General features: G+C 68.9%; 37 protein-coding genes and 1 pseudogene. 22 read left to right on the forward strand and 16 right to left on the reverse strand.

Annotated elements, in window-relative coordinates; all coding sequences use genetic code 11:
- Positions 1-369: 369 nt before the first annotated feature.
- From E3O22_RS14525 to E3O22_RS14575, 11 genes and pseudogenes are all read left to right on the forward strand, one after another.
- The gene (locus tag E3O22_RS14525; RefSeq protein WP_134395911.1) at positions 370-738 is read left to right on the forward strand and encodes a DUF4440 domain-containing protein; all 369 of its coding nucleotides are present in this window, start codon (positions 370-372) and stop codon (positions 736-738) included.
- Positions 739-850: 112 nt separating this feature from the next.
- The gene (locus E3O22_RS14530; RefSeq protein WP_134395912.1) at positions 851-2,086 is read left to right on the forward strand and encodes a hypothetical protein; all 1,236 of its coding nucleotides are present in this window, start codon (positions 851-853) and stop codon (positions 2,084-2,086) included.
- Positions 2,087-2,228: 142 nt separating this feature from the next.
- Positions 2,229-2,939, forward strand: coding sequence for an ATP-binding cassette domain-containing protein (locus E3O22_RS14535; RefSeq protein WP_134395913.1), 711 nt, complete (start codon positions 2,229-2,231; stop codon positions 2,937-2,939).
- The gene (locus E3O22_RS14540; RefSeq protein ID WP_134395914.1) at positions 2,940-5,030 is read left to right on the forward strand and encodes a YhgE/Pip family protein; all 2,091 of its coding nucleotides are present in this window, start codon (positions 2,940-2,942) and stop codon (positions 5,028-5,030) included.
- 60 nt (positions 5,031-5,090) lie between these two features.
- Positions 5,091-5,684: a TetR/AcrR family transcriptional regulator gene (locus tag E3O22_RS14545; RefSeq protein WP_134395915.1), complete on the forward strand. Its 594-nt coding sequence runs from the start codon at positions 5,091-5,093 to the stop codon at positions 5,682-5,684.
- Positions 5,685-5,692: 8 nt separating this feature from the next.
- Complete coding sequence (locus E3O22_RS14550) at positions 5,693-6,187, forward strand: DUF3151 domain-containing protein (protein ID WP_241973455.1); 495 nt, start codon at positions 5,693-5,695, stop codon at positions 6,185-6,187.
- A complete protein-coding gene (locus tag E3O22_RS14555) occupies positions 6,188-7,474 on the forward strand; it encodes an adenylosuccinate synthase (RefSeq protein ID WP_134395917.1) in 1,287 nt (428 codons plus the stop codon).
- A 212-nt stretch (positions 7,475-7,686) separates the two neighbouring features.
- A complete protein-coding gene (locus tag E3O22_RS14560; RefSeq protein WP_134395918.1) occupies positions 7,687-8,346 on the forward strand; it encodes a GNAT family N-acetyltransferase in 660 nt (219 codons plus the stop codon).
- 177 nt (positions 8,347-8,523) lie between these two features.
- Positions 8,524-9,498: a DMT family transporter gene (locus tag E3O22_RS14565; RefSeq protein WP_134395945.1), complete on the forward strand. Its 975-nt coding sequence runs from the start codon at positions 8,524-8,526 to the stop codon at positions 9,496-9,498.
- Between the two features lie 148 nt (positions 9,499-9,646).
- A pseudogene (locus tag E3O22_RS14570) lies at positions 9,647-9,973 on the forward strand (chorismate mutase); the annotation flags it as partial.
- Positions 9,974-10,074: 101 nt separating this feature from the next.
- Positions 10,075-11,028 carry an SDR family NAD(P)-dependent oxidoreductase gene (locus E3O22_RS14575; RefSeq protein WP_134395920.1) on the forward strand — a complete coding sequence of 318 codons (954 nt, stop codon included), beginning with the start codon at positions 10,075-10,077 and terminating at the stop codon, positions 11,026-11,028.
- Between the two features lie 115 nt (positions 11,029-11,143).
- Here E3O22_RS14575 and E3O22_RS14580 read toward each other — a convergent pair whose 3' ends face one another.
- The 3 genes from E3O22_RS14580 to E3O22_RS14590 all read right to left on the reverse strand — a co-directional run bounded on the left by E3O22_RS14580 (position 11,144) and on the right by E3O22_RS14590 (position 15,181).
- A complete protein-coding gene (locus E3O22_RS14580) occupies positions 11,144-12,097 on the reverse strand; it encodes a hypothetical protein (RefSeq protein WP_134395921.1) in 954 nt (317 codons plus the stop codon).
- Positions 12,098-12,293: 196 nt separating this feature from the next.
- Positions 12,294-14,603, reverse strand: coding sequence for a phosphoribosylformylglycinamidine synthase subunit PurL (gene purL, locus E3O22_RS14585; RefSeq protein WP_134395922.1), 2,310 nt, complete (start codon positions 14,601-14,603; stop codon positions 12,294-12,296).
- Positions 14,604-14,719: 116 nt separating this feature from the next.
- On the reverse strand, positions 14,720-15,181 hold the full coding sequence (locus E3O22_RS14590; RefSeq protein WP_134395923.1) for a DUF3817 domain-containing protein: 462 nt from the start codon (positions 15,179-15,181) through the stop codon (positions 14,720-14,722).
- 153 nt (positions 15,182-15,334) lie between these two features.
- On the opposite strand from E3O22_RS14590, the gene mgrA reads away from it, so the two are divergent.
- Complete coding sequence (gene mgrA, locus E3O22_RS14595; protein ID WP_134395924.1) at positions 15,335-16,360, forward strand: L-glyceraldehyde 3-phosphate reductase; 1,026 nt, start codon at positions 15,335-15,337, stop codon at positions 16,358-16,360.
- A gap of 148 nt (positions 16,361-16,508) precedes the next feature.
- Entirely contained in the window at positions 16,509-17,027 is a 519-nt protein-coding gene (locus E3O22_RS14600) for a hypothetical protein (RefSeq protein WP_241976676.1), read from the forward strand.
- 71 nt (positions 17,028-17,098) lie between these two features.
- On the opposite strand, the gene E3O22_RS14605 is transcribed toward E3O22_RS14600, so the two are convergent.
- Entirely contained in the window at positions 17,099-17,650 is a 552-nt protein-coding gene (locus E3O22_RS14605) for a cob(I)yrinic acid a,c-diamide adenosyltransferase (protein WP_134395926.1), read from the reverse strand.
- A gap of 290 nt (positions 17,651-17,940) precedes the next feature.
- Between E3O22_RS14605 and E3O22_RS14610 the strand changes: the two genes are divergently transcribed.
- The 5 genes from E3O22_RS14610 (at position 17,941) to E3O22_RS14630 (ending at position 25,038) form a co-directional block, all read left to right on the forward strand.
- Positions 17,941-18,582 carry a hypothetical protein gene (locus E3O22_RS14610; RefSeq protein ID WP_134395927.1) on the forward strand — a complete coding sequence of 214 codons (642 nt, stop codon included), beginning with the start codon at positions 17,941-17,943 and terminating at the stop codon, positions 18,580-18,582.
- Entirely contained in the window at positions 18,579-19,619 is a 1,041-nt protein-coding gene (locus E3O22_RS14615) for an energy-coupling factor transporter transmembrane protein EcfT (RefSeq protein ID WP_134395928.1), read from the forward strand. Before E3O22_RS14610 ends, E3O22_RS14615 begins: the two co-directional genes overlap by 4 nt.
- Complete coding sequence (locus E3O22_RS14620; protein WP_134395929.1) at positions 19,616-21,310, forward strand: ABC transporter ATP-binding protein; 1,695 nt, start codon at positions 19,616-19,618, stop codon at positions 21,308-21,310. The genes E3O22_RS14615 and E3O22_RS14620 overlap by 4 nt, the downstream gene beginning before the upstream one ends.
- Positions 21,307-22,146 carry an ECF transporter S component gene (locus E3O22_RS14625; protein ID WP_241976675.1) on the forward strand — a complete coding sequence of 280 codons (840 nt, stop codon included), beginning with the start codon at positions 21,307-21,309 and terminating at the stop codon, positions 22,144-22,146. Before E3O22_RS14620 ends, E3O22_RS14625 begins: the two co-directional genes overlap by 4 nt.
- 69 nt (positions 22,147-22,215) lie before the next feature.
- Entirely contained in the window at positions 22,216-25,038 is a 2,823-nt protein-coding gene (locus tag E3O22_RS14630) for a vitamin B12-dependent ribonucleotide reductase (protein WP_134395930.1), read from the forward strand.
- Positions 25,039-25,142: 104 nt separating this feature from the next.
- Here the strand turns inward: E3O22_RS14630 and E3O22_RS14635 are convergent, their stop codons facing one another.
- Positions 25,143-25,793 carry a TetR/AcrR family transcriptional regulator gene (locus tag E3O22_RS14635; RefSeq protein WP_134395931.1) on the reverse strand — a complete coding sequence of 217 codons (651 nt, stop codon included), beginning with the start codon at positions 25,791-25,793 and terminating at the stop codon, positions 25,143-25,145.
- Between the two features lie 138 nt (positions 25,794-25,931).
- On the opposite strand from E3O22_RS14635, the gene pdhA reads away from it, so the two are divergent.
- The 3 genes from pdhA to E3O22_RS14650 are packed head-to-tail and all read left to right on the forward strand — an operon-like array spanning position 25,932 to position 29,388.
- Positions 25,932-27,062 (forward strand): pyruvate dehydrogenase (acetyl-transferring) E1 component subunit alpha, encoded by a 1,131-nt coding sequence (gene pdhA, locus E3O22_RS14640; protein WP_134395932.1) that lies wholly within the window; start codon positions 25,932-25,934, stop codon positions 27,060-27,062.
- Positions 27,059-28,075, forward strand: coding sequence for an alpha-ketoacid dehydrogenase subunit beta (locus E3O22_RS14645; protein WP_134395933.1), 1,017 nt, complete (start codon positions 27,059-27,061; stop codon positions 28,073-28,075). The genes pdhA and E3O22_RS14645 overlap by 4 nt, the downstream gene beginning before the upstream one ends.
- Positions 28,072-29,388, forward strand: a complete 1,317-nt coding sequence (locus tag E3O22_RS14650) for a dihydrolipoamide acetyltransferase family protein (RefSeq protein ID WP_174722069.1) — start codon at positions 28,072-28,074, stop codon at positions 29,386-29,388. The genes E3O22_RS14645 and E3O22_RS14650 overlap by 4 nt, the downstream gene beginning before the upstream one ends.
- A 71-nt stretch (positions 29,389-29,459) precedes the next feature.
- Here the strand turns inward: E3O22_RS14650 and E3O22_RS14655 are convergent, their stop codons facing one another.
- The 7 genes from E3O22_RS14655 to kynA all read right to left on the reverse strand — a co-directional run bounded on the left by E3O22_RS14655 (position 29,460) and on the right by kynA (position 35,547).
- Positions 29,460-29,792, reverse strand: a complete 333-nt coding sequence (locus E3O22_RS14655; RefSeq protein ID WP_134395934.1) for a cupin domain-containing protein — start codon at positions 29,790-29,792, stop codon at positions 29,460-29,462.
- A 10-nt stretch (positions 29,793-29,802) separates the two neighbouring features.
- Positions 29,803-30,924, reverse strand: a complete 1,122-nt coding sequence (locus E3O22_RS14660) for a tellurite resistance/C4-dicarboxylate transporter family protein (protein WP_134395935.1) — start codon at positions 30,922-30,924, stop codon at positions 29,803-29,805.
- A 78-nt stretch (positions 30,925-31,002) separates the two neighbouring features.
- Complete coding sequence (gene purQ / locus E3O22_RS14665; protein WP_134395936.1) at positions 31,003-31,701, reverse strand: phosphoribosylformylglycinamidine synthase subunit PurQ; 699 nt, start codon at positions 31,699-31,701, stop codon at positions 31,003-31,005.
- Positions 31,701-31,970, reverse strand: coding sequence for a phosphoribosylformylglycinamidine synthase subunit PurS (gene purS, locus E3O22_RS14670; RefSeq protein ID WP_134395937.1), 270 nt, complete (start codon positions 31,968-31,970; stop codon positions 31,701-31,703). The genes purQ and purS overlap by 1 nt, the downstream gene beginning before the upstream one ends.
- A gap of 39 nt (positions 31,971-32,009) precedes the next feature.
- The gene (locus E3O22_RS14675; protein ID WP_134395938.1) at positions 32,010-33,419 is read right to left on the reverse strand and encodes a kynureninase; all 1,410 of its coding nucleotides are present in this window, start codon (positions 33,417-33,419) and stop codon (positions 32,010-32,012) included.
- Between the two features lie 171 nt (positions 33,420-33,590).
- Entirely contained in the window at positions 33,591-34,685 is a 1,095-nt protein-coding gene (locus E3O22_RS14680; RefSeq protein ID WP_134395939.1) for an amidohydrolase, read from the reverse strand.
- A gap of 7 nt (positions 34,686-34,692) precedes the next feature.
- Positions 34,693-35,547 (reverse strand): tryptophan 2,3-dioxygenase, encoded by an 855-nt coding sequence (kynA, locus tag E3O22_RS14685; protein WP_134395940.1) that lies wholly within the window; start codon positions 35,545-35,547, stop codon positions 34,693-34,695.
- A 134-nt stretch (positions 35,548-35,681) separates the two neighbouring features.
- On the opposite strand from kynA, the gene E3O22_RS14690 reads away from it, so the two are divergent.
- A complete protein-coding gene (locus E3O22_RS14690) occupies positions 35,682-36,416 on the forward strand; it encodes a TetR/AcrR family transcriptional regulator (RefSeq protein WP_134395941.1) in 735 nt (244 codons plus the stop codon).
- A 71-nt stretch (positions 36,417-36,487) separates the two neighbouring features.
- Here the strand turns inward: E3O22_RS14690 and E3O22_RS14695 are convergent, their stop codons facing one another.
- The 4 genes from E3O22_RS14695 to purD form a co-directional block, all read right to left on the reverse strand.
- Positions 36,488-37,315, reverse strand: a complete 828-nt coding sequence (locus E3O22_RS14695; protein ID WP_134395948.1) for a VOC family protein — start codon at positions 37,313-37,315, stop codon at positions 36,488-36,490.
- A 346-nt stretch (positions 37,316-37,661) separates the two neighbouring features.
- The gene (locus tag E3O22_RS14700; protein WP_134395942.1) at positions 37,662-38,045 is read right to left on the reverse strand and encodes a VOC family protein; all 384 of its coding nucleotides are present in this window, start codon (positions 38,043-38,045) and stop codon (positions 37,662-37,664) included.
- Positions 38,046-38,216: 171 nt separating this feature from the next.
- A complete protein-coding gene (locus E3O22_RS14705; RefSeq protein WP_134395949.1) occupies positions 38,217-39,137 on the reverse strand; it encodes a phosphoribosylaminoimidazolesuccinocarboxamide synthase in 921 nt (306 codons plus the stop codon).
- Between the two features lie 337 nt (positions 39,138-39,474).
- Entirely contained in the window at positions 39,475-40,788 is a 1,314-nt protein-coding gene (gene purD / locus E3O22_RS14715; protein ID WP_134395944.1) for a phosphoribosylamine--glycine ligase, read from the reverse strand.
- Positions 40,789-40,920: the final 132 nt, after the last annotated feature.

The raw sequence follows: 40,920 nt of genomic DNA on the forward strand, positions 1-40,920 counted from the left end.
CGGCGCATTGCGATCTGGACCATTCCCTGGATTGGCAGTTCGACGGGCTGACCGCGCACGACAACCTCGCGCACCTGTGCCCGGCGTGTCATGCGTTGAAGAGCGAGACCGGGTGGCAGGTGTTGCACCATCGGTGATGGCACGCTTGAGTGGACGTCGCCGACCGGGCGCACGTTCGTGAGTGAGCCGGCCACGGTCATCCGCACGGCGTCGCCTGTGCCGAGACCCGCACCGGAACCGCGCACGCCCGATCCCGATCCCGAGCCCGACCCGGCGCCGTACTGACGGTCGGCTCGCCCGGCCGCAGATCCAGAACTCAGTCCCGACCCCAGCGGCTCAGTCGGTGCTTTGAGGGGCTAGCGTTGGGTCATGACTGCGATCACTGACGATCTGCCCGCCCGCCTCCTTCACGAAGAGCACGATGGGTGGCAGGCGATTCTCGCCGGCCGCGGCGGAGACTATTACCGGCGAACGATGACCGCGGACGGACTGCTGATCCTGCCGGGCAGGATCGTCACCCGCGACGAAGCGATCGCCTTCTTCAAGGAGATGCCCGCCATCACGAGCTACCAGCTGCGCGAGCCGGCCGTGGTGCGTCAGAACGAACACGCCGGGGTGCTCGTCTACCGGCTCCTGGCCCACCGCGGAGACGAGGTGATCGAGGCGAACGCGGCCACGACCTACGTATTCGCTGACGGCGGCTGGTGCGTCGCGACGCACCAGCAGACCGCCCTGTAACGGCAGAGCGGGGCAGTTTTTCCGCTCCGTTGCGGGCCGTCCCGGCAGGGTTGTGAACGCCGGAGCCCGGGGATACCGTGGCTGTCAAACTGCCACAGAAGGGACTCCGGCCATGGCTGATTTCAGTAATGAGGGACTAGCGGACCTGTACCGTCGATCCGGTTCGGTGTCGAGTGCCTACGTTGACGTGACCCAGGATGCGCAGAACCCCCGGCGCACCTCCTCCCTGCGCCAACGCACACTGCGGGAGGCGCTGACCGACGTCGGTGCCCCGGAGATCGACATCAGCACCATCATCGAGCTGATTGAGGAGCCGCCGGGCGTGGGCGGTCCGATAAGCCGGCTGATGTTCGTGCGGCAGGGCGTGGTCGAATTCAACGAGGTGCTCTCGGGGGAGCCGCTCGGCGAGTTGCTGGTCTCCTACGGGCCGGTGCCCGCTCTGATCCCCCTGCTGATCCACCGCCCGCGGGACCTCAGCTACGTGGTGGCCGAGGCCGGGCGCGACGGCGGCGAGGTCACCCTCTACCGGCTCAGCCGCTCGCACCCGGTCTCCAAGGTGAAGGTGGAGGGCGACACGGAGTTTCTCACGAAGGTGGGTTCCGAAGACGACTTCCTCGCGAACGGGCGCTATCAGCACCACACCGAGGAGGTGTGGAAGCGCAACGAGGGCCAGATCTCCGCCGCGATCGACGAGGTCGTGCGGGACAGTAAGGCCGAGCTGCTCGTGCTCACCGGCGACGTGCGTGCCCGCCAGTTGCTCGTCGACCAGCTCTCTCCCGCAAGCCGCGCGGTGCTGCACGTCGTTCCCACGAACACCCGCCCGGGTGGTGCCACGCAGGAGGAACTCGAAGGTGACCTCAATCGCCACCTCGCGGCGATTCTCGCGCAGGAGGAGCACGACGCCCTCGAGCGGCTGGGGACGGGACAGGGCAGCGGCCTCTCCGAGCTCGACTTCGCGGCCGTAGTGCGGGCCATGCAGCAGGGCCAGGTCGATGTGCTTATGCTGGCCCCGGACCGGATGATGGGGACGACTCTGATCGCCCTCGACCGCGAGCCGTGGCTGGCAGCCACCTCGGCCGATGCCCTCGGCGCAAGTGAGCTCGGATCGGTGCCGGCCGCCGACGCGCTGATCCGTGCGGCGATGCTGACGGATGCGCGGGTGATGGTGGTGTCTCCCGGAGAGCTTCCGGCGGAGACGAGCGCCGCCGCTCTGCTGCGCTGGTCGACCCTCCCGGCCTCGGCCGAAGCTCCCACCCCCGCGGAGGCCGAGCTCGCGAAGCTTCCCAGCCGCGGCGACGCGGTGACATTCCCGCGTCGTCGCGCAGCATCCGGTACTCCGGAGTCTTAGCCGCGGCCAGAACGGCGTTCACTGTGGCGAAGGCCACGGTGCCGTCCGGGCGGCACCCGGGGCGCGCAGGCCTGAGCCGTGGCACGCGGCACGTCGATCTCTCGTTCTATACTGACTAGTCAGTACAAACGAGAGGATCGACGTGCAGTCGACAGTAAGGGCGCACGACCTGGCCCTGCGATTCAAGCGGGGCTCGGTCTACGGGCCCCTGAGCTTTGGGGCCGGCACCGGCCTCACCGTGCTCTGCGGCCCCACCGGCAGCGGCCGGACCAGCCTGATGCTGACCCTGGCCGGTCGCATGAAGCCGAGCGAGGGAACCCTCGAGGTGCTCGGCCACGAGCTGCCCCGCCGGGCCCGCCGGGTGCAGAAGCGCACCGGCATCTCGGGCTTCCACGACGTCGACACCCTCGAGGAATCGGTCACCGTCGGCGCCGCAATCCGTGAGCGCACGGCCTGGATCTCCCCCTGGTGGGCGTTCATCCGCTCGGTCGACGACACCGAGGTGCGCCGCGTCTGCGCCCCCGTGTTCGGCGGAGTGCCGATTCCGGCTGCCGACACCGTGATCTGGGACCTCAATGAGGTGCAGACCGTGCTGCTGCGGGCCGCGCTCGCGGTCATGAACGAGCCGAGCATCCTCTTCTTCGACCAGGTCGAGCAGGTGCACGCACCGGAGTCCCGGCGCATCCTCTGGCAGCGCCTCGCCTGTGTCGCCGCCGCCGGAACCAGCGTGATCGCGTCCGCGACCGCGCCCGAAACCGAGATGTGGGCCGAGCTCGGCATCGACCCGACCGTTGTCATGATGAACAAGGCTGGGATGACCCCGTCCGTTCCACTGAATCAGGAGACCCGCTGAATGTTCGCCTTCCTCTCCTCCGGCACCGAGCTGCACCGCTTCGGCAAGGGCAAGATGCCCAAGATCGCCCTCGTCGTGCTCATGTTCATCCCGCTCATCTATGGGGCGCTCTACCTCTGGGCCTTCTGGGCGCCCGACCACGAACTCGACCACCTGCCCGTAGCGCTGGTCAACGGAGACACCGGCGCCAGCCGGGACGGTGAACCGGTCACCGCCGGCCAGGATCTGGTTGACGAGCTGGTCGACGGCCACGAGCTCGGCTGGATCGTGACGAACGGGACGGATGCCGCCGCGGGCGTCAGGGACGGCGACTACTACTTCTCGGTCACCATCCCGAGCGACTTCTCGGCCAGCGCCGTCTCCGCCGGCACCGACACCCCGCTTTCGGCCACCGTGCAGGTCGACTACAACGACAGCAACAGTTTCCTCGCCACCACCATGGGCAAGCAGGCCATGGTTCAACTGCGGGACGCGGTCGCCACCGAGATCGGCGACCAGACCGTCAATGCGCTCCTGGTGGGGGTTAACGAGGCCGGTGACGGCATCCGTTCGGCAGCGGATGGCGCCGGCCGGCTGTTCGACGGGCTCACCACAGCGTCGGCCGGGACCGGCTCCCTCCTGGTCGGCCTCGATGCCCTTGCCGAGGGAGCGCTCACCCTCGACGACGGCGTCGCGCGCCTCACCGACGGCGCCGGCACCCTGGCGACCGGACTGGACACGCTGTCCGACGGCGCCCGGGCGCTCGCCAGCTCCTCGGTGACCCTCTCCGACGGCACCGTGCAGGTGTCCGAGGGGATGCAGGCCGCCGCCACGGGGGCCGCGACCCTCTCCGAGAAATCGGTGCAGCTCGCCGACGGCGCCGACCAGATCGCCGCGGGAACCGGCACGCTCGCCGGCGGCACCGCCTCGGTGTCGACCGGACTGCACGACCTGCTCCTGCAGATGCAGGCGGCAGCGGAAGGCACCCCCGCGTCGGCGTTCCTGCCGGCCGTGGAGCACCTCGGCGCCGGCGCCGGAGCCGTGAACGCGGGTGCCCAAGGCGCGCTCACCCAGACCCAGACCTACGCCGGGCTCAGCGACCAGTTCTCCACCGGAGCCGGTGAACTCTCCGGCAAGCTGATCGCCGGGGCTTCCGGCGCCGCCCAGGTGGCCACCGGTGCCGGGCGACTCTCGGCCGGTGCGGCCTCCCTGGCAGAGGGGGCCGCCACCGCGGCTTCCGGGGCAGACTCCGTACTCGCCGGCAGCGAGCTGCTGGGCGAGGGCACGGGGTCACTGTCCGACGGCACCCGGCAGCTCGCCGACGGCGGCGCGAGCCTGAACACCGGCGCCGTTGAACTCGCCGCCGGCAGCGGCACCCTCGCCGGCTCCCTCACCACAGGCGGGCAAAGTGCCCCCGACCTCACCGCGGAACAGATTGCAGAGAAGACGGCCGTAATCGCCAGCCCGGTCACGCTCGTGCAGAAGTGGGAGAACGCCTCCGACAGTTTCGGCGAGGGGTTCGCACCCTTCTTCCTGGCCCTGGCCACCTTCGTCGGCGGCCTGATCACCTGGCTGATCCTGCGGGCTCTGCCCACCCGGGCCCTCGCCAGCGCCGCCTCCGGGCTGCGCTCGACCATGACCGGCTTTCTGCCGGCGATGGCCATCGGGCTCGCCCAGGTCGTGATCATGGTGCTCGTGCTGGTCTACGGCATCGGCCTGCAGCCCGAACACTGGCTCGGGATGAGCGCGTTCCTCTACCTGACGACGCTCGCCTTCCTAGCTCTGCAGCAGATGTTCATCATCCTGCTCGGCACCGCGGCCGGCCGCGTGGTCAGCCTCGTGCTGCTCATGCTGCAGCTGAGTTCGTCGGGCGGCACCTATCCGGTGGAGACCACGCCTGTGTTCTTCCAGGTGCTGCATCCCTTCATGCCGGCGTCATACGTCGTGACCGGGCTGCGCGAACTGATCACCGGAGGCATCGACTCTAGACTGTGGGTTTCGGTTGCCGTTCTCGCCGTGATGTTGGTCGGCTCGATCGCGATCAGCGCCTGGAGCGCCGGCCGCCAGCGGATCTGGACCGTGGGCCGGCTGCACCCCGAACTGACCATCTAGAGCGGTCCCGGCCGGCACCGAACCTGCCGGCACCGAACCTGCCCGTGGAAAGGAACTCCAATGGCACGCGCCACCGGAACGAAACGCGCCATCCTCGACGCCACGCTGGAGCTGGCCGCGACCAGGGGCATCAGCGGCACCACGATGGATGAGGTCGCCGAGCGGGCCGGGGTGGCCAAGGGCAGCCTGTATTACAACTTCAGCTCCAAAGACAAACTGTTCGAGGAACTGCTGCAGGAGGGGGTCGGCGCGCTCGCCGAGACCCTCCGCCGATCGTCGGCCGGTCTGCACGGCAGCGCGGCCCTCGAGGCGCTGATGCACGCGCTGCTCGACCGGATCGCGGCGAACACAGCACTGTCCAAGCTGATGGCGGCGGAGATCTTCCGCACCGACCGCACCTGGCAGAAGACGCTCTTTGCGCTGCGGCACGAGGCCCTCGCCGTGTTCGCCGACGCGATCGCGGAGGCGAAACCGGGCAGCCGTGCCGACTCGACCTGCGGCCTGATGGCATCGAGCGTGTTCGGCGCCGTGCTGATGGCGGGCCTGGAATGGCTCGTTTTCGAACCGGACCGGCCGCGGGACGAGGTCGCCGCGGCCATCCTCGGTTCCCTCTCCGGCGGCCTGTTCGGCGAGGAGCGGTCCGGGCCTTGTTAGGATCGAGTGTGACCGGCGACAATTTGATTGAGCAGCCCGAGACCCTTCTTCCCGCGGAACCGGAGGTGATCGAGGCGCTCCGCCGAGCCGAAAGCGGCAGCATTTCCGGCGTGGTGGAGGCTCATCCGACGTCCTCCCTGGCGTGGGCCGTGCTGGCCGACGCCACGCACCTCGAGGGTCGAACCCTGGAGTCGTATGCCTACGCGCGCGTGGGCTACCACCGCGGTCTCGACGCGCTCCGCAAGGCAGGCTGGCACGGCCAGGGCCCGGTGCGCTGGACCCACGAACCCAATCGCGGAGTCCTGCGGGCGCTCTACGCGCTGCGCCGGGCCGCGGGCGAGATCAATGAACAGAACGAGTTCGAGCGTCTCACCACCTTCCTGAACGGCGCCGATCCCACGGTGATCAGCCGCCTTGATCAGGAAACCATCACGCCGGACGGCTATCGGGCCACCGACCCGGCCCCGCCGACCGAGGCGTTCTTTATCCGAGGAGAAAACTAAATGCCAGCGATCGTTCTGATCGGAGCCCAGTGGGGCGACGAGGGTAAGGGCAAGGCCACCGACCTCCTCGGCAGCCGGGTTGACTACGTGGTCAAATTCAACGGCGGAAACAACGCCGGCCACACCGTGGTCATCGGCACCGAGAAGTACGCGCTGCACCTGCTCCCGTCGGGCATCCTCACCGCCGGTGTCACGCCGATCATCGCCAACGGCGTGGTCGTCGATATCGAGGTGCTTTTCGAAGAACTTGACGCGCTGATCTCCCGCGGCGTAGACGTGTCCGGGCTCAAGGTGAGCGCCAACGCCCACATCATCACCCAGTACCACCGCACGGTCGACAAGGTCACCGAGCGTTTCCTCGGCAAGCGCCAGATCGGTACCACCGGCCGTGGCATCGGCCCGACCTACGCCGACAAGATCAACCGCGTCGGCATCCGCGTGCAGGACCTGTTCGACGAGAACATTCTGCGCCAGAAGGTCGAGGGTGCCCTGGCCCAGAAGAACCACCTGCTGGTCAAGGTCTACAACCGTCGCGCGATCACGGTCGACGAAATTGTCGAGGACCTGCTCAGCTACGCCGAGCGCCTGCGCCCGATGGTCGCCGACACCGCCCTGCTGCTGCACGAGGCCCTCACCGCCGGAAAGACCGTGCTCTTCGAGGGCGGCCAGGCCACGATGCTGGATGTCGACCACGGCACCTACCCGTTCGTCACCTCCTCGAACGCGACCTCCGGCGGCGCTGTGACCGGCTCGGGCATCGGCCCGAACCGGATCGACCGGATCATCGCCGTCGTCAAGGCGTACACGACCCGCGTCGGCGCAGGCCCGTTCCCGACCGAATTGTTCGACGAGTCGGGCGAGTTCCTGCGCGCTAACGGCTTCGAGTTCGGCACCACCACGGGGCGCCCGCGCCGCTGCGGCTGGTACGACGCTCCCGTCGCCCGTTACACGGCCCGCATCAACGGGGTGACCGACTTCGTGCTGACCAAGCTCGACGTGCTGACCGGCCTGGACACGATTCCCGTCTGCGTCGCGTACAGCGTCGACGGCGTGCGTTTCGACGAGGTGCCCGTGTCGCAGTCCGACTTCCATCACGCGAAGCCCATCTTCGAGCACTTCCCCGGCTGGACCGATGACATCACGGGCGCGCGCACCTTCGAGGACTTGCCGCGGAACGCGCAGGCCTACGTGCTCGCGATCGAGAAGATGAGCGGCGCCCGCATCTCGGCGATCGGCGTCGGTCCCGGCCGCGAGGAGATCATCTCGCGCCACGATCTCGTCGACTGAGGTAGCGCGGCTGCGAGCTGCGAGCTGCGGGCTGCGGGCGGTGCTGAAGGGCTCCGCCCGGTGCCCGGACGAATTCGACGGAGATTGTGCTGCTGGGGGGCGAAAACCGGCCCGCGGCATCCGTTCTCGGCTCAATCTCCGTCGAAATCGTTCACGCCGACCTGACCGCTGCCGTTCATTCGGTGGCAACCTGGCGCTGCCACAGTGTCGGCATGACTGCCGAACGACCTCAGAGCATCGCCATCGTGGGCCACTATGTGCGGCTCGAACCTCTCACCCGCGCGCTGCTGCCCGAGCTGCACGGCGCGATCGCGCATCCAATGGTTTTCGACGGCGGTTTTGGCGGCGGCCCGGGTGGGCTCCGCACCGACCCGGCCGAGTTCACCGACTGGGCGGATGCCTACGTTCACTGGGCGGGACTCCCCTACGCGGTGCGCGTGGCCGGCGGCCCGCACGCCGGTGACCTCGTGGGCATGTCCACGCTCGGCGACCTGCACCTGGAACACGAGTCGGCCCATGTGGGCTGGACCGCCTACGATCCGCGGGTCTGGGGCACCGCCGTCAACGCGGAGACGAAGCTACTGCTGCTCGGGCTGGCCTTCGACCACGGGTTCGGTCGGGTGAAGATCCAGGCGGATGTGATGAACGTGCGGTCCTGCGCGGCCATCGCGGGCATCGGGGCCACGTATGAGGGGATTATCCGCCGGGAGCGGCGCCGGGCTGACGGCAGCTGGCGGGACACCGTGATCTACTCGATCCTCGACAACGAGTGGCCTCGGGTGCGGGCCGGGCTGCGGGCGCGGCTCGACGGGTACGGCGCGCGATCGGTTCAGTACCGGGTGCGGCCGCTCGAGACGAGAGACGTGGCCTGACGGCGACGCCGCCGGATGCCCGTTTGCGTCGTCCGGCGCGTTCCGGCGCGTTCCGGCGCGCGCTGCGGGACGCGGTCGAGCGCGTCCGTGCGGAGTGTCGGCGGGGCGCGGTACAGTCGGCAGGTGAGAGACGTTTCCGCCGCCGGACGAATCCGGGTCACCCTGCAGTTCATGGGCATGGGTGTGGTCTGGGGATCCAGTTTCCTGTTCATGAAAGTGGCCCTCGAGGGGGTCACGTTCGGCCAGGTGGCGTGGTCGCGGCTGGTGCTCGGCGGATTCACGCTCGGCCTGATCGTGCTGGTCAGCCGTCCGCGTGTGGCCAATGGGCCGGTGCTACCGCGCGAGAAGGTGGTCTGGCTGCATTTCCTGGTGATCGCGATCACCGGATGCGTCGTGCCGCATATTCTGTTCGCGTGGGCGGAGCAGTACGTGTCGTCGAGTTTGGCCAGCATCTACAACGCCGTGACGCCGATCATGACCGCGGTGATGGCGACGCTCGCGTTCCGGGTGGAGCGGCTCGTGCGCGGGCAGGTGGCAGGCATCCTCGTGGGCATCGCCGGCGTTGTCGTGATCATCGCGCCGTGGCGCTACGCGGCCCTGACCGGCGACCTCTGGGGCCAGCTGGCCTGCCTGGGCGCGGCGGTCTGCTACGGTTTCACGTTCGGCTACACGCGCCGGTTCCTGAGTGGCCGGCCGATCGCCCCCGCGACCTTCGCGTTCTTGAACATCGGCATCGCCGGGGCGATCATGCTTGTGGCCACCCCGGTGGTGGCGGCGTATCCGGTGGCACTGACCGTGCCGATCGTGGCCGGACTGCTCACTCTCGGCGCGCTCGGCACTGGCGTTGCCTACATCTGGCACATCAACGTGCTGCGCGCTTGGGGACCGACGAACGCGTCGACGGTGACGTATGTCACACCCGTCGTCGGGGTGCTGCTGGGGGTGCTCGTGCTCTCGGAGACCTTCTCGTGGCACGAGCCGGCCGGGGCGGCGCTGGTGCTGCTCGGCATCCTGCTGACCCAGCGGCGGCTGCTCTTGCCTGGGCGGGCGGGGTCGGCGCGGCGGTCGGCGCGGCCGGTGAGGGCGGCCCGGTCGTCAGGGTCGTCCGGGTCGGCGGAGTCGTCCGCGCCGCTGCAGCGGTCACGGAGTTGACGGCGGTCGGTATGGCGCCGGAATCGGAGCGGCCGGAAATGCGCTGGGAACGGGTGGCCGCGTCCGGGTAGGAGCCCTCGGCCTCCATCGGGGACGGCGGGCAGTGCCGATCGTGCGGTCACCGCGCGCGAAACGGTATCGTCGAACCATGGCTGCACACGAGGAATTGCCCGCCGGCGCGGGGCAGGAAGCGATCGACGAACTGGGCAGCATCCGTCAGAGCATCGACAACATCGACGCCGCGCTGATCCACTTGCTGGCGGAGCGGTTCAAGTTCACCCAGCAGGTCGGACGGCTCAAGGCCACGCACGGCCTGCCCCCGGCCGACCCCGAGCGGGAGCTGTTACAGATCCAGCGACTGCGCGGACTGGCCGAGGAGGCCCGGCTCGACCCGGCCTTCGCCGAGAAGTTCCTGAACTTCATCATCGCCGAGGTCATCCACCACCACGAGAAGATCGCCGGCACCGAGTCCGCGAACGGGTCAGCGCCGCGAGCTGCGGGGGCACGAACAGATGTCGCACGGCCGGTCGTGGGCACCAGCCCCGCTTCTTCCGCCACCACGTCGCCGGCCACCTCATGACTTCTCAGACCAACGCGCTCGCCGGGGCGGCGCGCGCCCTTCCGGCCCAGTTCGGGAAGACCTTCGTCGTCACCGGCGCCAACGCCGGCCTCGGCTACTTCACCACCGAGCAACTCGCCGCCGCGGGCGCCCACGTCGTGCTGGCCTGCCGCAATCTCCCGAAGACGGAGGCCGCGGTCGCGGCCATCCACGCCCGGGTGCCCGGGGCATCCGTGTCGGCGATACCGCTGGACCTGAGCGACCTCACCCAGGTGCACCGTGCCGCGGACGCGCTGCTGGAGTTGCCGCGGATCGATGGGTTGATCCTGAACGCGGGCATCGTGCACCCGCCGCGCAGGCGCGAGCTGAGCCCCGACGGGCACGAACTCGTCTTCGCGACCAATTTCCTCGGCCATTTCTCGCTCACCGAGCGGGTGCTGCCGGCTCTGCGGCGCACGCCCGGCAGCCGGGTCGTCGCGCTCGGGTCGATGATTTCACGGCTGCTGGACTCGCCGCTGCTCGACCTGCAGTTGGAGTCCGGCTACAACCGGTGGAAGGCTTACGCGCAGTCGAAGATCGCCATGCAGGTGTTCGGCTTCGAGCTCGATCGACGGCTGCGGGCGGCCGGCGCCGGCGGCACTGACGGGGTGCAAAGCCTCGTCGCACACCCCGGTTACTCGATTTCGGGTCTGACGCCGGGCATCCGCGGGGTCAATCAGCCGTCGCGTGCGAGCCGGTTCGCCGACACCCTGCAGTCCTTCGGTGCTCAGGGCAAGGACGCCGGCGCCTGGCCCACGGTGAGTGCGGCCGTCGACCCGGATGCCCGTGGCGGCGACTACTACGGCCCTCGCTACCTCACGCGCGGCCTGCCGACGCTGCAGGAGCCCACGCGCACCTCGCTCGACCCCGCGGTCGCAGAGTCGCTCTGGTCACGCTCGGAGCTCCTCCTCGGCGCCCCCTTCTCGATCTAGCGGTCGCCCCGCTGCACGGCCCCGCGTGCGCTCAAAACGCCGCCATACGATGGGGAATGGCGGCGTTTCTCGCGCACGCGACCTCCTGGAGAAGGCATGGGGCGGGAGGTGGGATTTAGGAGATCCAACCGCGATCGAGAAGGGCGGTGCGAATTCGGGCGATGATCGCAAGGGGAGAGTGGGATTTGTTGACACGGATGACCCGCCACCCTTCTTCCATGGGTTCGTCCAGCCGGTCGATGTCGCGGTGAAACTGTCGTTCGTCTTCGCGGTGCTGCCCGCCGTCATACTCGATCAGGACCTTGTAGCGCAGGTAGGCGAGATCGCCCAGGGCCATGAAGGCGCCGTATCGATTGACGAGGGTCAGGTTCACTTCCGGCTCAGGCAGGCCGGCCCGCACGATGAGGAGGCGCAGCACTGTTTCCTTGGCCGAATCGGTGCGCGGACGGACCAGGGCGAGGGCCTCGCGGAGTCGACAGGCACCGGGCAAGCCCGCGTGCCGTGCAACGGCCACCTGGAGTTCCGCCATCGTGGCCGGAGGCCGCTGTCGGCGCACGAGGGAGTCGCCAATGATGATCAACTCATCGAGGGTGAGGACCGTCGACAGCTGGACCCACGCGTCGACCGCTGAAGCGACGGCAAGGTGTCCCACCGAAACCACGCGCACCCGGTCCAGCGGAATCAGATGCCCGCGCACGCCCTTGCCGCGGCGGCGCCGGGTCCGAATGCTTGTGCCGACATCCACGATTGACCGCTCGAGGAGCCGTGCAGGAAGAGGTAGCCCGTGGAGAAGCGCGGCCGTCGCGTGGCTGAAGAACTGATCTGACGGCATCCGCACCGCGTAGTCACAGGCCCGGGTGCGCGCTGCTGCACGGATCCGGGCCCACCTGTCCGCGTCGCTGATGGGGGCCGGCGACGGGCCGCGCCCCACAGGCACCCGCACGCCGTGGAAGGGCCGCGCGAGGTCGCTGCGCCGCAGCCGCCCGGAATTGACTCCCCGCTGTCGAGCGTCGGCGACGGAAAACGGCCCATCACCGAGCCCGGCCGGCAGCTCAGAAGGCGGTCTCATCGCACGATGATGCCACCCGCTACGATTCGCGCGGTGCTCTATCCACAGGCGCCGACCGCAGACGCTCGCGCGTGCGCGGAAAGTGCCACTTTGATCCCGGCGATGGCGGCCGATTGGTCGCACGCAGGGGCGAAACGGGGTCGGACGGGCGGGCGGAGGGAGGAGGGAGGCGGGAGAACGGGCAGAGGAGGAACCCCTACTGCGCGAAACGGGAGGGGAGGGTGCTGCGGTGACGCGTCTGCAGGTCGGCGAGCAACACCGTGAAGTGGTCCTGGATCTCCAGGCTCGCCGAGGTCGCGTCCGTCACGCCGATGCGCAGCACCGGGTAGCCCCGCCCCTCGCAGAGTCCGAGGAACTTTACGTCGTCTTCCCGAGGAACCGATACGATCACGCGTCCGGCCGACTCCGAGAACAGGGCTACGGATGCGTCCACGCCGTCGCGCTCGCAGATGTCGCCGAGCCACACGCGGGCTCCGACCCCGAACCGGAGCACCGCTTCGGCCAGCGTCTGCGCCAGCCCACCCGAGCTGAGGTCGTGGGCGCTGTCGATGAGCGCCTCGATCGACGCCGCGTGCAGCAGCCCCGCCAGGGCGGCTTCGCCGGCCAGGTCGACGACGGGCGGCAGCCCGCCCAGGTGGTCGTGGATGACATCGGCCCAGGCAGAGCCGTCCAGTTCCTCGCGGGTCACGCCGAGCAGGTAGATGTTGTGGCCGTCGTCCTGCCAGCCGCTGGGCACGCGGCGGGCGACGTCGTCGATCACGCCGAGCACGGCGACCACAGGGGTCGGGTGGATCGGCTGGTCGCCGGTCTGGTTGTAGAACGACACGTTGCCGCCGGTGACCGGGATCTCGAGCGCCAGGCATCCGTCGGCCAGACCGTCGACGGTCTGGGCGAACTGCCACATCACCTCGGGGTTCTCCGGCGAGCCGAAGTTGAGGCAGTCGCTGATGCCGACCGGCACCGCGCCGGTCACGGCCACGTTGCGGTAGGCCTCGGCGAGAGCGAGCTGCGCGCCGCGGTACGGGTCGAGCTGGCAGTAACGGCCGTTCGCATCGGTGGCGATGACGAAGCCGAGGCCCGACTCCTCGTCGATCCGGATCATGCCCGCGTCGTCGGGGAACGAGAGGGCCGTGTTGCCCATCACGTAGCGGTCGTACTGGTCGGTGATCCAGCTCGGGTCGGCCAGGTTCGGCGAGCCGAGCAGGGCCAGGAACTGCTCACGCAGCACCTCGGGTGAGGTCGGGCGGGGCAGCGCGGAGGCGGTGTCGGCCTGCAGCGCGTCGAGCCAGGTGGGGTAGGCGACCGGGCGGTCGTAGACCGGCCCGTCGACCGCGACAGTGCGCGGGTCCACGTTGACGATCTCCTCGCCGTGCCAGTCGATGATGAGCCGGCCGGAGTCGGTGACCTCGCCGAGCACGCTGGTCTCGACATCCCATTTGGCGGTGACAGCGAGGAAGCCGGCGAGCTTCTCCGGGGTGACGACGGCCATCATGCGTTCCTGGCTCTCGCTCATCAGGATCTCTTCGGCCGTCAGGGTGGGGTCACGCAGCAGCACCTTGTCGAGCTCGATGAACATGCCGCCGTCGCCGTTGGAGGCGAGCTCGCTGGTGGCGCAGGAGATGCCTGCGGCGCCCAGGTCCTGGATGCCCTCGACGAGCTTCTCGCGGTAGAGCTCGAGGCAGCACTCGATCAGCACCTTCTCGGCGAACGGGTCGCCGACCTGCACGGCGGGGCGTTTGGTCGGGCCGCCTTCGGAGAAGGTGTCCGAGGCGAGAATGGATGCCCCGCCGATGCCGTCGCCGCCGGTGCGGGCTCCGAAGAGCACCACCTGGTTGCCGGCGCCGGTGGCGTTGGCGAGGTGCAGGTCCTCGTGGCGCAGCACGCCCACGGAGAGCGCGTTGACGAGCGGGTTGCCCTGGTAGACCTTGTCGAACCAGGTCTCGCCGCCGATGTTGGGCAGGCCGAGGCAGTTGCCGTAGAAGGAGATGCCCGACACGACGCCGTGCACGACGCGGGCGGTGTCGGGGTCGTCGAGACGTCCGAAGCGGAGGGCATCCATCACGGCGACCGGGCGGGCGCCCATCGAGATGATGTCGCGCACGATGCCGCCGACGCCGGTCGCGGCCCCCTGGAACGGCTCGATGTAGGAGGGGTGGTTGTGCGACTCGATCTTGAACGTGACCGCCCAGCCCTCGCCGACGTCCAGCACGCCGGCGTTCTCGCCCATGCCGACCATGAGGTTCTTCTTCATGGCGGGGGAGACCTTCTCGCCGAACGAGCGCAGGTACTTCTTCGAACTCTTGTAGGAGCAGTGCTCGCTCCACATCACCGAGTACATGGCGAGCTCGCCGCTGGTGGGGCGGCGGCCGAGGATCTGGCGGATCTCGGCGTACTCGCCCGGGGTCAACCCCAGCGCGTCGAACGGCTGCTCTTTCTCGGGCGTCGCAATCGCGTTTGCAACGGTGTCGGCAATGCCGCGGGAGGGTGTGGTGGTAACAGCGGTCACGAGTGGCGTTCTCCCAGAGATAACGGATGCTTGACCTGGCGAGTCTACCCGCCGCGCCGCTTCAGCGCCGGTTCCGAGACCGCCCGGCTAGAGCCTGGCCGCGGCCTGGCCGCCCGCTAGCTGCGCCCGCCGGGAGGACCCAGCGACAGCATCACCGTCATGATCGCCACCGCGGCCACGGCGAAACTGCTGATCAGGATCACCGGACGGTTCAGCATCCAGCGCAGCAGCGTGCCCACCCAGGTGTGGTCGCGCGGGTCGTCGGTGGCGACGCGGCGCCAGTCGCCGTCGAGCCGGCCGGTGCGGTCGAGACGGATGTCGAACGGCACCGTCGCGTAGGGCACGATCGCCGTGGCGACGGCGAGCACCATCAGCCGGACCGGCCAGCGCTGGTTCAAGCCCACCAGCACGGCGGTCAGGGCGTAACTGATGAAGACGAACCCGTGCAGGGAGCCTGCGATCCGCACCGGGGTGCCGCCGGCATCCGCCACGTATTTCAGCAGCATGCCGCCGATCAGGAGGGTCCAGGTCACCGCCTCAGCGATGGCGATGGTGCGGTAGAAGAGGCGGGGAGACACGGGGGAACACTCCAGGGGGTGGGGAACGGGACGAAAAAAAGGGGGAGCTTCGATCTTCGCAGGGTTGCGGCGGAGCCGCGCATCGGTCGATCGGATGACACGACGGATCAGTGGGGCAGAGGACCGCCCAGCCGACTGTGCGAGTCTGAAGGGATGACGTACCTTCCCGCAGACACCCGCTACGACTCCATGCCCTACCGCCGCACCGGGCGCAGCGGCCTCAAACTTCCCGCGATCTCGCTGGGCCTCTGGCAGAATTTCGGCGGCACCGCACCGATGGAGACACAGCGCGCCATCCTGCGCCGCGCCTTCGACCTGGGCGTCACCCACTTCGACCTGGCCAACAACTACGGCCCGCCCAAGGGCAGCTCCGAGAGCAACTTCGGCGTGCACCTCGCGCAGGATTTCGCCTCGCACCGCGACGAGCTGGTCATCTCGACCAAGGCCGGCTACGGCATGTGGTCGGGCCCGTACGGCTCGTGGGGTTCCCGCAAGTACCTGCTCTCGAGCCTCGACGCGTCCCTCGGCCGCATGGGCCTGGACTACGTCGACATCTTCTACTCCCATCGGGCCGACCCGGACACCCCGCTCGAGGAGACGATGGGCGCGCTGCACACGGCCGTCACGAGCGGTCGGGCGCTGTACGCCGGCATCTCCTCGTACTCGCCCGAGCGCACCCGGCAGGCCGCCGCGATCCTGGCCGAGATGGGCACGCCGCTGCTGATCCACCAGCCCTCGTACTCGATGTTCAACCGCTGGGTCGAAGACGGACTGCTCGACACCCTCGACGACCTCGGCGTCGGCTGCATCGCCTTCTCCCCGCTGGCGCAGGGGCTGCTCACCGACCGCTACCTGAACGGGGTGCCCGAGGGGTCCCGCGCCTCGCAGGCCGGCTCGATGAGCCGCGACATGGTGAACGACCAGACGGTGGGGCGCATCCGTGCCCTGACCGAGATCGCGGATGCCCGCAGTCAGTCGCTCGCCCAGCTCGCCCTGTCGTGGGTGCTGCGACGCGAAACCGTCACCACGGCGCTGGTCGGCGCCTCCTCGGTGAAGCAGTTGGAGACGAACATCGCCGCGATCGACAACCTTGCGTTCACCGACGCCGAGATCGCGGCGGTCGACGAGCACGCCGTCGACATGGGCATCAACCTGTGGGAGCCGTCTAGCGCCGTCTAGCCTTGGCGACATCGACGGATGACTCGGGCGGGCCGCTGCGGCGCCCGCGCCGTGAGCGCCGGGAAACTTTCCTCGACAGGTTATTAAAAGCAGAGTTATCCTTTTAATAAATCGAACGATGAGATCGAGGAGACTGCTAGTGGCCAGAATGAGTGTGGAAGTGGAACTCGAGAAGGGCGAAGTGACGAAGTACCGGCGTCACGAGAACGGGCGTGGACTGGTGTCGCCCGGCGCCCAGGTGAACCCGAGCGCCTACGTGTCGAGCGCAACGTATGTGGAGAGTGACGCCCAGGTCGGGCCTGAATCGTGGATCGGGCAGGGGAGCTGGATCGACCACGGGGCGATCATCGGAGCGCGGGTCTTCGTCGGCGCGAACGTGCATGTCGGGGCCGATGCGATTGTCGGAAACGAGGCGCGCCTGGCCAGTAACACGGACATCGGCCGCGGGGCTTTCATCGCCGACGGTGCGGTCATCGACCACGAAATTGCGGTCCCGGAGTTCACCGACGTCAGCGCACGGCCGTCCGCCCGATCGCACACGGTCCCGCCGGGAGGACTGTCGGCGGCACCCGGCCTCGACCGTGCCGGATGGCGGCGAACCTGGGGTGCTCGGCGCAGGCCGTCGCCTCGCCTGCCGGCTCCTCCGGCGACGGCCACGGTGTCCTGAGCCACGGTGTCCTCAGCCACGGTGTCCTCAGAGCAGGAAGCAGGCAGGACGGGATCCGATTCCGGTTGTCCCTAGTCGTGGCTGGCGGGCTCTGCCTCAGGGCCCGCCGAGTGCCGGGCGAGCACGTAGAGCAGGTCGGACAGCCGGTTGAGGTAGTGGAAGACGTCATCGCTGACCAAGTGACCGGCCGCTCCGGCCCGGACCGTGTGCCGCTCGGCTCGCCGCACGACCGTTCTGGACAGGTCGATGGCGGCCTCGGTGGGCGTCGACCCGGGGATCAGGAAGACCGGGCGCAGCGGCCGGGCGGCGACGAGCCCGTCGATGAGTTCCTCCAGCTCCGTGACCATTTCGGGAACGACCTGCGATATGCGCGGGACGAGGCGGTCGCGGCGCTCCGGGTTGGCGGCCAGATCGGCTGCGACGACGAATAAATCGCGCTGCACCCGGAACAGGATCGCGGCATGCTCGGGCTCGGCGCAGCCCGCCCGCGCGATGCCGAGGGCCGACACCGCTTCGTCGATATCGCCGACCGCGTCCATGAGTTCATCACCCTTGGAGACCCTGCCGCCGTGAAGCATCCCGGTGCTGCCGGCGTCGCCGGTCCTGGTGTAGATTCTTGCCATTTCGTGGCCTTCCGTTGATCGCCGGACTAGGCTGACGAAGTCGCTGGACTAGCTCCGGACGATTCCATCGTTTCATGCATTCGCGTACCGGTGGGGGCTGTCTGCCCTCGGCACGCGAGGCGTCTGGCCACCGGTTGAAGGTCGCCCACGCACGGAACATCACCACCCCTATCGACGTGGTTGCGACACGGGGCTCAGATTCGCGAGACCTCCTCGCGTCGCGCGTTTCGCGCGCCGCAAGGTCGAGGAACAGTTCGGGCTTTCATCGCGAACTGCAGGAAAGGCCCGCAATGACGGCCCGCGCACACTTCCGAACCTTCGCCGGAATCCTCCTGACGATCGCCACCACCGGCCTGGTGGTGTTGGCGTCACCCTCGGTCTCGGCGAACGCCCAGAGCCGCGCCGACGCGTGCGCCGCCGGCACCGGAGTCACCGTCGTCGTCGATTCCAGCGATCTGGGCGGCACGACGACGACGGGATGCGCACCGGGCGACCCTGAGACCGGTCGCGACGCGCTGTCCTCGGCCGGCTTCACGGCCCAGGACTCCGCACCCGGCATGATCTGCGCGATCGACAGCCTGCCTGACCCGTGCCCGACGACCTTTGACGGATCGTTCTGGTCGTACTGGCACGCGCAGCCGGGGGACGCGTGGACCAGCTACCTCGTCGGTGCGGACGCCAGTGCCCCCGTGCGGGGCGAGGTCGAGGGGTGGCGCTACAACGACGGCTCGGTCGGACCCGGCAGCGGCACCGCCACGGAACAGGGTCCGCCGGCCGAGGTGGAAACCGAGGCCTCGGGGAGCTCGCAGGAGGAGTCGTCTCAGGGAGACGGCCTGGTGATCACGGCCGTTGCGTCCGCATCCCTGCTCCTGCTGATCGCCGCCGCGATCGTGCTGTTCGTGCGTCGCCGGAAGGCTCAGGCCCAGCCGTGAGCGTTGCCCTGCACCCGATGGCGTGGTGGGTGTGGGCGCTCGGCCTCGCGCTGGCCACGACGCGCACCGAAGACGCCTGGTTGGTCGGGTTGATCGTGGCCGCCGCCGTGGTCGTCGTCTTCTCCTGCCGGGATGAGTCCCCCTGGGCCAGGGCCTTTCCCGCCTATCTGGTTCTGGGGGCGGTGATCGTGCTGGTCCGGGTCGCTTTCCATGTGCTCGTGGGCCTCAAGACGGGAGACCCGACGATCATCGCCCTGCCGCGGATCCCGCTTCCCCGGTGGGCCGGCGGCATCCAGTTGCTGGGCCCCGTCTCGCTTCCCGGCCTGCTGTCTGCGGCCTTCACCGGCTTCCAGCTGGCGGCACTGATCATCTGCATCGGGGCCGCGAACGCCCTGGCCAACCCCAAGCGGGCTCTGCGGAGTCTGCCGGCGGCCCTGCACCAGCTCGGCACCGCGGTTGTCATCGCGGTGACGCTCGCACCCCAACTCGTGGGCTCGTGGCGACGCGTGCAGCGTGCCCGTTCGTTGCGCGGCCACCGCCCGCGCGGGATGCGCGCGGCGCTCGCCCCCAGGATGCCGGTGTTGCAGGATGCCCTGGACCGGGTGCTCGCCCTGGCCGCGTCGATGGACTCCCGCGGTTATGCGCGCTCGGTGCCCGGCCGGGGGAGCCGGGTGGTGCTGCCGCTGATGCTCGTTGCCCTGCTCGGCGCCGTGGTGGGCACCTACGTGCTGCTGGACGGGACCGCGCCGAGCCGGCTGGGACTGCCGCTGCTCGCGGTCAGCGCCGTGGTGGCGGTCGCGGGTTCGATCGTGGCGTCGCACCGGATCCGGCACACCCGCTACCGGCCGGATCCCTGGCGGGCGCAGGAGAGCCTCGTCGCGGCATCCGGGATCACCGGGGCCGTTCTCGTGACCGTCGCGGCCGGCAGCGGGAATCGACCGGTTGCGGGTGTATATCTGCTGGGCTGGCTGATGCCGATCCTCCTCGCCGCCATCGCGGCGATGCCGGCCGCACTCGCACCACGGTCCGTGCGATGATCCGGCTCGACGGGGTCACGTTCACCTACCCCGACGCCCCGGAACCGGCGTTGAACCGCCTCGACCTCACCATCCCGGAGGGCGAGTTGTGCCTCGTGGTCGGCCCGACGGGATCCGGCAAGTCGACCCTGCTGCAACTGGTGAACGGGCCCGCGCCGCACTTCACGGGCGGCCTGCTGCAGGGCACGGTCACGGTGGACGACCGTGACACCCGGCTGCACCGCCCGCGCGATCTCGCTGATCTCGTCGGTGTCGTCGGCCAGGACCCCGCGGCGGGATTCGTGACCGACACGGTGGACGAAGAACTCGCCTATGGCATGGAACAGCTCGGTCTGCCCGGCGCCGTGACGCGCAAACGCGTCGAGGAGATCGTCGACCTGCTCGGCCTGGAACCGCTGCGCGGACGTGCCCTCGCCGACCTGTCGGGTGGTGAGCAGCAACGGGTCGCGCTCGGTGCGGTGATGACCAGCCACCCCCGCGTCCTGGTGCTGGACGAACCCACCTCGGCGCTCGACCCGACGGCCGCCGAAGAGGTGCTCGCGGCGATCAGCCGGCTGGTTCAGGATGTCGGCATGACGGTTCTGCTCGCTGAGCACCGCCTCGAGCGCGTCGCCCAGTTCGCGGATTCCGCGATCTGTCTCCATCCGGACGGGACCGCCACGCACGGCCCCACGGCAAAGGTGCTGGCATCCTCCCCGATCGCCCCTCCGGTGATCGAGCTCGGACGTCTGATGGGCTGGGATCCGGTGTCGGTGCGGGATGCGCGCCGTCAGGCAGAGGCCCTGCGGGCACGGCTGCAGGGGAGCGCGGCGTCCCCGCCCGCCGCACCACCGGAACCGACGGGCACGGTCATTCTCTCCGCCCGCGGACTCCGGGTGCGGTATGGGGCGATCCCGGCCCTCGACGGTGTTGACCTGTCCCTGCGGGCCGGTGAGGTCGTCGCGGTGATGGGTCGGAACGGTTCCGGCAAGTCGTCGCTGCTCTGGGCGTTGCAGGGGGCCGGACGGCGAGCCGGCGGAACGGTGCAGATCGCTCTGCCCGAGGGGCGGCTCCCGGCCGGGACACCCCCGATCCGCGCGTTCCGGTGGCCTCGGCCGCCGGCCGGCGGGACGGCCGGGGCCGTCGGCCCGGCGACGCTGCGGGCGGATCTGGCGCGGAGGCAGATCGCCTTGGTGCCGCAGGTGCCGGCCGACCTGCTCTACCTCGACACGGTGGCGGCGGAGTGCGCAGACTCGGATCGGCAGGGTGCCGCGGTCCCGGGTGCGACCGCGGCCATTCTGAGGCGGCTGGCCCCCGGAATCCCGCCGGGCCGGCATCCCCGGGACCTGTCCGAGGGGCAGCGCCTGGCGCTGGTGCTGGCGATCCAGTCGGCCGTGTCCCCGCGCATCCTGTTGCTGGACGAACCGACCCGGGGACTCGACTACGCGACGAAGGGGCGGGTGGCCGCCGAGATCGCAGACCGTGCGGCGGCGGCAGGCAGCGTGCTGCTGTCCAGCCACGACGTGGAATTCGTGGCGGGGGTCGCCGACCGGGTGGTCGTGCTGGCCCACGGCGAGATCGTCGCTGACGGCTCCGCCCGCGAGGTGCTCTCGGCCTCACCCGGCTTCGCGCCCCAGGTCGCGAAGATCCTGCGCCCGGTGCCCCTGCTGACGGTCGACGCCGTGCGTCGCGCCCTGATGGTGGCCCGGTGATCACCGGCAGCCGTGCGCTTCCGGTGCCGCCGCGCACGGCTCTAGCCCTGATGCTGGCGTCCCTGGTGGGGATTCTTGCCTTCGGCTGGCCGCTGTTCGCGGGCCGGGGCACCATCCTGGAGCGGAATGCGAGCGCTCCGCTGATTCTCGGCGCGGTGCTTGTCGGAGTGATGGCGACCGTCCTGGTCGCCCTCGGCGACGGCGGGATCGACGTCAAGGCCATCGCGATCCTCGGGTTGCTCTCCGGTGTCGGCGCCGACCTGCGGCCGCTCTCGGCCGGCAGCGCCGGCATCGAATTCGTCTTCTTCTTCATCATTCTCGGAGGGCGCGTCTTCGGGCCGGGATTCGGCTTCGCGCTGGGGTCGACGACCCTGTTCGCGTCGGCACTCCTCACGGGCGGGGTCGGGCCGTGGCTGCCGTTTCAGATGCTCGCCGCGTCCTGGATCGGGATGGGAGCCGGGTTGTTGCCCGCACGGGTGCGCGGACGCACCGAGATCGTGGTGCTCGCGTTCTATGCGGCGTTGTGCGGATTCGTCTACGGGCAGGCGATGAACCTGTCGTTCTGGCCCTTCACCCTGGGGCCGGACACGGCGCTCAGCTTCGTTCCGGGGGCTCCGCTCGGCGAGACGCTGACGACCTTTTTCCGCTTCAGCATCGCAACCTCTTTCGGTTGGGACCTGATGCGGGCCATCGTGCTGGCCGGCGGTGTGGCACTGATCGGCTGGCCCGTGCTGGCAGCCCTGCGCCGCACGGCGAGGCGGGCCTTCTTCTCCGCCGCACTGCCCGCACGGGACACGCCCGAGCCGAAGCCGAAAAAACAAAATCACTACATGTAGTGGTTCACTAGGTAGTTGACACCCACTGGTAGTGATCCTGAATTCGGGTGTCGTGAATGGGGAGCGAACGTGAGTAACAGGAATCAGAACGCCGAAGCCGGGTCCGGCGGAAGTAAGAAAGGCGCGCGCGGCGCCGGACTGGCCATCGAGCGCCACTTCAGCACGGCCGGGGTTCACCCATACGACGAGGTGGTCTGGGAGCTCCGCGACGTCGTGCAGACGAACTGGAAGAGCGGCGAAACCGTCTTCGAGCAGACGGGCGTCGAGTTCCCGGACACCTGGTCGGCGAACGCCTCCACCATCGTCAGCACGAAGTACTTCCGCGGGGCCGTCGGGTCGTCCGAGCGGGAGTCCAGCCTCAAGCAGCTGATCGACCGGGTGGTCGGGGCGTATGTCGCTGCCGGGGCGGCGAACGGCTATTTCGCCGGCGATGATGACGCGGAGATATTCGGGGCGGAACTGACCTGGCTGCTGCTGCACCAGGTCTTCTCGTTCAACTCCCCGGTGTGGTTCAACGTCGGGACACCCTCGCCGCAGCAGGTCAGCGCCTGCTTCATCCTCGCCGTCGAGGACACCATGGAATCCATTCTCGGCTGGTACCGCGATGAGGGGATGATCTTCAAGGGCGGCTCCGGGGCTGGAGTGAACCTGTCCAACCTGCGGTCCTCCATGGAACTGCTCTCCTCCGGCGGAACCGCCAGTGGGCCCGTCTCGTTCATGCGTGGCGCCGACGCCAGCGCCGGCACGATCAAGTCCGGTGGGGCGACCCGGCGGGCGGCGAAAATGGTGGTGCTCGACGTGGACCACCCCGACATCGTGCAATTCATCGAGGCCAAGTCGCGGGAGGAAGGCAAGATCCGCGCTCTGCGTGACGCCGGCTACGACATGGACCTCGGCGGCGAGGACCTGGCCAGCGTGCAGTACCAGAACGCCAACAACACGGTTCGGGTCACCGACGCGTTCATGCGATCCGTGGAGAACGACACCAGCTTCTCCCTCACCTCCCGCCAGGACGGCAGCGAAATCGAGTCGGTGAGCGGCGCGGCCCTGTTCCGTCAGCTCGCCCAGGCGGCGTGGGACTGCGCCGACCCGGGCATCCAGTACGACGGCGCCATCAGCGACTGGCACACCACTCCCGAATCGGGTCGGATCTCGGCGTCGAATCCCTGCTCCGAGTACATGTCGCTCGACAACTCGTCGTGCAACCTGGCCTCCCTCAACCTGCTCGCATTCCTCCGCACCGACACCGCGGGGGAGGACGTGTTCGACACCGATGCGTTCGTTCGAGCGGTCGAGCTGATCATCACGGCGATGGACATCTCGATCTGTTTCGCCCACTACCCCACAGCGACCATCGGCGAGACGACCCGTGCGTTCCGCCAGCTGGGCATCGGCTATGCCAACCTCGGCGCCCTGCTGATGGCCACCGGCCACGCCTACGATTCCGAGTCCGGGCGGTCCCTGGCCGCCGGGATCACCTCCCTGATGACGGGAACCGCCTACCGGCGGTCCGCCGAGCTGGCCGGGGTGGTCGGCCCCTATGAGGGCTTCGCGCAGAACGCGGAGGCCCACACCCGGGTGATGCAGAAGCACGCGACAGCGGACATCACGCTGCACTCAATGGATGGCATGAGCGGAGAAATCCACGATCGGGCATTGGGCGTCTGGCACGAGGCCGTCACGCTCGGAGAGGTGTCGGGCTGGCGCAACGCGCAGGCGAGCCTTCTCGCGCCAACCGGCACCATCGGTTTCATGATGGACTGCGATACCACGGGAATCGAACCGGATTTCTCGCTGGTGAAGTTCAAGAAGCTGGTGGGCGGCGGCTCGATGCAGATCGTCAACCAGACCGTCCCCCGCGCGCTGCGCGGCCTGGGGTATCCGAAGGAGGCCGTCGAGGCGATCGTCGAACACATCGCCCTGCACGGGCATGTCGTCGACGCTCCCGGACTCGAGCCGGAACACTACGCGATCTTCGACTGCGCCATGGGTCAGCGGGCCATCGCGCCAATGGGCCACGTGCGCATGATGGCCGCGGTTCAGCCGTTCCTCTCCGGAGCCATCTCCAAGACCGTCAACCTGCCGCAGAGTGCCACGGTCGACGCGGTGGAGGAGGTCTACTTCCAGGGCTGGAAGCTCGGGCTTAAGGCGGTGGCCATCTACCGCGATAACTGCAAGGTCGGCCAGCCCCTGTCGGACGGCAAGGCCGACCCGGTCCCCCTGCCGGTCGCGCAGCCCTTGTCGGCGCAGTCAGCGACACCTCCGATCCGCCGGCGCCTGCCGAAGTCCCGCACGTCGATCACCACGTCCTTCGCCGTCGCCGGGGCCGAGGGACATCTCACGGCGGGGTTGTACCCCAACGCGGAACTCGGCGAGATCTTCCTGCGGTTGGGCAAGCAGGGCTCGACTCTGTCCGGGGTCATGGACGCGTTCTCCATCGCGGTCTCCATCGGCCTGCAGTACGGGGTGCCGCTGCCGACCTACGTCGAGAAGTTCACCAACCTGCGCTTCGAACCTGCGGGGATGACCGATGACCCGGACATCCGGATGGCGCAGTCGATGATGGACTACATTTTCCGCCGCCTGGCCCTGGACCACCTGCCCTACGCCACGCGCTCCGCGATGGGGATCTTTACGACCGCCGAACGCGTCTCGCAGCTCGATGCGGGTGGCTATGACGCAACGGAAACGGCGGAACCGAGCCCGGTGCTACCTCCGGCCGGGCCGGCGGTAGTGGCGACTCGGCCGGTGCATTCCTCGGCGGAACTGCTCGAGGCGCAGCAGGGTCTCAGCCTGGATTCGCCGCTGTGCATGTCGTGCGGCACCGCCATGCGCCCGTCCGGTTCGTGCTACGTGTGCGAAAGCTGTGGCAGCACGAGCGGCTGCAGCTGAGGCGCATCGCGGCCTGACTGCGGTGGGCTGTCGCCACTGGCCGCCTCGAGGAGCCAACGTCCTCGGCGAGATGCGCCAGGGCAGGATCGACGGTCGGGTCGTCATCACGGACTCGGCGCACCCGTTGCCGATGTGGCACCGGACGGGAGGCTCGCCGTCGTCAGCTGGATGACGGCCAGCGCGGACCGCGCGTGGACCGCGGCCTCGGCCGCGGTCACCGGTTCCAGCAGCCCGAGCAGCCGCCTCCGGTAGTCCTCGCCCAGCAGCAGTGCGTAGAGCTGCTCGGCATGGGCAGCGGCCACCTGGCCGTGCTCGGCCCGAATGTGGTCCGCGAGGCGCGCGATGTGGCGCATGTCGCCGTTGTCGTGCAGCCGTCGGGCGAGTTCGGGAAAACGCAGCGACTCGGCGATCACAAGGCGGTGCAGTCCGATCATCTGAGCCGAGTGCAACCCGTACACGATACGCGCGGCGAGTGATTCCAGCGTCTCCGGACGGAGAGGCTCGCCACTGACGTTCGCGGCGAGGCGTCGCTGCATCTCGGTGAAGACGCCATCCTTGTTGCCGAAGTAGGTGTAGATGGTGCGCTTGGTGACGCGGGCCGCGGCGGCAATCCGGTCCACCGTCGCCGTGCCGAAGCCATATTCAAGGAAGACCGGCAACGCGGCGTCGAGAATCTGGCCTCGACGCTCGACGCGCCCCGCCTCCGTGGGTCGGCCGCGCTTGCGAACCGGGCTCGCTGGGGTCGCTGAATCCATGGCCGGCCCTTCGGATCTTCGAAAAAACGTTAAACGCAAACGTACTCTCGGATGTAGAATGAAACTAATTCGTATCATTTAAATTCGATGCGACTCTTCGATCTCCGACCTCACGAAGGCCGAGCAGGGAGTTCTTTCATGACCACTCGAACGCGTACATCCGTGGCGACCAAGTCCCGACCATCAACCACTTCGGGCCAACCGACCCCGAACGCCAAACCCGACGTCTCCCCGGCCGACCGGGAACTCTTGACCGGGTTCTACCGCCAGATGATGCTCATCCGCCGGTTTGAAGAACGAGCCGCACGGGCCTACACGCAAGCGCTGATCGGCGGCTACTGCCACCTGAATCTCGGCGAGGAGGCAGCGGTCGTCGGGCTCATGTCCGCGCTGCGCCCGAGCGACTACCTCTTCACCAACTACCGCGAGCATGGCTACGCGATCACCCGCGGCATCCACCCCAACCGGGTGATGGCCGAACTGTACGGCCGTGCCGACGGGGTGTCCAAGGGGTGGGGCGGCTCGATGCACATGTTCGACCTCGAGAAGCGGATGCTGGGCGGCTACGGCATCGTCGGCGGCCAGATCCCGCTGGCGACGGGGGCCGCCCTGGCCATCGACTACCGCGACGGCGACGAGATCGTGCTGTGCACGATGGGCGATGGCACTACGAACATCGGAGCATTCCACGAGTCTCTGAACATCGCGTCTCTCTGGAACCTTCCGATCGTCTACGTCATCATCAACAACAGGCTGGGAATGGCCACGACGGTCGACAAGGCGTCGGCCGAGCCGGACCTCTACAAGCGCGCATCCGCGTACCGGATGGCGTCGGAACGCGTCGATGGGCTCGATCCCGTCGCCGTGTTCGAGGCCGCCCAGCGTGCCGTTGCTCAGGCTCGCAGCGGTAAGCCCTTCCTGCTCGAGGTCGTGACGGAACGACTGCGTGGGCACTCCGTCGTCGACCCGGCCAAGTACCGCTCCGACGAGGAGATGTCCCTGGTCAAGGAACGAGACCCGGTGCACACCTTCGCCGACAAGCTGGTCGCGGACGGTCTGCTCGACGAGCAGGAACTGGCAAAGATCGACGAGGAAGTATCCCGTCAGGCAACCGAGGCGGCGGCGTTCGCCGAGAACAGCCCGTTCCCGGATGTGTCGACCCTGTTCGACTACACCTACGCCACAGCCGTGGCCAATGACTCCCATCGGTTGCCCGGGCAGCCTCTGTTCGAGCCGGCACCGATCCCCGACTACGGAGTCAACCAATGAGCATCATGACCTATCGCCAGGCACTGCACGACACGCTGCGTTCCGAGATGCTGCGGGACGAGAATGTGTTCCTGATGGGTGAGGAGATCGGCCTCTTCGAAGGCGCGTACAAGATCACCGCGGGCATGCTCGATGAGTTCGGCGAGAAACGCGTGCGGGACACCTCGATCGCCGAAGAGGGTTTCACCGGTGCCGCCATCGGCGCCGCGATGCTCGGGCTCCGCCCCGTGGTCGAGATCATGACCATCAACTTCTCCCTGCTCGCGCTCGACCAGATCGTGAACCACGCCGCCAAGATCTACGGCATGTTCGGTGGACAGGCCCGGGTGCCCCTCGTCATCCGTACGCCGGGTGGCGGCGGACAGCAACTGGGTGCGACCCACTCGCAGAACATCGAGCTCTTCTACGCCTTCGTCCCCGGAATGAAGGTCGTCGCACCCAGCACACCGGCCGACGCCAAGGCGCTTCTGATCGCGGCGATCCGGGACGATGACCCCGTGCTCTTCCTGGAAAACCTGTCGCTCTACAACGTCAAGGGCGAGGTGCCCGACGGTGACGTGCCGGCCGAAATCGGCAAGGCCGCCGTCACCCGCACGGGGAGCGACATCACCCTGATCGGCTATTCACGGATGGCCCACGTCGCGTCTCAGGTCGCGGCGCAGCTCGCGGAATCGGACGGCCTCAACATCGAGGTCATCGACCTGCGCAGTCTGCGTCCGCTGGACCGCGAAACGGTCGTGGAGTCCGTCAAGAAGACTCACGCCGCCGTCATCCTCGAGGATGACTGGCTGACCTATGGAATCGGCGCCGAGATTGCGGCCTCGATCTCCGATGGCGCCTTCGACTACCTGGACGCGCCCGTGCGCCGCGTCGCCATGGCCGAGGTGCCCCTGCCGTACTCAAAACCACTGGAGACGGCCGCGTTGCCGTCGGCGGAGGACGTCATCGGCGCCATCCGTCAGACCCTCGACGCCGTCGGTCGCCGCCGCTACCCGATGGGTGAAAAATCATGATCGAAATCACAATGCCCCGCCTCTCCGACACCATGGAGGAAGGCGCCATCGCCATCTGGCACAAGCAGCCCGGTGACCGGGTCGAGGTCGGGGACCTGCTCGTCGAGATCGAGACCGACAAGGCGACGATGGAGTACGAGGCCTACGAGGCCGGCACCCTGTCCGAGCACCTCGTGGCCGAGGGAAAGCTGGTCTCCATCGGCGTGCCGATCGCGCTGCTGGACGATGGCAAGGCGGGCGCCGCGCCCGCACCCGCGGCGACGCCGGCCACCGCTGCCGACGCACCGGCGGCTGCTCCGGCGACCGAAGCTGCCCCCGCGGCCGAGGCCGCACCGGCACCTGCTCCGACCGACGACACTGCCGATGGGACTGCCGCCGGGAACGGTGAGCGTCTCTTCGCGTCTCCGCTGGTGCGCAAGCTCGCACGGGAACACCACCTCGACCTGAGCCAGGTGCGCGGCACGGGACCCGGCGGCCGCATCATCCGTTCGGACACCGACGCGCTGCTCGCCCAGGCGACCGCGCCCGCCGCCGACTCCGCCGCCCCCAGCACACCCGTCGTCGCTCCGAGCGCGGCAGCCGCCACAACCTCACCGGACACCGTCGACAAGCGCGCGTCCGAGGCCATCCCGCTCAGCAACATGCGCCGCATCATCGCGCGGCGGCTGGGCGAGAGCGCCCGCACCATTCCGCACTTCTTCGTCACCGGTGCGGCCGATGCCGAGAACCTGGTGCAGCTGCGCACCGAGTTGAACGCGCAACTGGTTCAGGCCGGTCGGCCGAAGGTGAGCATCAACGACCTACTGATCAGGGCGAGCGCGCTCGCCCTGCGCGAGCACCCCGAGGTCAACGCGTCCTACATCGACGACGCGAGCGGCGAGATGCTGGTGCACCACCGCGTCAACATCGGTGTGGCCGTCGCCTCGGGCAACGGCCTCGTGGTTCCCGTGATCGAGGACGCGGACCAGAAGACAGTCAGCCAGCTCGGTACGGAGGCCAAGCAGCTTGTCGGCCTGGCCAACGCCAAGAAGCTCACGGCCGGCCAGATGTCGGGTGGGACGTTCACGATCAGCAACCTCGGCATGTTCGGGGTGGAGCAGTTCACCGCGATCATCAACCCGCCCGAAGGGGCGATCCTGGCCGTCGGCGGCACCGCCCGCGAGGCGGTCGTGGTCGGGGATGATATCGTCGCCCGGCACCGGATGCGCTACACCCTGTCAGCGGACCACCGGATCATCGACGGGGCCGTGGCCGCACAGTTCCTGCAGACGCTGACCCGTCTGATCGAGAACCCGTGGACGATCATCGCCTGATCACCGGATTGCCTGATCGCCTGATGGCCTGATCTCGGCGAGAGGAGTCACCTGGGCACTTATTTGTCGTTCTAGCTTTTCTTGGCCACGGACATCAGGACCGTGGAGTCCTCGTCCGCCTCGAGGCTGTGGCGTGAGTCCGGGACGATCAGGAAATCACCGGTGCGTGCTTCCCAGACGTCGTCGCCGGCCCTCAGCCGCACGCGGCCGCTGAGGACCAGGATGGTGGCCTCACCCGGATTCTCATGCTCGCTCAGGGAGACCCCGGCCAGCAGTGCGATGACGGTTTGACGCATCACCTTCTCATGGCCGCCGAAGACCGTTCCGGCTGCGCGACCACTTGTGCCGGCGGCGGCCGCCTTCAGATGTTCACGGGCGAACGCCTCGATCGAGATTTTCTGCACGGTTCAGTTCTCACTTTCTCGATCCGTCGGTGACGGTCGGTTCGTCGCTGACTGCCGACTCGGCGGCCAGGTGCAGCTGGTCAGGGGCGCCGCGCAGTGGACCGCCTGCCTTCAGCGGCTGGCGGAGCATGGCGGTGAAGATGGCCAGCCACACGACGAGGGCCACCCAGAGGGCGACGGTCCCGATCCGTCCGACCAGCGGAAGGTCATCGGCCTGGCCCAGGTAGATTCCGGCGACCGCGTACATCCCCACGGGGAACGCGATGCTCCACAGCGTCGCTTCGTAGCGCAGCGGCACCCGGTGCTTGACGTGACGCCAGTATCCCACCGCGATCAGCACGGGGATGAGCCAGGTGGCGAACGCCCAGAACATGACGGAGACGCCCGCAACGAGCCCTCGGGTCGCGGTCACCATCGGTGCGTCCGCCATTTCGACGATCCGTGCGCCGGCCAGCACCGTGATCGCGCAGGCACCCATGGACACCCAGTAGGGCGGGTCCAACTGCTCGGGCCGGATTTCGTAGAGCACCAGCCGCAAGGAGACGAAGACACCCGCGGCGCCGTAGAGGAAGATGCCCACCGACCAGGACAGGATCGCGAGGACGGCGAGCAGCGCTCGGGCATCGCCCGCCACGGGCTCCAACGAGGCCGCCACGACGGCGACCGACTGGCTGGCGACGACCCAGATGAACCAGGTCCCGTTCGCGGCGTTGAGCACGGGGCGCTCGCTGCGGCCCAGGACCGCGAACCAGGGGAGGGCGTAGCCGAGCAGCAGCCAGGTGATTCCGGATACTCCGAGGAGGACCGTCGCCGTGCCGAACCAGCCCTCGATGGCCAGGCGGGCAGCCAGGACGTTGGTGCCGGCGACGAACGTGAAGAACTGGAATCCGCGATGCGGATCGTGCATGTCCGCAAGGAAGGCCGAGCGGTAGGCGACGAACCGCCACCCGGTGAGAGCCACGAGAATCACGTAGGCCGCAGCGCACACGACCATGAGAACGAAACTGAGCGTCTGGACGCCGATCAGGTTCATCCCGACCGAGATGATTCCCGTGGCCATGACCAACGCGAAGTAGCCGGGCGGCATCCCTCGGACAGCGGCACCCACGCGCACACCACTGATAGACGTCATCCTGACAGGCTAGCCCGGCTGCCCCCTGCCGCGCTCCACCTACGTCACGCTCCCTACCCGCACGGCGAGCGGATGCTGCTACGCGCTGACGAGCATCCGTTCGATCACGGAGGTGAAGAAGGTGATCCCGTCGGTGCCGCTGCGCATGGCGTCGACGGTGTCGGGGCCGAAGCCGGGCTCGACCGCGTGCTCGGGGTGCGGCATCAGGCCGACGACGTTGCCGCGCATGTTGCTAATGCCGGCGATGTCGTTGAGCGAGCCGTTCGGGTTCATGCCGACGTAGCGCACAACCACGCGGCCCTCGCCCTCGAGGCGCTCGAGCGTGTCGGCGGAGGCGATGAAGCCGCCCTCGCCGTTCTTGAGCGGGATGGTGATCTCCTGGCCGGCAGCGAAACCACCGGTCCAGTCGGTGAGGGCGTTCTCGACGCGCAATCTCTGGTCGCGGCAGATGAACGAGCCGTGGTCGTTGCGGATCAAGCCACCCTCCAGCAGGTGCGCCTCGGTTAGCATCTGGAAGCCGTTGCAGACACCGAGCACGGGCATGCCGCTGTTGGCCGCGCTGATGACCTCGGCCATGATCGGAGAGAGGCTCGCGATGGCGCCGCAGCGCAGGTAGTCGCCGTAGCTGAAGCCGCCGGGCAGTACGAGCGCGTCCACGCCGTGCAGGTCGTGCTCGCCGTGCCAGAGGGCGACGGGCTCGGCGCCGGCCAGACGGATCGCGCGCGCGGCGTCGCGATCGTCGAGCGAACCGGGGAACGTGACGACGCCGATACGCATCAGTGCGTCTCTCCGGCGGGTGCCTCCAGCACGTGGATGCCGACGACATCCTCGATCACCGTGTTGGACAGCACGGTGTCGGCGAGTTCCCGCACTTCGGCGAGCACGGCGTCGTCGACGTGGCCGTCGATGGTGAGCTCAAACCGCTTGCCCAGGCGAACGCTGGTGAAACGGGTCTTTCCGAGGCGACCCAGGGCGCCGGCGACGGCCTTCCCCTGCGGGTCGAGCAGCTCGGCCTTGGGCATAACTTCTACGACGATTGTTGGCATAGCTCACTCCGGAGGCATCGAGGGGTGGATCCCACGATTCTACAGGCCGACACCCAGGCCGCCGAGCGCACCGGCCAGGCCGGTGCCGAGACCACCGTTGGCTCCGCCGGCAAGCCCGCTCTGCCCGAGCAGCAGACCGCGCAGCACGTCCCGGATCGCCGCGAGGCCCTCGAAGGTCTCGACAAAGCTTGTGCTCAGCGGGGACAGGCCGATGCGCAGTGCATCGGGCGTGCGGAAATCGGGGATCACATCGTGCTCCCACAGGATCTGCGTCACCTGCCTCATAGCGGGGTGGTTCACGGTCACGTGACCGCCGCGGTGCGTGGGCTCTCGCGGCGACGACACAGTCACGCCCATCGGAGCAAGCCAGGCATCCACGAGGGTCAGCGCGAACTCGGTCAGCGCCACCGACTTGGCGCGCACCTGGTCGATGCCGGCCTCCTCGATCATCGCGAGCGAATCCTGCATGGCCAGCATTCCCACGATCGGCGGGGTTCCGCTCATGAAACGACGGATGCCGTCGGCCGGCACATACCCCGGGCCCATCGTGAAGACATCCTTCGTTCCCATCCAGCCCTGAATCGGCTGGGTGAGAACGTCTTGCAGGTCGCTGCGCACGTAGGCGAACGCGGGGGCGCCGGGGCCACCGTTCAGGTATTTGTAGGAGCAGCCGACGGCCAGATCCACGTCGCACAGGTCGAGTTCGACCACCACGGAGCCGACCGAGTGGCTGAGGTCCCAGAGCACGAGGCCGCCCGCGGCGTGCACTACCGTGGTGATCTCGCGCATATCGGCAAGGAAGCCGGATCGGTAGGCCACGTGGCTGAGCAGCACGAGCGCCGTCTGCGGGCCCACGGCCTGCCGCACCTGCTCCACTGTGACGCCGCTCGCGGGGTCGGAGTGGATCCAGTGCAGCGTCATGCCACGTTCGGCCGCGATGCCCTCGAGCAGGTAGCGGTCGGTGGGGAAGTTGTCGGTGTCCAGCACGATCTCGGTACGCGTCGGTTCCACGTCGACGCGGAGGTAGTCGACGGCCGCCCGCGCCAACTTGTAGAGCAGCACGGTGGTCGAGTCGCCGACGAAGACCTGGCCGGGCGCGGCCCCGAGGGCGGCGCGGCCGATGTCGTCGCCGATTTTCAGCGGAAGGTCCAGCCAGGCCTCGTCCCAGCCGCGGATCAGGCGGGTGCCCCAGTCGTGGGTGAGGAACTCGGTGATGCGGGCCACGCTGGCCCGGGTGGGCCGGCCGAGGGAGTTGCCGTCGAGGTAGGCGACGAGGCTCGGGGTGTGCCCGGTCACGCCGACCGCACCGGTCGCGCTGTCGGGTTCGATGCCGACGAACTGCCGCCGGTAGTGCCCGAGCCCGTCGATGCGGTCCATCCGGCGGGCGAAGGCGAGCTGGGCATCCTGGCTGCCGTTGCCGGCGGGGCTGGTGTCGGTGTGGGGGGTCATCTGGATTCCTCGAGGTCGAACGGATGATGGGCAGCCATCGCGCAGCGATGCGCGCTTCCCGGGGACTCGCCGACACCGTGCCGCGCTGGAAGTATCCCACCCGCGCGGGTGGCCGCGCGACTGCGGGAAGCGCGGACGGCCGTGCGGTGGTGGATGCGGTCGGGGGTGCGCTCAGGAATTCCGCGGGTCGAGGTCGCCGAGGTCGCCGAGGTCGGCCGGGCTGATCGCCCGGGCGGTGCCGAGCCAGGCGCTGAACGCGGCCGGGTCGGCCGGGCGCTCGCCACACAGCACCGTGACCAGGCGCTCGGTGCCCGTTGGGCCGCGCAGCACGGTCCGGAAGCCACCGAGGTTTCCCATGGTCAGGCTCCGCAGCACGTCGGCGCCGCTCAGGCCGGCGCCGAGCAGCGCGGTGATCTCCCGCCGGTTCAGCCCGACCGGCAGCGGGCCGTTGCCGAGGTCGGTGCCGTAGAGCACCTGTCCGCCGGCCCGGTGGAAGCGGCGCAGATTGTCGACCGCGCGATCGAAATCGTCGGTCGGCTCGCCCCAGCCGTGGATGTCGAGGGTGCTGATCCAGGCCATCCGCCCGGCCATGGCCGCAATCACCTCGTCGCCCAGCCGCTCGCTGAACGGCGTGTGCGCCAGGGCGTCCACCCCGGCCTCGAACGCGCGAAGCGCCTGGCCGGCCCCCTCGGCGTGGGCGAGAACGGGGGCCCCGCGATCGTGGGCGTGCCCGACTATGGCCGCGAGAACCGCGCGCGGCAGCACTGGCCCGGCGTCGCCGTTCAGCGTGACCTTGATCACGGATGCCCCGAGCGCCAGCTGGTCGTCGACGGCGGCCGCGGCATCCGTTGCCTGGGCCACGAAGCGCACGCTGCCTGCCGGGGCCCAGGACCGTTCGCTCGGGTAGCCGCCCGGCGCGGCGAGGAACTGCCCCGCGAACACGGTCTCGGGCAGGAGCGCGCTCGCGGGACGCCCCGCCCGCTGGGGCTCTCCCGTGCCCACCTCCACCCGCCCAGGTCGAGCCCACGGGTCGGACTCGACCGGAAGCGTCGACCTCGGCGGCCTCCACCCGCCGAGGTCGAGCACGCGCGCGATGCCGCCCGCGGTGAGCGGGGCCGGATCGATCAGCGCGAGGTGCACATGCGCATCGAGGAAGCCCGGGAGCACGGTCCTGCCGACCGTCCTGCCCGGCACCGATCCGCCCGGCACCGATCCGCCCGGCACCGATCCGCCCGGCACCGGTCCGCCTGGCAGGCCGCCGGTCATCCGTGCCTCATGTGCCGAGTTCGGTGCGCACGGCGAACAACTCGGGGAAGAAGGTCAGCTCGAGCGCCTTCTGCAGGAACGCGGCCCCGCTCGACCCACCGGTACCGGTCTTCATGCCGATGATGCGCTGCACGGTCTTGAGGTGACGGAACCGCCAGAGCTGGAAGTTGTCCTCCAGGTCGACGAGTTCCTCGCAGGCCTCGTAGGCACCCCAGTGCTCGCCCGCGTTCTCGTAGATCCTGCGGAAGGTGGCCACGAGTTCCGGATGCAGCACCCACGCCTTCGTGACGTCGCGCTCCAGCACGGATGCCGGGATAGCGAACCCCTGCCGGTGCAGGTAGCGCAAAAACTCGTCATAGATGCTGGGGGCCGCGAGCATCTCGGAGAGGAGCGCGTGAGCATCCGGGTCGCTCTCGAACACGCTCAGCATGCGCCTGTTCTTGTTGCCGAGCGCGAACTCGACGGCCCGGTATTGATACGACTGGAACCCGGACGAGTTGCCCAGGAAATGCCGGAACTCGGCGTATTCGCTGGGCGTGAGCGTGGCCAGCACCGACCACTGCTCGGTCAGGGTGCGCTGGATGTGCTTGACCCGGGCGATGCATTTGAGGGCCGGGGCGATCTGGTCCTGGCGGAGGAACGCGGTCGCGGCGCGCAGCTCGTGCAGCACGAGCTTCAGCCAGAGCTCAGTGGTCTGGTGCTGGATGATGAACAGAAGCTCGTCGTGGTGCTCGGGTGAGCTGACCGGCTTCTGCGCGCCGAGCAGGGTGTCCAGATCGAGGTAGGAGCCGTAACTCATCCGCTCCCGGAAATCCGTCACGATCTCGGGATCGAACTCGCGGGTGTTGTGCTCGACCGACATGGTGCTCCGTTTCGTTCGGGTGCTGACTGCAGTCTGCAAGACAGTGCCGGTTCGGCGCAACCAGTTGGCACCTGCCAGGGGGGCGTGGAGGTGAGCCTCCGCGATGCCAAGGTTCGGGACCTAGACTCAGGGTCATGACTTCGCCCGAATCGACCCCGCAGGATGGGGCGCAGCCTCGACGGCGTGACGCCCGGCAGAACCGTGAGCGTCTCCTCGTCGAGGCGCGGGCGCTGATCGCGGTGCACGGCGTTGACGCTTCGCTGGAGGAGATCGCCCGCCGCGCCGACGTGGGCGTGGCCACGCTGTACCGCAATTTTTCCACTCGGGATGACCTCGTCAGGGCCCTGCACGACATCTCCCTCGCCGAGCTGGCCTCGGTGCGCGACGAGATCGTGGCCGCCCCCACCGCGTGGGACGGCATCGTCGTCTACACCGAACGCGTCGCCGAGTGGCTCGTCGCCGACCCGTCGCTGCCGCCCATCCTCAAGCGCATGGAGACGGTCGACCCGGCGCGCGGCAAAGCGGCCTCGTTCAAAGCGGTGTTGTCGGCCCTCGTCACGCAGGCCAAACGCGACGGCGACCTCCGAACGGATGTCGATGCGGTCGACCTCGCGGTCCTCGTCACCATGGTGGGCTCGCTCGGCACCCTCGGCGGCGGTTACACCGGCCAGTGGCGGCGCCAGCTGTCGATCGTGCTCGACGGGCTGCGGGCCGTCGACCGAGGCCGGCCCAAGCTGCCGGGACGTCCGCTGGGAGCCAAGGAATACCAGGCGGCCGTGCACGGCCTGAGCCGTCGTGCCACCAGGGCGGCCTCCCGCGGCACGGGTGCGGCACCGGGAGCCGACGCTGCCCCGGGAGCCGGCGCATAGGACCTCTGCGTTCTTTGTCGGCGGGGTGCGCCGCGCTGACGCCGTGACCTGACGCCGTGCGGGCCCGCGGGCTACTTCGTGCGCACCACGATCTGGTTGCCCCACGGGTCGTCGAAGCCGAGGGTCTGCCCGTCGTGACGGGTCTGCACACCGAAGTGGGACATCCGTTCGTTGAGGGCACCGATGTCGTCGGTGCCCGGCAGGATGATATCGACCTCGCCGAGCCCGAGGGCCAGTCGGCGCTTGCCGGCGCCGGCGCTGTTCCAGGTGTTCATGGCCATGTGGTGGTGGTAGCCGCCGGCCGAGACGAACAGGGCCTGGCCGCCGAGGGTCGCGGTCGCCTCGAAGCCGAGGCGGTCCACGTAGAACTCGCGGGCCGTGCCCACGTCGCCGACGGAAAGGTGCACGTGCCCGACGATGGCGTTGCCGACCGCCGGATGCGCCTGGCCGTCCCGGGTCAGGTGCTCGCCGATGAAGGCGTTGGGGTCGAGGTAGAGGGTGGCCATCTCGACCTGGCCGTGGGCCCAGCTCCACTCGGTGCGGTCGCGGTCCCAGTACAGCTCGATGCCGTTGCCCTCCGGGTCGGTGAAGTAGAAGGCCTGGCTGACCAGGTGATCGGCACTGCCGGTGAACGATCCCGGATGCGTTGTGCCCACCGAGTAGACGGCCGCGGCGAGCTGCGCCTGGGTGTCGAAGAGGATGGCGGTGTGGAACAGCCCGCTCGAGCGGGGCTCGGCGGCGGTCAGCTCCGGGGCGTGCTGCAGAACAACGATCGGTGTGGTTCCGCGCCCGAGCACGGCGACCGGCCCCTCGTGGCTCTGCAGCTCGAGGGTCACCGCGTCGCGGTAATACGTGATCATGGCATCGAGGTCGCCCACGCGCAGGGTCACCGCGCCCATGCCGGTGGATGCGGGCAACAGGTCGTTCGCAAATCGATTCACACTTGCCCCAACGGATGACCCGGGCCCGGTATTCCGGTCGTGCGCCGAGCGGTGGGGGGCTAACTCAGGAGATCTGGCGGCACGGTCGCGATCGGACGCCATCCGCCGCGGAAACAGTGCCCCCGGGGACGGACTGGGTCGGGATCTCCTGAGTTAGCCACGCGTTGGAGTCGGGAGTCGGAGTGGAGGGGGAGACGGAGTGGAGTCGGGAGACGGAGTTGGAGGGGGAGACGGAGTTGGAGGGGGAGTCGGGAGCTGGAAGCGGGTCGGAGCGCAGAACGCGACCCGGCAGTCCGGGCGCTCGCTACTGCTCGTCTTCGTGGAGCTGGATCAAGTTGCCGCAGGTGTCGTCGAAGATGACGGAGGTGCCGTACGCATCCGTGCTGGGGGCGCCGGCGAACTGAACGCCCAGGGTGCGGAGTCGCTCGTACTCGGCCTGCACATCCGGTGTGCCGAACACGATGGCCGGCAGCCCGAGGCCGCGGATGCCCTGAGCGTACTTCTGGGAGACCTTGTTGTCACTCGGCTCGAGGAGGAGGCCGACCCCGTCGGGGTCTTCCGGGGACTTCACGATGTACAGCTGGTGCTCCGGCATGGACATCAGCTTCTCGAATCCGAGCACGGACGTGTAGAAGTCGAACGCGGCGGAGGGATCGTTCACGTGGACGCTGCACATCTTGATTCGCATGGCCGGAGCGTATCAGTTTGCGGCCCGTGGCCGCCCGGCTGCGACGCCGCGCGACGGCACGCCCAGTTGCGGGGAAGCGCAGCGACGGTGCGGTGCCCGCGCAGATACGCGGGCACCGCGACCGCGCCTACGCCACGCCTACGCCACGCCTTCGCCTTGACAGCGCCTCGACTACGCCTCGCCGGCCGCGGAAGCTGCGTGCGTCAGCCGCGCCAGCAGTTCCAGGTAGCGGGCCGCGGTCTGCTCGATGATCTCCGCCGGAAGCGTCGGCGGTATGCCGGTCAGGTCCCAGTTGGCCGCGAGCCAGTCGCGAACAATCTGCTTGTCGAAACTGGCCATCCGTTGTTCCGGGGTCGTGCCGGACTGCCAGAGCGAGGCGTCCCAATAGCGGCTCGAGTCGCTGGTGAGCACCTCGTCGGCGAGCGTGATGGCGCCCGTGACGCGGTCGGCGCCGAACTCGAATTTCGTGTCGGCCAGGATGACCCCGGCTTTCTCGGCGATCGCCGAGGCGCGGCCGAAGATCTCCAGCGACAGGCGGCGCAGCTCGTCGGCAACGGGGTCCCCGACCAGCTCCACCGTGCGCTCGAACGAGATGTTCTCATCGTGCTCGCCCATCGGGGCCTTCCACGCCGGGGTAAAGATGGGTTCGGGCAGGCGGTCGCCGTTCTGCAAATCGGCAGGCAGGTGGATGCCGCACACCGTCTGGGTGGACTGGTATTCCTTCCAGCCCGATCCGGTCAGGTACCCGCGCACGACGCACTCGATCGGGAACATGTCGAGGGTCTTGCAGAGCATGGCGCGCCCGACAACGGCGGATGGGAGCAGGCTGGTCACAGCCCCGTTGACGGTGTGGTCCGGCACGAGGTGGTTGGGGAAGCCCACGAGCTGGTCGAACCACCAGAGGCTGAGAGTGGTGAGCAGTTCGCCCTTGCCCGGGATGCCGGGCTCGAGCACGTGGTCGAACGCGCTGACGCGGTCGCTGGCGACCACGAGCACGCGTGCGGCGGTCGCGAGGTCGGCCGCGGCATCCGGAACGTAGAGGTCGCGCACCTTGCCCGAGTAGGCGTGACGCCATCCGGGCAGGTCGGGCAGAGCGGATGCGGCGGGCTGGTCTAGTGCGGTCACGGCTACATTCTTGCGCACCGGCCGGTGCCCGCGCCAACGCGGGGCCGGCTCGTGCCCGGCTCGTACCGGGCTCGTGCCCGGCTCGTACCGGGCTCATACCGCCCGTGGCGTGCCGCGCATCCGCGCCGAGGATCCCAGAGGGAGGGGCTAATTCAGGAGATTTGCGCTGCCGGTGTCGTCCGGCCTGGTGTTTTCGGGTGTTCTCAGCGCTCGCCGAATGGATCTCCTGAGTTGGCCACGGAAACGGCGGGCGGCGACAGCTCAGCCGGGCCCGTGATACGAGGGTTCGGCGGGCTCGGCGGGCTCAGCGGGCTCGGCGGGCTCGGCGGGCTCGGCGGGCTCGGCGGGCGACACCGGCGACGCGGGCGGCGATGTCGGTGCGGTACTGGCAACCCTCAAGCGTGATCAGGGTGAGGGCCTCGTAGGCGCGGGCGCGGGCATCCGTAAAGCCGTCGCCGACCGCGACGACGCTGAGCACGCGTCCGCCGGTGGACACGAGGGTGTCGTCGACGGCGGCCGTCGCCGCATGCGCAATACTGACGCCGGGCACAGCGGATGCCGCGGCCAGCCCGGTGAAAGCGCGTCCGGTGACCGGCTCATCGGGATAGTTCTCGCTCGCGAGCACGACCGTGACGCAGGCGTCAGCCGAGAATACCGGGCGGGCCAGGCCGCCGAGGCCGCCGGTGGAGGCCGCGAGCAGCAGACCCGACAGTGGCGTGACCAGGCGCGGCAGAACCACCTGGGTCTCCGGGTCGCCGAACCGGGCGTTGAATTCGATCACCCGGATGCCCTCGGTCGTGAGAATGAGGCCGCAGTAGAGCAGACCGATGAAGGGGGTGTCCTCGGCGGCGAGCTGGCGCACCGTTGGCAGCGCGATCGTTTCGATGACCTCGTCTACGAAAGCCTGTTCACTGCCGAATTCGGCGTCGAGCCAGGGCAGCGGCGAATAGGCGCCCATGCCGCCGGTGTTCGGGCCGAGGTCGCCGTCGCGGAGGCGTTTGTAGTCCTGGGCGGGGGAGAGCGGCAGCACGCTGTGGCCGTCGCTGAGCAGGAAGAGGGAGACCTCCTGCCCGTCCAGGAATTCTTCGATCAGCACGCTGCCGTGCTGAAGCCAGTAGATGGCGTGGTTGATCGCGGCCGTACGGTCCACGGTGACGAGCACGCCCTTGCCGGCGGCGAGACCATCGGCCTTGACCACGTAGGGCGCCCCGAACTCGTCGAGTGCGGACGTGGCTTCGGCGAGCGACCCGGCGCGTTCGGCGCGTCCGGTGGGCACGCCCGCAGCATCCATGATGCGTTTGGCGAAGGTTTTGCTGCCTTCGAGAGCTGCCGCGGCCCGGTCCGGACCGAATACCGGGATGCCCCGGGTGCGCAGCGCATCGGCGACTCCGGCGACGAGCGGCGCCTCCGGCCCCACCACGACGAGCTCGATGCCGTTGAGGTTCGCGTAGTTCGTGACCTGCTCGGGGTCGGCCGGGTCGAGCGGAATCACCGGCACATCCCGGGCAATGCCGGCATTGCCCGGCGCCGCCACGATGTCGTGGCGCGGCTCCTCGCGGAGCAGCGCGGTGATGATGGCGTGCTCGCGGGCACCTGAACCGAGGACCAGAATCTTCACCCCGTCAGATTAGCGGATGCCGCGTAGCCCCGCGCGGGCGGCGGGCGGCGGGCGGCGGGCGGCAGGCGGCGGGCACCGGGCGCTGGCGCAAGAGCGCTGCGCTCGTGCTGCGCCGATACGCGCATGGTGTGC

It is taken from the genome of Cryobacterium sp. TMT2-18-2, assembly GCF_004402245.1.
Lineage (GTDB): Bacteria > Actinomycetota > Actinomycetes > Actinomycetales > Microbacteriaceae > Cryobacterium > Cryobacterium sandaracinum.

Coding starts and splice junctions, on each gene's coding strand:
- purS (WP_134395937.1), bottom strand. CDS start 31,970: ATGCCAACAATCGTCGTAGAAGTTATGCCCAAGGCCGAGCTGCTCGAC.
- E3O22_RS14690 (WP_134395941.1), top strand. CDS start 35,682: ATGACTTCGCCCGAATCGACCCCGCAGGATGGGGCGCAGCCTCGACGG.
- E3O22_RS14660 (WP_134395935.1), bottom strand. CDS start 30,924: ATGACGTCTATCAGTGGTGTGCGCGTGGGTGCCGCTGTCCGAGGGATG.
- E3O22_RS14680 (WP_134395939.1), bottom strand. CDS start 34,685: ATGACCGGCGGCCTGCCAGGCGGACCGGTGCCGGGCGGATCGGTGCCG.
- E3O22_RS14675 (WP_134395938.1), bottom strand. CDS start 33,419: ATGACCCCCCACACCGACACCAGCCCCGCCGGCAACGGCAGCCAGGAT.
- E3O22_RS14565 (WP_134395945.1), top strand. CDS start 8,524: ATGGGTGTGGTCTGGGGATCCAGTTTCCTGTTCATGAAAGTGGCCCTC.
- E3O22_RS14575 (WP_134395920.1), top strand. CDS start 10,075: ATGACTTCTCAGACCAACGCGCTCGCCGGGGCGGCGCGCGCCCTTCCG.
- E3O22_RS14695 (WP_134395948.1), bottom strand. CDS start 37,315: ATGGGCGCGGTGACCCTGCGCGTGGGCGACCTCGATGCCATGATCACG.
- E3O22_RS14635 (WP_134395931.1), bottom strand. CDS start 25,793: ATGGATTCAGCGACCCCAGCGAGCCCGGTTCGCAAGCGCGGCCGACCC.
- E3O22_RS14605 (WP_134395926.1), bottom strand. CDS start 17,650: ATGGCAAGAATCTACACCAGGACCGGCGACGCCGGCAGCACCGGGATG.
- E3O22_RS14555 (WP_134395917.1), top strand. CDS start 6,188: ATGCCAGCGATCGTTCTGATCGGAGCCCAGTGGGGCGACGAGGGTAAG.
- E3O22_RS14620 (WP_134395929.1), top strand. CDS start 19,616: ATGATCCGGCTCGACGGGGTCACGTTCACCTACCCCGACGCCCCGGAA.
- E3O22_RS14610 (WP_134395927.1), top strand. CDS start 17,941: ATGACGGCCCGCGCACACTTCCGAACCTTCGCCGGAATCCTCCTGACG.
- E3O22_RS14545 (WP_134395915.1), top strand. CDS start 5,091: ATGGCACGCGCCACCGGAACGAAACGCGCCATCCTCGACGCCACGCTG.
- E3O22_RS14645 (WP_134395933.1), top strand. CDS start 27,059: ATGAGCATCATGACCTATCGCCAGGCACTGCACGACACGCTGCGTTCC.
- E3O22_RS14560 (WP_134395918.1), top strand. CDS start 7,687: ATGACTGCCGAACGACCTCAGAGCATCGCCATCGTGGGCCACTATGTG.
- E3O22_RS14530 (WP_134395912.1), top strand. CDS start 851: ATGGCTGATTTCAGTAATGAGGGACTAGCGGACCTGTACCGTCGATCC.
- E3O22_RS14580 (WP_134395921.1), bottom strand. CDS start 12,097: ATGAGACCGCCTTCTGAGCTGCCGGCCGGGCTCGGTGATGGGCCGTTT.
- E3O22_RS14540 (WP_134395914.1), top strand. CDS start 2,940: ATGTTCGCCTTCCTCTCCTCCGGCACCGAGCTGCACCGCTTCGGCAAG.
- kynA (WP_134395940.1), bottom strand. CDS start 35,547: ATGTCGGTCGAGCACAACACCCGCGAGTTCGATCCCGAGATCGTGACG.
- E3O22_RS14600 (WP_241976676.1), top strand. CDS start 16,509: ATGAGTGTGGAAGTGGAACTCGAGAAGGGCGAAGTGACGAAGTACCGG.
- E3O22_RS14650 (WP_174722069.1), top strand. CDS start 28,072: ATGATCGAAATCACAATGCCCCGCCTCTCCGACACCATGGAGGAAGGC.
- E3O22_RS14525 (WP_134395911.1), top strand. CDS start 370: ATGACTGCGATCACTGACGATCTGCCCGCCCGCCTCCTTCACGAAGAG.
- purQ (WP_134395936.1), bottom strand. CDS start 31,701: ATGCGTATCGGCGTCGTCACGTTCCCCGGTTCGCTCGACGATCGCGAC.
- mgrA (WP_134395924.1), top strand. CDS start 15,335: ATGACGTACCTTCCCGCAGACACCCGCTACGACTCCATGCCCTACCGC.
- E3O22_RS14700 (WP_134395942.1), bottom strand. CDS start 38,045: ATGCGAATCAAGATGTGCAGCGTCCACGTGAACGATCCCTCCGCCGCG.
- pdhA (WP_134395932.1), top strand. CDS start 25,932: ATGACCACTCGAACGCGTACATCCGTGGCGACCAAGTCCCGACCATCA.